Below are 55712 nucleotides of genomic sequence, written 5' to 3'. Positions count from 1 at the left end.
GCATTCGGGCGAGATCATCGAGGCCGACAAGCTCCCGATCCTCTACGCCGGCTACTCCCCCTGCTTCCGCCGCGAGGCGGGGAGCGCGGGGCGCGACGTGCGCGGGCTGCTGCGCGTCCATCAATTCTACAAGCTGGAGCAGTACGTCATCTGCGAGGATGACGACGCGATTTCGGCCGAATGGCACGCGCGGTTGCTCGCCAATGCCGAGATGCTGCTGAAGGACCTCGAAATCCCCTATCAGGTGGTCGAAACCTCGACCGGCGACATGGGCCTCGGCAAGTATCGCATGAACGACATCGAAAGCTGGGTGCCGAGCCTTGGCAAATATCGCGAGACGCACAGCTGCTCGACCCTGCACGATTGGCAGGCGCGCCGGGCGAACCTCCGCTGGCGCGACGGCGAGCGCAAGGTGCGCTTCGTCCACACCCTCAACAACACCGCGCTGGCGAGCCCCCGCATCCTCGTGCCCCTGCTCGAAAATCATCAGCAGGCGGACGGGCGCGTGAAGCTGCCCAAGGCGCTGCAGGGCCTGATGGGTGGCGAATACCTCTGAGGACTGCGCCCCGCCCGCGAGGCTGCTGATCAGGGAAGGCCTGATGGTCGCCTCGCGCGTCTGGCGAGGGTTCGGACGGTTAGGGGAGCGGGGACCGATAGACGGGCCTAGGCTGATGGTCATCCCCGGCTTCCTCGCCAGCGACCGCACCACGCTCGGCCTCCAGCGCGCCCTCGCCGAGGCGGGCTATCGCGTATCCGGCTGGGGCATGGGCCTCAACACCGGCGTCAGGGCCGATACGCTGAAGCGGATCCTCGCCCGCGTCGAATGGTTCGGCGCCGGCCGTCCCGTCATCATGGTCGGCTGGAGCCTTGGCGGCCTCTATGCCCGCGAAGTCGCCAAGCTGCGCCCCGATCTGGTCGAGAAGGTCGTGACGATGGGCACGCCCTTCTCAGGCAACCGGCGCGCCAACAATGCATGGCGTCTCTATGAGATGATCGCCGGCCACCCGGTCGACGCGCCGCCGCTCGAGGCGGATGTCGAAGCAAAGCCGCCCGTGCCCACCCTCGCCCTGTGGTCCCGCCGCGATGGCATGGTCGCCCCCGCCTGCGCGCGCGGCGTCGAGGGCCAGAGCGACCGCCAGATCGAACTCGACTGCAGCCATATGGGCTTCGCCGTCCACGGCCGCGCCTATCCCCAGATCATAGAGGCGATACGCAGCTTCTAATCCTTCCTACGCCGGAGACATGGGAGAGGGGTAAGGTGGCGCAAGATTAGAGGATCGCGATCGAGCGCCGGCCGTCAGGGCAGCTACTTCTCCACCAGCCCAAGGCTGGTCCCCCTTCCCATCCGTGATCCCCGGATCACGTCACCTTGCCTCTGACCGCGAACCGAGGCTCGCGCCAGCGGCCGCTTTCGAGGATGTCGACCAGCCGGTCGATGGCGGTCCAGATGTCCTCGTAGCCGAGATAGAGCGGGGTGAGCCCGAAGCGGACGACGTCGGGTGCCCGGAAGTCGCCGATCACCTCCGCTTCGATCAGCGCCTGGCAGATTTCGAAGGCGTGGGGGTGACGGTAGGAGATGTGGCTGCCGCGCGCGCCGGGGTCGCGCGGGCTGACGCAGTCGAGGCCGTGGCCGGCGCAGCGCTGTTCGACGAGGGCGGCGAAGAGATCGAACAGGGCCGTCGACTTGGCCCAGGCCGTCTCCATGTCGACGCCTTCGAAGCTCTCGACGCCGCTCTCCAGCGCCAGCAGGCTCAGCATCGGCGGCGTGCCGGCAAGGAAGCGAGCGATGCCGGGGGCGGGGACGTACTCGTCGGTGAAGGCAAAGGGCGCGGCATGGCCCATCCAGCCGCGCAAGACGGGCATCAGCCGCTCCTGCAGATGCTCGGCAACGTAGAGGAAGGCCGGCGCGCCGGGGCCGCCGTTCAGATATTTGTAGCCGCAGCCGACGGCGAGCTCAGCTCCGTCCCGATTGAGCTGAAGCGGCACCGCGCCGACGCTGTGGCTCAAATCCCAGAGGGTGAGGGCGCCGGAATCCTTGGCCCGGGCCGTGACGCGCGCCATGTCGAAGCGCTCCCCGGTCTTGTAATGCACGTGCGTCAGCAGCAGCAGGTTCGTGTCCGGCCCCAGCGCCTCCTCGATCCGCCCGCGCTCGACCGTTTCCAGCCTGAGGTTGGGCACCAGCTCGGTGGCGCCGCTGGCGACGTGGAGGTCGGTGTGGAAATTGCCGGGTTCGGACAGCAGCAGCGGGCGCTTCGGCGACAAGGCGGCCGCGGCGGTGATCAGCTTGAACAGGTTCACCGACACGGAGTCGGCGACGATCACCTCGTGAGGCTTGGCGCCGATCAGCGGCGCGATCTTGGCTCCAACCCGTTGCGGCGCGCCGATCCAGTCATGGCTGTTCCAGCTGCGGATGAGATCGCGGCCCCATTCCCGCTCGACCACCTGGCGCTGCCGCTCGACGGCGGCCCTGGGAAGCGCGCCGAGCGAATTGCCGTCGAGATAGACGAGCCCCTCGGGAAGGGCGAAGCGCTCACGACAGGCGCGCAGCGGATCGGCGGCGTCAAGGGCACGGACCTGCTCGAGGGTGATCATCGCCGCTCAGCCTCCGCGTCATCCCGGCGAATGCCGGGACCCAAGAACTCAGTCCTCGAGCGAATATCCCGCTGCATCAATCCGAGCTCCCTGTGCTTGGATCCCGGCTTTTGCCGGGATGACGAAGGGCGCGTTGGATTTCCTCCACCGCCGCCGCCCAGGCCTTGGTCTCCGGTGCGACCAGCTCGACATGTCCGGTGTCGTCGATCATCCGCACCGTCACCTTGTCCCCGGCCGCGCGCATCGGCGCGGCATAGCCTTCCGCATAGGCGGTGGGGATGATCTTGTCCTGGAGCCCGTTGATCAGCACCTGGTCCGCTCCCAGTGGGGCGAGACGCGGCACCGACGTGTCCTCGAAGCGGCCGCCGGTCAGCCTTTCGACCACCTCGGTTCCGCAACCGCTCCCCGGCGGCCGCGCCGCCTCCTCCAGGTCGGGGAGGCCGCCAAGGCTCACCACGGTATCGATCCTGACGGGGTCAGCCGTTCGAAGCGGACTATCCTCCGGAAGACGCGACCGGCCGGCCAGCCACAGCGCCAGGTGCCCGCCCGCCGAATGCCCGGTGGCGACCAAGGGGGAGATGTCGAGATTGTAGCGTTCGGCGTTCGCCTCCAACGCATCGGTCGCGGCGCCCGCGTCGAGGAAGGTGCCGGGATAGCCGCCTCCCGGTCGATCGACGCCGCGATAGTCGATATTCCACACGGCGATGCCGCGCGAACGCAGGTCATCGGCGATCCAGTTCATGATGGTGCGGTCGGCAATCCCGGTCGTCCAGCAGCCGCCATGAACCATCAGCACCGTCGGATGCGGACCGTCGCCTTCGGGGAGCCACAGATCGACTGTCTGATAAGGGTCGTCGCCATAGCGGATCGTCGCATTCTCCTCTGGCCGCGGGCGCTCCAGGAGATCGGGCCATTCCAGCAAACGGCTCCGGGCGTCGGTTGACGCATTCATGGTCTCATGTGGCATTGTGCAACCCGCCATCCAGAGAAGCGATAGGAGCGTCAGGCTGCGTATCACGACTTGCCGACGATGAATATCTCGACATCGAAATCAACGATGTAAAGGTTTTCCACTGCATCCTCTCCGAACGACACGAGTCGGTCTATGCTTCCGCGATCGGGGGTAAAGTCGGAGTTTCGCAGCTCATACCGGTTCGACGCCAGGACCTCGCCTGGACGCAGCAGGCCTGTGGTAACGGTCCAGATGTTCCCGCTGACGAAGTCGCCGAAGACATAGTGGCCTACGAGCGAATCTACCGGGCCCCGATAGACGTAGCCGCCCGTGATCGACCCGCCTTCTTTTGGGCCGGCGCCGTGCAGATATTGGGTGACAGGATCGACCAGTCCGGTGGGCGGATTGCCGCGAAACGCGCGCGTTCCTTCTCGAAATGGCCAGCCGAAATTGGCGCCGGCATCCTTGGGCCTCAGGAGGTCAACCTCCTCGACCATGTCCTGGCCAACGTCGCCGATAAGCAATTCCCCGTTATGGAAAGAGGCGCGGAACGGATTGCGTAGGCCGTAAGCGAAGACTTCCGGGGCCCCTCCGCCATTGGCGAACGGATTATCTGGCGACGGAATCCAGAACACGGGAGCCGCGCCCGCATACGGATCGGGGTTTCGCGTGAGGCGCAGGATCTTACCCAAGAGCGAAAATGGGTCCTGCGCATTGTTGCGAGGATCACCGTCTCCGCCGCCATCTCCCGTCGCGATATAAAGATCGCCATCAGGGCCGAAACCGAGCCAGCCACCATTGTTATTGCTGAACTCGCTATGCTCGATCTGTAGCACCACCGGCGCGATGGTGGACTGGTAACCACGCCCATCGAGCCCGCGATGGTAAGTGCGTATTTGGAGATCGCCTTCGGTGTTCGTCACGAAGACAAACAGAGTATCGTCGGTCTGGAAGGTGGGCGATGCCGCCAGCCCCAGCAGCCCACGCTCCCCATCGGTCGAAATGTCGCTTACTGCGGCGAATAGACCCTTCGATCCTGTGGAGGGATCAAGGATCATTATGTTCCCGCCTTTTTCAAGGACAAACACACGCGTGTCGCCAGGAATCGGTGCTACGTACAGCGGCTGGTCGAAGCCCGCACCCACCCGCCGCACCTGAATGCCCTCGCGGGTGTCGGTGACGGTAATCTGGACGGTTATAGTGTCGCTCAATTGACCATCGCTCACGCTCAGCTGGACGACGTAGACATTATCTCCGTCGGCATCCTCCGGCGTCTCGAAACTCGGCGAGATCAAGAAGCTGAGCAATCCTGCGGACGAAAGGGAAAAGCGCGCAGCGTCCGCGCCACCCGAAATCGAATAGGTGAGAGAGCCCTTTTCCGGATCGTTGGCGACAGCCCGATAGGCGTCTCTCCTATTCTCGGTGACGCTGACGGCGGTCGGCGAGGTGAAGCTTGGCGCCTGATTGGGCTGTGAAGGAGTCGGCGTGCTGCTGCTACCGCTGCCGCCACATGCGGTCAGCAACAACAGCACGGGAAAAACCGCGCCAGGTCGCATTGCGTTCGTCCTCTCGACGGAAGTGCGTGGATATTCGGGATAATTCCCTAGAATGAAGAAGAAGCTTCTGCACAGGTGCCTAGACCTGTCAATCTGGCGCCGAAACATTCGGATAGGGATTGGAACTCGCTGCGATTTTAGCGCAACAGTCGTCGAGCCGCCGCTGACGAGGCGCTGATTGAATGGAGCAAAAAGTCATGGGCTTTCACGATATCGACCAGCTGATCGGCGCCTTCTACGCCACCATCTCGGGGCCCGCCGGCGGGCAGGATTGGGAGGGGGCGAAGCCGCTATTTCATCCGGACGCGCGCCTGGTCCGGACAAAGCTCGACGAGGCGGGGCGGCCGGTGGCCTTTTCCTTTTCCGTCGACGGCTATCGCGAGGCGACGGCGCCGCTGCTCGCGAGCATGGATTTCTACGAGCATGAGATCGCCCGGCGCATGGTCCGCTTCGGCAATATCGCGCAGATCTTCTCAGCTTATGAGGCCTATGACCGGCCGGAGGGCGGGCGGATGCTGAAGCGGGGTATGAACATGATCCAGCTATTCGACGACGGCGCGCGCTGGTGGATCATGCACGTCATCTGGGACGATGAGCGTGAGGGCGTGACGCTACCGTCGGAGTTGTTCGCCTGATTGCACGTCATTGCAAGGAGCGTAGCGACGAAGCAATCCAGCCAGCGCCGACTGGATTGCGTCGCTCCGCTCGCAATGACGCTAGGATATCATTCATGCGCAGGCTCTTGAAAGGAATGAGCGAGCGCCGCGGTGGGCGGACGGCGCTCGCTCGGCGGTGGATCGGCCCAGCCTCGTCGGTCGCATCAGGATAATCCGTAGCGGACCTTGAGGACGTCGGCGCCCTGGGGCGTAAGCGCCGCATGGCCGATCTCCGGTTGGAAAGTGGTGGCGTAGAGGGACGCTCCGGTCGAAGCGAGCGTCCCTGCCACGCTGGCGATCGCGGCCAGGAGAGCGAGGCCGGCGAACTCGGCATTGATCCTGTTCATCTCCAAACTCCTTCTATGCTCCGGCGGGTGCCGGAGCTCCGCTTGTTCTGGTCTGGGCCCAGCTGAGCCGGGGAGCAGCCTTCAGGCCGTCTTAGCGACCGGCTGTAGACGAGGGTTTCCGCCACGGCGCGTCGAATTCGATGTCGCGCAATTTCCGGAACGCCTCGCCGGCCTTGGCGAAGACCCGGTCGATGGCGGCGCTGAGCTCGTGGCCATGATCGGCCCAGGCCTGGCTGTCATAGGGCTCGTGCATCTTGTGGCTCCTTCCTGGTCCGTGCCGGTAGTCCCGGGCACAGTCGTGAGATGGAGGAAGTCGGCTCCTGGCGCCAACTAAAGGCTCGACAGTTTCGATAAGGAGGGCTTATCATATTCGGCATGCGCCACATCCCGTCCTTGCCAGCCGTGAGGGTCTTCGAGGCCGCCGCTCGCCACGAGAATTTCACCAAGGCGGCGGCCGAGCTCGGCATGACCCAGGCAGCGGTCAGTTATCAAATTCGCTTGTTGGAAGAACGACTTGGCGTCGCCCTCTTCCGGCGCGAGAAGAAGAAGGTGGTGCTGACGGATGCCGGCCGCCGCACTGCCGGCGAGACATCGCGTGCCTTCGACGTGCTCGACGCGGCTTTCTCGGCGCTGAGGGCGGAGGATGAGGGCACGCTGACGGTCACCACTTCCTACACCTTCGCCAATACCTGGTTCGCCTGGCGGCTGGGCGCCTTCCAGATGACCAATCCGGAAATGGCCGTCCGGATGCTGACCGACGACGCCATCGTCGACTTCGCCGGGTCGGAAGTGGACGTCGGGGTGCGCACCGGGCAGGGCGACTGGCCCGGCCTTACCTCCGAACTGCTCTTCCGCGTCGACTTCACGCCCATGTGCAGCCCGGAATTCCTGGAGCGCCACGGCGGCTCGCTGAAGCCGAAGGAATTGCTCGACATCCCGCTGATCGGCCCGGAGGATCCCTGGTGGGCGCACTGGCTGCGCGAGGCCGGGATCGACGTCGCGGAGCGGCCGCCCCGGCCGGGCGTGCGTCTCGGCTATCAGGCGCATGAGGGGTTCGCCGCCATGGCGGGGCAGGGGATGGCGATGCTCACCCCCTTCTTCTGGCGCAACGACATCGCGGAAGGGCGGCTGGTCCGGCCGTTCGGCCAGGTGTCCTCGCGTGGCTGGGGATATTGGCTGGTCTACGCCGAGCACCGGCGGCTGGTCCCCAAGATCAGGCGCTTCCGCGAATGGCTGATGGCCGAAGTCGCGCGCGACCTGAAGCAACTCGCCGCCAGCGCCCCGCCGCCGGACCAGGGCATGAGCTGATCAGGCGGCCGGATTCTCGGAAACCGGAAGCGATTCCTCCACCTGTTGATTGGGCGACTCAGTTCCAATCCGACGGCGGATCAGGAAAATCACCCCCCAGGCCAGAAGACCTAGCAGCGCCCAGGGAAGCAGCGTTGCGATGAGTGTTATGATGAGCGCGAGGCTACGTCCGAACATGTCGCCGACGCTGCCCATCGCATCCCGCAGGGGATCGCTTACCCCGCCCGCAAGCGGAGCGGCGCTCGTATAGCCGATGTCGAAGGTCGACATGGCCACGCGACCGCGCATTTCGAGAAGCCAGGCACGCGCTTTCTCGAGTTCTTCCTGCGCGGCGTTGATCGCGCGTTCCGCCTCGACCGCTTGCTCGATGTTGCCGCTCCGCGTCTGGAGGAGGGCGGTGAGGCGCTCGACCAGCGCTTCCTTGGTTCGGATTCGGGCCGCCGTATCCACGATCTGCTTCGACAGATCCTCTGCGGAAATGCCGCGATCGATCGTCTCGCCGCCGCCCTCGGCCGCCGCATTGACGAGCCGGTCGCCGAAGGCGCGGGCGATGGAGGAGGACACCTGGAGCTTCAGCGCGCCTTGCACATAATCGCCGCTGCCCGAGCTGCGAGACATGTCGACCACGCGGCAGCGCGCGGAACCGAGCGATTCACAGAGCTTCAGATGCCTTTCCTGGACGCTCGCGACGCCGTCAGAGGGAAGGCGGAAGCTGTAGCTGTAGGTGTAGGCGATCTGCGGCATTGCCACCTGCACCGCGGTGCCGGCCTCTCGCGAACCAGGCGCTGGCGGCTCCATCGGTGGGGGCGGTTCTTCGGCGACGTCGTAGCTACGGACGTTAGAGGCCGTTTCCTGCCCCCCTTCCGAACAGCCGGCCGCGACCAGCAGGGCAGTAACGAGTAGCTGACGGCGCATCGATTATCCCCCTCGATCCCGGCGTCGAACCTAGCCATAGCCTGCCGCGTTGCAATAGCGGCTCGCGTCGTTTCCCGGCCGCTGCTATCGCTCGCCCATGTCCGAACATACCGATGAATTCGATCAGATTGTCGATGCCCCCTTCGACGATGCGCTGTCGCAGCGTTATCTCGTCTATGCGCTGTCCACGATCACAGCGCGCTCGCTTCCCGATGTCCGTGACGGCCTGAAGCCGGTCCATCGGCGACTCTTGTGGGGGATGCGGCTGCTGCGGCTCGATCCGGCAGCGGGGTACAAGAAATGCGCGCGTGTCGTCGGCGACGTGATGGGCAAATATCACCCGCATGGCGACCAATCGATCTACGACGCCATGGTCCGCCTCGCCCAGCCTTTCTCGCTGCGTTACCCGCTCGTCGACGGGCAGGGCAATTTCGGCAATGTCGACGGCGATAACGCCGCGGCGATGCGCTACACCGAGGCGCGGCTGACGGCGGCGGCGAACGAGCTGATGGCCGGCCTCGACGAAGGTACGGTCGACTATCGCCCGACCTATAATGGCGAGGAAGAGGAGCCCGAGGTCTTCCCCGGTCTGTTCCCGAATCTCCTCGCCAACGGCGCCAGCGGCATCGCCGTCGGCATGGCGACCTCGATCCCGCCGCACAATGTCGCCGAAGTGATCGACGCGGCCACCCACCTCATCGACAATCCCAAGGCCGAAGATTCCGCACTGATGGATTTCGTCGCCGGCCCGGACTTCCCCACCGGCGGCGTCATCGTCGATGGGCCGGAGGCGATCGCCCACGCCTATGCGACCGGCAAGGGCGCCTTCCGCGTCCGCGCCAAATGGGAGACCGAGGATCAGGGGCGCGGCACCTGGACCGCGGTCATCTCCGAAATTCCGTATCAGGTGCAGAAGGGCAAGCTGATCGAGCAGATCGCGGCGCTGATCGCCGACAAGAAGCTGCCGATCCTGGCCGACGTCCGCGACGAATCGGACGAAGCGATCCGCATCGTGCTGGAGCCGCGAAGCCGCACGGTCGATCCCCAGCTGCTGATGGACAGTCTATTCCGGCTTACCGACCTGGAAGTGCGCGTCTCGCTCAACCTCAACGTGCTCGACGCCAGCAGGACGCCGCGGGTGATGAGCCTCAAGGAGGTGCTGACCGCCTGGCTGGAGCATCAGATCGACGTGCTGGTGCGGCGCTCGACCCATCGGGTGGCCAAGATCACGGACCGCGTGGAGCTGCTCGACGGCTATCTGATCGCCTTCTTGAACCTCGACCGCGTCATCCAGATCATCCGCGAGGAGGACGAGCCCAAGGCGGTGATGATGGCGGAATTCGGCCTCACCGACCGCCAGGCCGAGGCCATCCTCAACATGCGGCTGCGCTCCCTGCGCAAGCTGGAGGAGATGCAGATCCGCAAGGAGCGCGACCAGCTCGAGAAGGAGCGGGCGGAGCTCGAGAAGCTGATCGAATCGCCGGCGCGGCAGCGCACCCGCCTGAAGAAGGATTTGGCGGCGCTCCGCGATCGCTATCGGCCGGAGACGGACCTTGGCCGGCGCCGCACCCTGATCGAAGAGGCCGGGCCGGCACGGGAAATCCCGCTGGAAGCGATGATCGAGCGCGAGCCGATCACGGTCATCATGTCGCAGCGCGGCTGGATCCGGGCGATGAAGGGCCATGTCGATCTCGCCAATCCGGAGGCGCTGAAGTTCAAGGAGGGCGACGGCCCCGCCTTCGCCTTCCACGCCCAGACGACCGACAAGCTCCTCCTCGCGGCGCAGAACGGCCGCTTCTACACGCTCGCCGCCGACAAGCTGCCCGGCGGGCGCGGTTTCGGCGAGCCGGTGCGGCTGATGATCGACCTCGAAGGAGAGGGCGATGTCGTCGCCCTGCTGCCGGCCTCGGCCGCCACCAAGCTGCTGCTCGCCTCCTCGGACGGGCGCGGCTTCGTCACCTCGACCGCCGGCGCGATCGCTGAGACGCGCAAGGGCAAGCAGGTGGTCAATGTCCGCGCCGGGGCCCGCCTCGCCGTGGTTCGGCCTATCGCCGAAGCGGACGATTATGTCGCCGCGATCGGCGAGAACCGTAAGATGGTCGTCTTCCCTATGGGGGAGCTGCCGGAGATGGCGCGGGGCCAGGGCGTCCAGCTCCAGCGCTACCGCGACGGCGGCCTCGCGGACGCGATAACCTTCAAATTCGCCGAAGGGCTGAGCTGGGGCATGGGCGGCGCCAGCGGCCGCACGCGCACCGAAACCGACCTTTCGGCCTGGCGCACCGCCCGGGGGGCGGCGGGACGGATGCCGCCGGTCGGCTTTCCGCGCGACAATCGATTTAACTAGGGCAATCAAGAATTAACCGCTCTTGCCTATGGCGGTCTGATGCAGACGGCCGCGCCGCGGGGGCGGAACAGATCGCTGAAGGCTGCCGTTTCCTCCATCCGGGAAGCGCCGGCGGAGCCTCGCCCGACGGTGGCGGAGGAGGTGACTGAGCGCGCGCGCCAGGATTATCTCGATGCACTGCCTATCGCTGCGGCGGTGATCTGCGTCAGCGCGGGCGGCGATCCCTATATCGACATGGCCAACGAGAATTTCCGCCAGCTCACCGACTGGAACGGCCATGAAGGCAAATGGGCAAGCCAGGTCGCTTTCCTCCAGGCCGGCACGATCGGGCGGACGCTCACCGCCTTCCTGAAGACCAATGAGAAGGCGCGCCAGTTCGAAGGCCACGACGGCAAGGCGATCGGCGGGCGTCATTTCACCGTTGGGCTGGCCCGGCTCAAGGGCACGCCGGTGTCGCCGAAACGCTGCCTCATCTCGCTGATCGACAAGACGGCCCAGGTCGAGACCGAGAAGAGCCTGCGCGCCGAGATGCTCAGGGACAGCCTCACCGGCCTGCCCAACCGCCTCGGCTTCAACGAAAAGGTCGAGGCGTTGCTGGAAGCACCGGACTTCCGCGAAGGAAGCCACGCCGTCGTCGTCGTCGACATGCACCGCTTCAGCCGCATCAACGAATGCATGGGCGCGATCGCCGGTGACGAGCTTCTGATCACTTTTGCCCGCCGTCTCTTCTCGGCCTTGCGCGCTGGCGACATCCTCGCGCGGACCGGAGGCGACGAGTTCGCCATATTGATGCGCCTCGGCAAGGGGCTGGACGACGCCCTCCAGCTCGCCGACCGAATCCGCGCGGTGCTGTCGGCGCCGTTCCGGCTTTCGGAGCTCGAAATAAGGGTCGACTGCTCGCTCGGCATCGCCCTCTTGTCGGGCGGGGTCGAGCTGGCCGAGGAAGTGCTTCGCAACGCCCAGTTCGCGCTGAAGCGCGCCAAGCCGACGCGGGGCACCCAGGTCTATGAGCCCAGCCAAGCCAAGGCCGCCCGCCGCCGCTTCAGCATCGAGACCGAGCTGAGGCGTGCGATCGAGAGCGAGGAGCTGCGGCTGGATTTCCAGCCCGTCATCGAACTCGCGACGGGGGAACTGGCGGGGTTCGAGGCCCTTGCCCGCTGGGAACATGAGGACAGGGGCGCGATCGCTCCGTCGGAATTCATCCCGGTCGCCGAGGAATCCGGGCTGATCGTCGCGCTCGGACGGTGGGCGATCCATGCCGCCGCGCAGACGCTCGGCGAGTGGGACCGCAAGGCGGGCAAGAGGCTGCCGCTGTGCATGGGAGTCAATCTGTCGGCCATCCAGATCGCGCGGGACGACGTGCCGACGTTGGTGGAAGGGGCGCTTCGCGATCACGGCCTCACCGGCGACCGGTTGACGCTCGAGCTGACCGAAAGCGCTATCATCCAGGATCCGGCGCGGGCCAGCAAGGTGCTGGAGGCGCTCAAAGGCCTGGATGCCAGGGTCGCGATGGACGATTTCGGCACCGGCTATACGTCGCTCGCCTATCTCCAGCGCCTGCCGATCGACGTGCTCAAGATCGATCGCAGTTTCGTGACCGGCATGCTGAAGGACCGCGATTCGGTGGGGATCATCCGGGCCGTGCTGTCGCTCGCCGACGCGCTCGGGCTCGAGACCACCGCCGAGGGCATCGAGACGGAAGCGCTGGCGCGGGCGCTGACGGAGCTGGGCTGTACCTACGGCCAGGGCTTTCACTTCGCCCGGCCGCTCGGCCCCGATGCCGCCCTCGATTACTGGCTGTCGCGCAGCGCCTGATCGACCTGGGCGCGGGCGAGGCGCCTGGCTTCATCTTCCGCGGGAAAGCCGCTTCCGATCCATTCGCGCTCGATCGCCTGGAGCGTCCGGGCGACGAGGGGCCCCGGTTCGAGGCCCATGGCGATGAGGTCGCCGCCGGTGAGTGGAAAGCGCGGTCGGATCCATCGGCTGAGACGTCCTATCTCCTCCGCGGCAATGCGCTCCTCCCCGGTCAGGAGAAGAAGGCGGTCCACCGCCTGCTCGGCACCGATGCGGTAGGCGAGCGCCTGCGGCTCGCTTTGGTCGCCGGGACTGCGCTCGGCCGCGCTGACGAGCCGCTTGGCGGCCTTCCTGGAGAGGCGCAGCCGGGCGGCGACCGAGGCCGCGACATCAGGATCGGCGGGGAGTAGGGCGGCCAGGCGCCGGATCGGTGCTGCCTCCAGGCCGGCGGCCTTTTCATGCTCGACGAGCCGGGCGAGCCGCTCGGCGCCGTCGGTCCCGACCTCCGGCAGCACCGGCCGCAATATCCCCCGCTCCACCATCAGAGCGATGGTCGGATGGGGCGCGGGCAGTGTGAGCAGCTTCAGAAGTTCGTCGGCGATCCGCTCGCGCGACAGCGCCATGAGGTCGTTGGCCCGGGCGGCGCAGGCCTCCAGTCCGGCCGTATCGGGATCGCCGCGTCCGAAGCGCGCATGGAACCGGAAATAGCGCAGGATGCGCAGATGGTCCTCGGCGATGCGGGTGAGCGGGTCGCCGATGAAGCGCACGCGGCGCTCGGCGAGATCCTCCTCGCCGCCGAAATAATCGTGGACGGCGAGGCTTTCCGGGTCGGCTGAGAGGGCGTTGATCGTGAAGTCGCGGCGCGCTGCGTCCTCGCGCCAGTCGTCGGTATAGGCGATTGTCGCCCGCCGCCCATCGGTGGAGACATCGCGGCGAAGGGTCGTCACCTCGACCGGGCCGCCTCTAGGCACCGCGGTCACCGTGCCGTGCGCGATGCCGGTCGGGACCGCCTTGATGTGGGCGCGCTTCAGGCGCCGCATCACTTCCTCGGGCGACAGCTTCGTGGCGAGGTCGACGTCGCTGACGTCGAGCCCCAGCAGGGTGTCGCGCACGCAGCCGCCGACGAAGCGTGTCTCGCCCTCCGCCGCGCCGAGCGCGCGGAGCAGCGCCGCCATGCCGTCGCGCTGCTGCCAATCCGCCTTCGGCAGCTTCATGCGATCACCGCCAGCCGGCGGCTCAGATTGACGATCATCGCCGCCGTCGCCCCCCATATGCGGCGGTCCTCCCACATAATCTCGAAATAGCTCCGCTCCCGTCCCCGCCACAGCACGGTGCGCACCAACTGATGCTCCGGCCGCAGCAGATAATCCAGCGGCGCTTCGAAGATCGCCGCCACTTCACCGGGCTGAGGCGTCAGATCGAGGTCCGGCGGCACGATGCCGACGACCGGCGTCACTTCATAACCGGTGATGGTGCGGTAGCGGTCGGTGGTGCCGACCACCTCGACGCCGCCCGGAGGAAGCGCGATCTCCTCCGCCGCTTCGCGTAGCGCGGCCGCCACGGCGTCCCTGTCGCCGGGATCGATCCGGCCGCCGGGGAAGGCGATCTCGCCCGGATGGCGCTTCATCGTCGTCGCCCTCACCGTCAGGATCACCGTCGGCTCCGGACGATCGACGACCGGCATCAGCACCGCGGCCGGAGTCGTCTTGGCGTGCGGCCCGACGAGGGGATCGTGCGGGTCGCCTTCGATGAGCACGGGCTTGTCGCGATGTTCCAGTGCCAGCGCCTCCCGCAGCCGATCGGCAAGGTTCATGATCCGCCATCCATCGGGAAGAAGACGCCGTTGCTCCACAGACTCGGCGGATCCTGCCCTTCGGCGAGGCTCAGCTCCGCCAGCTCGTAATAGACCGGTCGGGCCAGGAGGGCACGGAGACCGCGGCGCACATCGATATAGGGACGCGGCCCGTCCTCGCCCGTTTCGAAGCGGATCGGATGCTCCGGGCCCGCCACCACCAGGTCGTCCGTGTTGAGCCGGAAGGCGAGGCTTCGCTCCCGTCCCTCGCCGTCGGTCTTGAGCTCGACGGCGATGAATGGGGCGTCCTCGACGTCGATGTCCAGCTTCTCGACCGGCGTGACCAGCACATGCGACCCGTCCGGTTCGCGCCGCAATATGGTGGAGAAGAGCCGCACCATCGCCGGCCGCCCGATCGGACTGCCTTCGTGGAACCAGGTTCCGTCGCGCGCGATGCGCATGCCGCTATGGCCGCAATGGCTCGGATTCCAGCTCTCCACCGGCGGCAGCTTCCGCTCGTCGGCGAGCCGGGCGATGTCGGCCAGCGACAGGGTCGAAAGATCGGCGGGCGGGACGGGCGCGGACATGGCGTCGGGATAGGGGATCGCGCCACGTAGCGCAAAGCTTGCCGAGCGCCGCCGCCGGTCCTATCGCTCGGCCATGACGGAGTTCGAGGGACCGCGCACCGCGATCGTCACGGGCGGGGCGAAGCGCATCGGGGCGGAGATCAGCCGCGCCCTTGCCGCCGACGGCTGGCATCTTCTCATCCACTGCAATGCCTCGGAGACCGAGGCGAGGGCGCTCGCGGCCGAGGTGGGCGAGGCTGCCGTCGTCGCGGCCGAACTCGCCGATCCGACCGCCGCCGATCGGATCATGGCCGCGCTCGACGGGCTGCCGCCGCCGCGTCTTCTGGTCAACAACGCTTCCCGCTTCGTCTATGACAACGCCGATGATTTCACGCTCGAAGCGTGGGACGTGCATCACGCCGTCAACCTGCGCGCGCCCGCGCTGCTGTCGAGGGCGTTTGCGGCGAGGGCGGAAGGGGGCGGGCTGATCGTCAACCTGCTCGACGCCAAGCTGCCGCAGCCCAATCCCGACTTCTTCACTTATACCGTGTCCAAGATGGGGCTCGCCGGTCTTACCGAGCTGACCGCGCGGGCCTATGCGGACCGTCGGATCCGCGTGTGCGGCATCGCGCCCTCGGTGACGCTGGTGTCGGGCCCGCAGAGCCGCGCCAACTTCGATCAGGTGCACGGTCTCAATGCGCTGGGGCGGGGTGTCGCGGTGGAAGAGATCGTCGCCGCGCTTCGCTTCATCATCGCCACGCCGACCTTGACGGGGCAGACGATAACGCTGGATGGCGGCCAACGATTCCTGGGACTTCCCCGGGACGTGCAGTTTCTGGAGACCGGCCATGAATAACGTCGCGACGCTGGAGGGTCTTTTGCCCCATGGCCTGGCGCCCAAGGCGAGGAAGATCGTCCTTGAGGATTTTAGCCTGCCGGTCGATATCGGCTTCCACGATTTCGAGATCGGCGCGCCCCAGCGGCTGCTCGTGACCGTCGAGGTCTGGGTGGACGAGGCCTCCTTCGCCGCGGAGGACAATGAGGCCTCGGCCTGGAACTACGACTTCCTGCGCACCGAGATCAGCCGGCTGGCCGCGGGGCGTCGGTTCAACCTCCAGGAGACCTTCGCCCGCGCCGTCTACGACATCGTCGCGGCGCGGCGGGGAGTGACGGGCCTGAGGGTCTCCACCCGCAAGCCCGACATCTATCCCGATTGCGCCGGCGTCGGCGTAGAGCTTTCCTCCTTCTAGACTCCGCGATTACGGACGCAGGCGCCGAGGCCCTTCAGCACTACCTGATAGTCGGCTCGGATCGCCGCCGCCTGGCTCGTCTCGGTGCCCGCGATGCTGTCCGGCGGCAGGGTCTGGGGCAGGCTGCAGGCAAGGGCGTACCATAAGAGCGTGTCGGGCTCCGGCGGACGCGCGGCATTGTCTACGATCTCGCTCAAGGCCACCGCCCATCGCGGCGCCTGTCCCGGCCGCCTCAGCACCGTCAGGGACACGGGGCGCCCGTCGGCGGTTTCGAGGAATATCTGGGTCTCGCTCTCGCCCGGCAACGTGCCCGGGACGTGAAAGGCACGGCCGATGCCGGTGATCTTCGGCGGGGCGTCCGGCTGGGCCGCCTGGCGAAGCACCTGGCGCATCCGATCGGCGAGCTCTGGCGAATAGGGAAGCTGCGCGTCGGGCCCGATCAGTTGGAGCTCGGCCGGCCGGCCTGCCACCGGCGTCGCGAGCAGGATGAACTGGGTTTCCTTGCGAAGCTTCGGAGGGCGGCCGCGCCAGTCGTTGGGGAGGTCGACCAGATAGCTGATCCGCGCCGGCAGGCCGCGCGCGCCGCGGATCAGAGACAAGACGTCGGCTTCGACATAGAAGCGGGTTTTGCCCGGCTCGACCCCGACCGCTCGTTCGGCGCGCAGCCGGACCGCGTCGCGCACCTCGACATGCGCTACGACGGGAGCGGCGAGGGCGAGATCGACCAGGTCGGCATAGGTGAACTGTGGGACGGCGGCCGGCGTCTGCGATTCGGCGGGAACGCTGAGGGCCGCGAACAAAATGGCGGCGCTCGTAAGAATTTGGGACGGCCGCATGATTTCTCCTTGTCTTTGGTTCACTTTTAAGGGCACGCTTTCCCATAGGTTTAGCGGTATTAACCGCGGATTGCAGGGGATTTCCGCTTGCTTTTGCGGAAAACCGCAGGAGGATTGCGTCGTCGAAAATGTGACGATAGAGACACGGACCCTGTCCATGATATATTAAGACAATTGGATGGAGCCGGTTGGTTCGGTTGTGAGTTTGTTCGCCGGACCAAAACTAATATTATTCGAGAGAGAGGGAGTGTGGCTGTTTAATGTCCTATGCTGATCAAAGGATGGGTACGGGCCGCATTACGGCGATCGTCATCGTCGCAGCGCTTCATGCTCTTCTCGGCTACGCGTTCGTCACGGGCCTTGCCTATAATGTGGTGAAGCAGGTCGCCCAGGATCTGAAGACGTTCGACGTTACGGAAGAGCCGCCGCCCCCCGAGGAGCCGCCGCCCCCGCCGCCGGAAGAGGTCGTGGTGGAGCCGCCGCCCGTCGTGTCGCCGCCGCCGATCGTGCGCACCAACGTCGTCGCGCCGCCGATTGTTCAGACCGTGCGCGAGGCGCCTCCGCCCGTGATTACCCCGACGGCGCCGCCAGCGCCGCCGCCTCCGCCGCCCCCGCCCAAGCCGAAGCAGGCAGCCAAGGGTGCAACGCTTCGCGGTGGTTCCATCTCGGACAGCGATTATCCGTCGTCGGCGCTTCGTGCGGAAGCTGAGGGGACATCCGTCGCCCGCTATACGATCGGTACGGACGGTCGTGTCACGGATTGCACAATCACATCGTCGAGCGGAAACTCGGCCCTGGATGAAACCACATGCAAGCTCATCCAGCGCCGGTTCCGGTTCCGTCCGGCTGAGGATGAGAACGGTAATCCTATGACCGAGACAAAGACCCAGCGCGTCGTCTGGAGAATACCCGAATAAGTGTCGGCAAATGCCTTGCCTTACTGCAACGCTCTTTTGGATATGAGAGGAAGTTAAGACCATGACCACCCCCGCAGCCCCTGCCGGCGAAAATCCCTATGGCCTGATGGCCGCGCTCGAACAGGGCGGGACGATTGCCTACGCGACGTTCGGCATTCTCGTGATCATGTCGGCCGCCTCCTGGTACATTCTCTTCGTCAAGCTCTTCGAGCAGCAGAAGATCATCAACCAGGGCAAGCGCGCTCGCACCACCTTCTGGCAAGCGGCGAACCTGAGGGAAGGCGCGACCAAGCTGGAGAAGAACAGCGCCTATCGTCAGATCGTCGACGACGCCATCGTCGCGCAGGAACAGCATAACAAGCTGACCGATCCGATCGAGCAGCACGATTGGATGCTCGGCTCGCTCAGCCGCAGCCAGGGCGCCATCGCCTCGAAGCTGTCGAACGGCCTCGCGCTGCTCGCCACCGTCGGCTCGACGGCTCCGTTCATCGGTCTGTTCGGCACCGTCATCGGTATCTACCGCGCTCTGATCAAGATCGGTGCCGCTGGCCAGGCGTCGATCGACGCCGTCGCCGGTCCGGTCGGCGAGGCCCTGATCATGACGGCCCTCGGTCTGGCGGTCGCGGTTCCGGCCGTGCTTGCCTACAACTGGCTGATGCGCCGCAACAAGGCGGTGCTCGAGCAGATCGCTCGCTTCACCAACGACGTCCATGGCTACATCATGTCGGGCGGTGCGGTGAAGCCGGTGACGGCGGCGCGCGGTGCCACGGCGGCCGCCAAGCCGGCCACGACGGCGACGGGCACGGCGACCGGCGCCCCGACGGCCAGCCCGAAGAAGATCTAATCAGGTTGCACGGCGGGGCGGAGACGCCCCGCCGCTCTTGCTCGCCCGATGGTGCAACGCACCGAAGACTGACAGGAATTTGAATTATGGGTATGAGTGTCGGACCGGTCGAGGGCGGTGAAGAGACCGCAATGTCGGAGATCAACGTCGTCCCGCTGACGGACGTCATGCTGGTGCTCCTGATCATTTTCCTCATCACTGTTCCGGTTGTGATCCAGACGGTCCCGGTGCGGCTTCCGTCCGTTCGTTTCGAACCGACGACAACGAAGCCGGAAAACGTCTCGCTGTCCGTTCGCGCCAACGACGCCGGTGAGTGCGAGATCTACTGGAACCTCACGAAGGTGAATTCGGAAGAGCTGCTCAACCGCGCCGTGACGAAGCTGGAAGCCGAGATCGAGCGTCTGGGCGGCGTCGAGAACCTCACCGAGGAGACGATGCCTGAAGCCCATATCCGCGGTGACGTGGACACGCCGTACCGTTGTATCGGCGGCGCGATCTTCACCATGCAGCGCGCTGGCTTCGCCCGGGTCGGGTTCATCTCCGAACCGCCGCCGGGTGGCCCGGTGCAGCGCCTCTAAGGCCGAAATTCAGGAGTATTAGACGATGGCGATGCAAGTAGGCGAATCGGCCGAAGACGAACCGATGATGGACATCAACACGACGCCGCTTATCGACGTCATGCTGGTGCTGCTCATCATGTTCATCATCACGATCCCGATCCAGACGCACGCGGTGAAGCTGGACCTGCCGGTGGACACGGGCGAATCGACGCCGCCGCCGATCGATCCGGTCAAGAACAAGATCGTGATCGAGCCCAACGGCACGATCCTGTGGAACGGTGCCCCGGTCGATCCGGTGACGCTGCGCCAGTATCTGGACATCACGACGACGATGACGCCGACGCCGGAGCTGCACCTGCAGCCGGATCCGCAGGCTCGCTATCAGGTGGTCGACGAGGTGCTCGCCATCACCAAGCGTGCCAACGTCCAGGCCATGGGTTTCGTCGGCAACGAGGCCTACGCCAACTTCTAAAGGCGGCGGCTTTCGGAAAATGAATTGGGGCGGCTCTTCGGGGCCGCCCTTTTTTTTGGCCTGGCGTTCGGAGCCCTGCCGGAGATCAGGCGGCGCGGCGCCTTGCCTTCTGGCCCTGGAGGATGGTCAGCGCGAAGCTGTCCCAGTCGGAGAGGCCCCAGCGGCTCGGATCCTCGCGGGCGACGATCCGGTCGGGCTCCGGCACTTCCGACAGGTCCAGCTCCTCGACCGGAACCTGGGTGCGCTGCGGAATGGAATAGAAGACGCGGACGACCGGCTTGGTGAGTTGGTCCCGCCGCTGAGCGGTGACGCAGCCGAGCATGCGCGATTCGAGCCGCACCAGGCTGCCGACCGGATAGATGCCGATGCTCTTGATGAAGCTGGTGAGCAGGCTTTCGTCGAAGAGGCCCTTGAGCTTGTACATCTCGGCCACGGCCTCGGAGGGGCTGCGGGCGGCGCGATGCGGACGCGCCGACGCCATCGCGTCATAAGTATCGCAGATGGCTGCCATCCGGGCGAAGAGGCTGATCTCGTCCCCCTTCAAACCGTACGGGTAGCCGCTCCCGTCATGGCGTTCATGGTGATGGAGGCAGACGTCGGCGACGATCTTCGACAGGTCCCCGGACGCCTTCACTGCGTCGGCCCCAAGCTGCGGGTGACGGCGCATCTCGGCCCAGTCCTCGGGCGTATACTCGCCGGGCTTGCTGAGGAGCTCGGGCGCGAGGAAGCCCTTGCCGACGTCCATGAACAGGCCGGCCGTGCCCGCCTGCTTCACATAGTCGGCCGGCAGCTGAAGCTGACGGGCGAAGTTGATCATCAGCGCGCTGACGGCGACCGAATGCATATAGGTATATTCGTCGAGGGTCCGCACGCGGGTGAGCGTGATCAGCGCGTCCGGATTGCGGCTCACCGATTCGGCGATGCCGCTGACAACGGGCGCGGCCTCTTCGATCGCCGCGGCCTGGCCGTCCTGAATCCGGGCGAAGAGGTCGCGTACCGCGGCCTTGCAGTCGGCGAGGACCGTCTCGGCGACGCGAAAGTCGTCGGGAGGCGGAGCGCGCTTCGGCGCGGGTTCCGACACGGGCTCGGGCGCCGGCGCGGCCTTCACCGAGGATTCCGCCGAAAGCTCCTCCAATAGCCTAGGCCTCGGCGCCGGCTCCTGCGGCAGCAGGTGGGCGAGCGCGGGCGCGAGGCTCTGGTCCTCGTCGATCCAGACGCATTCGATATCGCTGCTCTGCAACTGGCGAAGGTCGTCTTCCTCGACGAGCATGAACTTCGATCGCCAGAACGGATGATCGAACCAGGACCCTTCCAGCGACTGGATATACATCCCCAGGCGCAGATCCTCTTTTCTAACGCGAAGCACGACTTCCCTCCCAAGCTCAGCCCCGATGCTTGGCGGATGGAGAGTTTGGAATTCCTTAAAGCTTGGACGCTGCGCCTTCGGCGAGCTCTAGGCCGCCATGCCCTCGAACTGGAGCCTGGCGAGGCGGGCGTAGAGGCCGCCTCGGGCCTGGAGGCTGTCGTGGGTTCCTTCCTCGACGATCTCGCCATGATCCATGACGATGATCCGGTCGGCCTTGCGGACGGTGGCGAGGCGGTGGGCGATGACCATGGTGGTGCGGCCTTCGACCAGCTTTTCGAGCGAGGCCTGGACGAGCCGCTCCGACTCTGCGTCGAGTGCGGAGGTGGCTTCGTCGAGCAGCAGCAGCGGGGCGTCGCGCAATATCGCCCGGGCAATGGCGATGCGCTGGCGCTGACCCCCGGACAGGCGGGCGCCGCCTTCGCCCATGAAGGTGTCGAGGCCGCTGGGGAGCTTCCGCAGGAACTCGGCGGCGTTGGCCGCTTCGGCCGCGGCCCAGAGCTGGTCGTCGCTCGCGTCCCATTGGCCGTACCGCAGATTGTCGCGGGCCGAAGCAGCGAAGATCACCGTCTCCTGCGGCACCAGCGCGATCCGCCCGCGTATGTCGGCGGGATCGGCAGCCTTAAGGTCGATGCCGTCGAGGCCGACGACGCCAATCTCCGGATCGTAGAAGCGCTGGGCGAGCTGGAAGAGCGTCGACTTGCCGGCGCCCGAAGGTCCGACCACCGCCAGGGTCTCGCCCGGGTTCACATTCAGGCTGAAATGCTTGAGCGCGCTCACTTCGGGCCGGGTCGGGTAGTGGAAGGTGACCTTATCGAAGCTCAGCGCGCCGCGCGCCGGCTGTGGCAACCGGGCCGGCTCCGCCGGTGCCTTGATCTCGGGCACCTGGGCGAGCAGCTCCGCCATCCGCCCGGCGGCGCCGGCGCCGCGCAGCAGCTCGCCATAGACTTCCGTCAGCGCGCCGAAGGCCCCTGCGACGATGGCGCCGGTGAAGACGAAGGCGGCGATGGTGCCGCCGCTGATCCGGCCTGCGGCAACGTCGAGCGCCGCCTGCCACATCACCATCGTGATCGATCCGAACATCAGCGAAATGACGATGGCCGTCATCACGGCGCGCAGCCGGATGCGGCGGCGGGCGGTTGCGAAAGCGTCCTCGACCGCGCCGGCGAAGCGTTCGCTCTCTCGCCGTTCCTGGCCGAAGGCCTGGACGATCTTCATCGCGCCCAAGGTTTCCGACGCGATCGCCCCGACGTCGGCGATCCGATCCTGGCTGAAACGCGAAACGTTGCGGACCCTTCGCCCGATAAGGACGATCGGACCGAGCACCAGCGGGATGCCGAGCAAGAGGCCGGCCGTCAGCCGGGGCGCGAGGGTGAAAAGATAGGCGACTCCGCCGATGCCGAGCACGATGTTGCGGAGCGCGACCGAGACCGTGCTGCCGACCACCATCTCGATAACGGCCGTGTCGGCGGTGAGGCGCGAGGCTATCTCCGACGGGCGATTCTCCTCGAAGAATCGCGGCTCGAGTCGCAGCAGGTTGCGGTGCACCTCGGTCCTGAGGTCCGCCACCACCCTCTCACCCAGCCAGGAAACGAAATAGAAGCGCACGGCCGTGGCCAGGGCCATGATCACGACGATGCCGAGCAGATATTGGAAATGCTCGGAAACATTGCTGTCCCCGGCCGCGAAGCCCTTGTCGATGACGCGGCGAAAACCGTCCGGGATGGCGAGAGTCGCGCCGGCGGCGATCAGCAGCGCCACGGCCGCGCCGGCGATCCGCCCAGGATAACGCAGCCCCCGGCGCCAGATCATGGCGAGGTTGCCAAGCTTCCTCGAAGGAGCGGGTTCGGCGTTGTTCTCGGCCATAGAAGGCGCCTAGCAGCGCCGCCGCCGCCGCTCAATGGCAACGGTCGCGGACCTTTCGACCGACCGTTCGGTTAATACGTATGGATTATCGGTCGTGGATATCGCACGTTCCATCAAGACACGACCCGGAGGCCGGATGCTATACGACGCCTATGAAATGCAACGATCGCTGCTCGCCGGAGCCAGCACGCTTGCGAATATCGGCGCCGGCTGGATGCAGAATCCGGTCAATCCCCTGGCCTACAGCTCGATGGGACCGATCGTCGCCTCGGCGCTCGACGTCTTCGCCCACGCCGCGGCGCCACGAGGCAAGCCGGAATTCGGGATCGGGACCACGACCATCGAGGGCGAGGAGGTGGCGGTCCATGAGGAGATCGTCCTTCGCAAGCCGTTCGGGCAGCTGAAGCGCTTCCGCCGGGAAGGCGTAGAGGACAGTCCCCGCCTGCTGATCGTCGCGCCGATGTCCGGCCATTACGCTACGCTGCTCCGCGGCACGGTCGAGCGGATGCTGCCCAAGCATGACGTCTACATCACGGATTGGCGCGACGCGAAGCTGGTGCCGCTGAGCGAGGGGCGTTTCGACCTCGACGACTATATCGACTATCTGATCGCCTTCCTGGAGCATATCGGCCCGGGCGCGCACATGCTGGCGGTCTGCCAACCCGCGGTGCCCGCCTACGCCGCCGCCGCGATCATGGCTGCCGACAAGCATCCGGCGCGGCCGAAGACGCTCACCATGATGGGCGGGCCGATCGACACGCGCAAGGCGCCGACCGTGGTCGATACCCTCGCCACCGAGCGGCCGCTTGCCTGGTTCCAGCGCAACGTGATCGCCACCGTGCCCTATTCCTACCCGGGCGCCGGCCGGCATGTGTACCCTGGCTTCTTGCAGCTCGCGGGCTTCATGACGATGAACCTCGGCAGCCATCTCACCAGCCACTGGGAGATGTTCAAGCACCTCGTCGAGGGCGACGACGAGAGCGCGGAGGCGACCAAGGAATTTTACGAGGAATATCGCTCGGTCTGCGACATGACGGAGGAATTCTACCTTCAGACGGTCGACATGGTCTTCCAGCGCCATCTCCTGCCGAAGGGCGAGATGATGCACCGTGGCCGCCGGGTCGATCCGGCCGCGATCATGGACACGGCGCTCTTGGCCATCGAAGGCGAACGCGACGATATTTCGGGCATCGGCCAGACCAAGGCCGCGCTCGACATTTCCACCGGCCTTCCGGCGAAGCTCAAACATTACCACCTCGCCGAGGGCGTCGGCCATTACGGCATCTTCAACGGTAGCAAGTGGCGCACCCGGATTGCGCCCGTCGTCGAGAAGTGGATCGCCGCGCACGATTGAACGTCGTCATTGCGAGGAGCGGAGCGACGGCAATCCAGCCGCCGCAGCGATGGATTGCTTCGCTGTGCTCGCAAAGACGGAGCAGTTCACGCCCCGGCGCCGGCCTCCTCGGCCTGGAGCGCGGCCTCCACCATGCGGTCCCACATCTCGACATCGCCGGCCGCGGCCATGACCGGATCGGGTTCCCGCAACGTCCTCAGCACCGACAGCGCATCCTCTCGATAGTCGCGCCAGATGGCGTCGACCTTGTCGCCGGCGGACGGATCGCCGCCTTCCGCGTTGATGCTGAGATCGCGCCCGGCGAGGATGCGGGCGATCCGTTCGACAACACTCATGCTGGACACCGGCATCGGCTTCTCCCTCGTTTCGACGGGATAACGAAGGAGCGGGCGAGGGGTTGCGTGGAGGCTCGTCCGAAGGACGAAGCTCCAAAGGTTATTCGCCAGGTCAGCTATAATGCCAGGCGACCAGCCTCCAGACGAGCAGGGCGAGGACCAGCCACAAAACGACGACGATGACAGCGCCCCAGGCGGAGCCGGGCCGTTCGGCCGCCGCCGCCGCCGTGGCGCGGTGTTCGTCGAACAGCCCCTCGGGCAGCATCTTCACCAGCAGCCACAGGCCGAGCGGGATGAGCACGGCATCGTCGAGAAGACCGAGCACCGGCACGAAATCCGGGATGAGGTCGATCGGCGACAGCGCATAGGCGGTGACGAGTAGCCCGAAGGCCCGCGCATGCCATGGGGTCCGCGGGTCCCTCGCGGCCAGCCATGCCGCATGAACTTCGACACGCAGCCGGCGCGCGAGGGAGGCGGGGGAGTTGCGGGGCCTGGCGATCACAACACCTCGAACAGTCCCGCCGCGCCCATGCCGCCGCCGACGCACATGGTCACGACGACGTAGCGCGCGCCGCGCCGCTTGCCTTCGATGAGGGCGTGGCCGGTGAGGCGGGCGCCGGACATGCCGTAGGGATGGCCGATCGAGATGGCGCCGCCATTGACGTTGAGCTTGTCGTCCGGGATGCCGAGCTTGTCCTGGCAGTAGAGGACCTGGACGGCGAAGGCCTCGTTCAGCTCCCACAGGTCGATGTCGTCGATGGTGAGGCCGAAACGCTTCAGCAGCTTGGGCACGGCGAAGACGGGGCCGATGCCCATCTCGTCGGGCTCGGTGCCGGCGACGGCCATGCCGACATAGCGGCCGAGCGGCTGGAGGCCGCGCTCGGCGGCGAGGCCGGCTTCCATCACCACGCACACCGAGGCGCCGTCGGAAAGCTGGCTGGCATTGCCGGCGGTGATGACCGCGTCAGGACCCATGACGGGCTGGAGCGATGCGAGGCCTTCCGCCGTGGTGTCGGGCCGATTGCCCTCGTCCTTCGTCGCCGTCACCTGCTGCTTCGAGGTCTCGCCGGTGGCCTTGTCCTTCACCATCATCGTGGCCGTGACGGGAATGATCTCGTCATCGAACCGGCCCGCAACCTGGGCGGCGGCGGTGCGCTGCTGCGACTGGAGCGCATAGGCGTCCTGACGATCGCGGCCGATCCCGTACCGCTTCGCGACCACCTCGGCCGTGCCGATCATCGGCATGTAGACGTCCTTGTGCATGGCCAGCAGCTCCGGATCGGGCCCAAGCCGTATTTCCGGCGTCTGCACCAGGCTGATGCTCTCGACGCCGCCGGCGACGCAGATATCCATGCGGTCCACGATCACCTGCTTGGCCGCGGTCGCGATCGCCATCAGGCCTGAGGCGCATTGGCGGTCGATCGACATGCCGGCGACGGTGACGGGAAGGCCGGCGCGAAGCGCGGCCGTGCGGCCGATCGTCGCCTGCACGCCCTGCTGGAGCGCGGCACCCATGATCACGTCCTCGACCTCGCCGGGATCGACGCCGGCGCGCTCGACGGCGGCGCGGATGGCGTGGGCGGCGAGGGTGGGGGAGGGGGTGGCATTGAACGCGCCCCGATAGGCCTTGCCGATCGGCGTGCGGGCGGTGGAAACGATAACGGCGTCGCGGGTCATGTTGTTCTCCGATCCTTTAGGTGAAGATGAGGCCGATCCAGTCGGCCTGCAATGCGGGCTTGTCCTCGCCCTCGATTTCGACCGTGACAGAATGGATAAGTTGCCATTGGCCGGGGCGCTTCTCCTCGATCCCCGCCAGGGTGAAATGTCCGCGCACGCGCTTTCCGGAGCGGACCGGGGCGAGGAAGCGGACCTTGTCGAAGCCGTAGTTGACGACCATGCGCGTGGTTTCCGGCAGCAGCATCACCCCCGCTGCCATCTGGCTCAGCAACGACAGAGTGAGAAAGCCGTGGGCGATGGTGCCGCCAAAGGGCGTCTTCGACGCGGCTTTGGGATCGACGTGAATGAACTGATGATCGCCGGTCACGGCAGCGAAAGTGTCGATGTCGCGCTGGGCGACTTCGATCCAGGACGAGACGCCGATGGCGCTTCCCAATTTTCCCTTGATTTCCTCGAGACTCGCGAGCGGCATTGGTATTTCCCGATGATTGTCGCGGCCTCGCCGCTCGGCTAGGGGCCGGTCTAGAGCCGCGTCGCGGCGATACTCAAGCCCCTCGGGAGCAGCAAAGATGGCGGACGCTACGGCAACGGCGCGCGCGGAAATTTCTCGATTGCATCGGGCACCGGAGCCCGACGTTCTGGCGCCTCTTCTGAAGGACGCGAAGCTCAACCCCGAATCGCGGCGACGGGTGGAGAACAGGGCTCTCGGCATGCTGGCCGAGCTGCGCGCCGCCCAAGCTTCCGGCTGGGTCAACCAGTTCCTCCAGGAATATCGGCTGAACACGTCCGAGGGCATCGCGCTGCTGTCGCTGGCGGAAGCCTTCCTGCGCGTCCCCGATCCCGCGACGGCCGACATGCTGATCGCCGACAAGCTCGGCAATGCCGACTGGCGGGCGCATGCCGGCAAATCCAATTCGACCTTGGTCAACTCGGCCACCTGGGGCCTCGTCATCGGCCGCGCCCTGGTCAGCGAGAGCCAGCAGGCGAGCGCCTTGAAGAAGCTGATCGCGCGCGCGGGCGAGCCGTTCGTCCGCCAGGCCGTGGGCGCGGCGATGCGGATGATGGGCGAGATCTTCGTCATGGGCCGCACCATCGAGGAAGCCATCGCGCGGATGCGGAAGAAGGAGAATCGCGGCTTCACCGCCAGCTTCGACATGCTGGGCGAGGCGGCGCGCACCTTCCCCGATGCGGAGCGCTATTATCGCGCCTATGAGGGTGCGATCCGCGCCGTCGGCCAGGTGGCGGAGGAGGGGCACTCCATCTCCGTCAAGCTCTCGGCGCTCCACCCGCGCTACGAAGTCGCGCAGTACGACCGCTGCGTCACCTCCTTGATCGAGCAGGTTGAGGCGCTGGCGACCCTGGCGAAGGACGTCGGCATCGCCTTCACCATCGACGCCGAGGAAACCGAGCGGCTGGAGATGAGCCTCGACATCATCGAGGCGGTGGCCGGCCTTCCGGCGCTCAAGGGCTGGGACGGGCTCGGCATGGCGATCCAGTCCTATGGCAAGCGGGCGCGGCCGACGATCGCCTGGGCCAACGCCGTCGGCGAGAAGACCGGCCGTCGCATCGCCGCGCGGCTGGTGAAGGGCGCCTATTGGGACAGCGAGATCAAGCACGCCCAGGAGCAGGGGCTGAGCGAATACCCGCTCTTCACGCGCAAGGCGGCGACCGACGTCTCCTACCTCGCCTGCGCCAGGGACATGCTGAAGGCGAAGAATATCTATCCCGCCTTCGCGACCCACAACGCGCTCACCGTCGCCACCATCCTCGAATGGGCGGGCGACAGCCGCGACTTCGAGTTCCAGCGCCTCCACGGCATGGGTGAGGGGCTTTACGAGCGGATGGTCCGCGAAGAAGGCTATCACACCCGCATCTACGCGCCCGTCGGCGGGCATCGCGACCTCCTCGCCTATCTCGTCCGGCGGCTGCTGGAGAATGGCGCCAATTCGAGCTTCGTCCACCAGCTCGCCGACGAGACGCTGACCGACGCCGACATCCTCGCCGATCCGGTCGCCAAGATCGCGGCGGTGGGCGGCACTCGGCATCCGGGCATTCCCCTCCCGGAAGACCTGTTCGGCGAAAGCCGCAAGAACAGCGAAGGCATCGATCTCAACGACCGCACGATTCTGGGCCGCGTTGCCACCAAGGTCTCGACGCCGCTCAACTGGAAGCCGACCCAGGCGACGCTCGGCGCGAAAGAGGCCGTCGATCGCGCCGTCGGCGGCTTCGCCGGTTGGTCCGCGCGCAGCATCGAGGAGCGTGCGGCATGCCTCGATCGGCTGGGCAACCTGCTGGAAGAGCATCGCGACACCTTGATGGCGATCGCCGTCCAGGAAGCGAAGAAGACTATTCCCGACGCGCTCGGCGAAGTGCGAGAGGCGGTCGATTTCTGCCGCTATTATGCCGCGCAGGCGCGGACCGGATTGCAGCCCATCGAGCTGCCCGGGCCCACCGGCGAGCGCAACCTGCTGCGCATGGAAGGGCGCGGGGCCTGGCTCTGCATCGCGCCGTGGAACTTCCCGCTGGCCATCTTCCTCGGCCAGGTGACGGCGGCGCTGGTGACCGGCAACACGGTCATCGCGAAGCCGGCACCGCAGACGCCGGAAATCGCCGCCTATGCCGTCGGGCTCGCCCATAGCGCCGGCATCCCCGAGGACGCGCTGGTGCTGGCGATCGGCGGTCCCGAGATGGGTCAGGCGCTGGTCGAGGACACGCGCATCGCCGGCGTCGCCTTCACCGGCTCCACCGCCACCGCCAAGCGCATCGCGCGCACCCTGCTCGCCGACGACGAGCGGCCGATCGTGCCGCTGATCGCCGAGACGGGCGGCATCAACGCGATGATCGTCGATTCCACGGCGCTGCCCGAACAGGTGGTGCAGGATGTCGTCACGTCGGCCTTCCGCTCGGCCGGCCAGCGCTGCTCGGCGCTGCGCGTGCTGCTGCTCCAGGAGGAGATCGCCGACCGCACCCTGGAGATGCTCTCAGGCGCGATGGACACGCTGATCGTCGGCGATCCGGCCGATCCGCGCACCGACGTCGGCCCGGTGATCGATCAGGCGGCCTATGACAAGCTGATGGGCCACCGCGCCGCCAGTCAGAATCGCTGGATCAAGACCGTCGACGTTCCGCAGGACGGCCTGTTCGTGCCCCCGACCGCCATAGAGGTCGACACGATCGAGGACGTGCGCCGCGAATGGTTCGGTCCGATCCTCCACGTCACCAGCTGGAAGGCGGGCGAGCTGGGTGAAACGGTCGCCCGGGTCAATGCGAGCGGCTTCGGCCTCACCATGGGGCTCCACAGCCGCATCGCCCGCGCGGCCGATGCGGTGGAGGATGTGGCGAAGGTCGGCAATCTCTACGTCAATCGCTCGATGATCGGCGCCATCGTCGGCTCCCAGCCCTTTGGCGGCGAGGGCCAGTCCGGCACCGGCCCCAAGGCGGGCGGCCCGCATTACCTGCCGCGATTCTGCGCCGAGCGGGTGACGAGCACGGACACGACCTCGTCAGGCGGCAATGCGACTTTGCTGTCGCTCGACGACGTGGGGATCTAGGGTTCGTCATTGCGAGGAACGGAGCGACGCGGCAATCCAGTTCCATGCCGCTGGATTGCTTCGCTCCGCTCGCAATGACGGGAAGGTCTTGCTTCCCTAGTCCTTCGCCGCGACCAGCTTTACGTCGGCATAGGGCATGACCATCCGCCCGTCGGGCGCCGCGGTGAAGGTGGTCTGGGTGGGATAGGCGAACTCGATCCCCGCATCGTTGAACGCCTCCAATATCTCGAGGCAGATGGCGCTCCGCGTCAGGAATGCGAGCTCATAATCGGTGGAGTGGATGTCGAACTGAAGCTCGAAATCCAGGCTCGAGGGGCCGAAGCCGACCATGCCGCAGCGGATCATCTTGGTGTCGGGATGCGATTCGACCAGGTCGCGGATCATCTCGGGAATGCCGGCCAGCACGTCGACCGGAGTCTGGTAGATCACGCCCAGCTTCAGCACGAAGCGGCGATGCTCCAGATTGGCGAAATTATGTACTTCCTTGTTGAGGAGATTGGCGTTGGAGACGACCACTTCCTCGCCGTCCAGGGCGCGGATTCGCGTGGTTTTGAGGCCGATATGCTCGACCGTGCCGCTGACCGTGTCGAAGCGGATGCCGTCGCCCCGGCGAAAGGGCTTGTCGAAGATGATCGAGAGGGCGGCGAAGAGGTCGGAGAAGATGCCCTGCGCGGCGAGGCCGATGGCGATGCCGCCGATGCCGAGACCAGCGACCAGGCCGGTGACGTTGACGCCGAGATTATCGAGGATGAGGATGATCGCGATCGCGAACAGCCCGACGGTCACCAGCAGGTGGATGATGCCGATGGCGGAGCCCAGGGTGCTGCTTTCATCCGCCACCCCGACGCGGTGATAGACGAGGCCGAGGATCAACTCGCGCGCCCAGATCGCCGCCTGGAACGCCGCCGACACGACGAACAGGAAATTGACGACGCGCGTGAGCAGCGCTGGCGTTTCCGTATTGTCGACGACCAGGGTTGCCGCGACCATGACGATGAAGAACAGGTTGGTCTTGGAGAGGACGCGGCCGAAGATGGTCCGCCACTTCTGGTCCGCCGAGGTGTCGCCGATCATGCGGTCTCCGAAAGCCCTGAGGCCAAGGAGGATCAGCGCGATGACGGCGGCCACCGCGCCGCCGATCAGGATGTCGACGCCGTTGCTGGTGATCCAGCGCGCGGTTTCGCCGACGAGATCGAGGCTCGCCTCCGACAGGTTCTCCGCGGCGTCGGCGACGCTCGCGTTATTTGCATTAGCCATCAAGCCGCCTTGGCTTCGGTTTCTGTTCTGGCGGCCTCATTATCAAGAAACTCGATCAGGCCGCGCTCGGCGCTCGATAGATATTTGGTTGCACGAGGACATTGCAACCCGCCGAGCGGATCGCGGGGGTTCCGCTTCACCGCTTCGATGAGTGCGGGATGGACATAGGATTTGCGGCTGATCGCCGGCGTGTTGCCGAGCGCCTCCGCGACGGGCTCCAGCATCTCCTTGAGGCTGATGCCGTCTTCTCCGGCCGCGCAGATTTGCTCGAAGGCTATGCGGCTCGCGCCCCAGGTGCGGAAATGCTTGGCGGTGAACGCTTCGCCCATCGCCTCCTTGATGTAGGCGTTGACGTCGCTGGAGCCGACGGCGCGCGGCTCCCCCTCCTCGTCGACGAACTGGAATAGCTGCTGGCCCGGCAAATCCTGGCAGCGTTTGACGAGGCGGGTGAGATTGCGGTCGGTGACCGACACCTCCTGGAGCTGTCCGGACTTGCCCTTGAAGCGCATCTTGACCGTCTTGCCCTTCACCCGGGCATGGCGGGTGCGAAGCGTGGTCGCGCCGAAGCTCTTATTCTCCTTGGCGTAGCTTTCGTTGCCGACGCGGAGATGGCCCAGGTCGAGAAGGCGGACGACGGCGGCGACGACGGTGTCGCGGTCGAGCTTGCGCCCCGCCATATCCTCCTCGACCCGTGCCCGAAGGAGCGGCAGGGCGCGGCCGAAATCGGCGCAGCCGTCATATTTGGCGGCCTCCTGCTGGGCGCGGAAATCTTCGTGATAGCGATATTGTTTCCGTCCCTTGTCGTCATAGCCGATCGCCTGGATATGGCCTTCCGGCGAGGGGCAGTACCAGGCATTCTTATAGGCCGGAGGAAGGCCGACGGCGTTCAGCCGGTCGATCTCGTCGCGATCGGTGATGCGCTCGCCCTTGGCGTCGAAATACTGCCAGTAGCGGCCCCGGCGCTTGCGCGTGATCCCTGGCAGCGCGTCGTCGACAAAGCAGAGCATGGAGGCGAAACTTTCCCTTGCGTAACAGCGCGATAAATCCACGCGCCGCCGCTTCGTTCCGGAACGGTGCGGGTGGCGCGCCGTTGGTCGGCCGATAGCTAGACTTCCCAAGGAGCAGCTGCCATGCCGACCATTTCGGACGCCCGAATACTTATCATCGCCACCGATGGGTTCGAGGATTCGGAGCTCATGGACCCGCGCCAGACCCTGATCGATCGGGGCGCGCAGGTGACCCTCGCCTCCCTCGACACCAAGGAAATCGCGGGCGACAACGGGACCAAGATCACGCCCGACTGCGCCGTCGACCAGATCGACAGCAAGGCCTTCGACGCGCTGCTGCTCCCCGGCGGCACCAAGAATCCGGACAAGCTCAGGATGGATGAGCAGGTGGTCTATACGGTGAGGAAGTTCATCGATGCCGGAAAGCCGGTTGGCGCCATCTGCCACGGGCCCTGGCTGCTCGTCGAAGCCGACGTGATCCGCGGACGCACCGTCACCAGTTGGCCCTCGATCCGCACCGATTTGAGGAATGCCGGCGCCGAGGTCGTGGACAAGGAAGCTGTGACGGACGGCAATCTCGTAACCAGCCGCAAGCCGGAGGACATTCCGGCCTTCACGGAAGCCTTCATCCAGCTGGTGGAGAGCGTCGAAGCGCCGATGGCGACCGCCTGACAGAACTATACCGCTGGCGATGCGGCGAGAGGCGCCTTCCTCCATGGCCGCCGCGTGCCTTCATTGGCCCTGCGCGACACATAGGTGTCGAAGCCGATCTGCACCGCGATCAACATGTAGATGAAGGGCTGCCAGGCGATGCCAATGAAGAGGCTGCCGACCAGATAGACGAGGTGGCCGTTCTGGAGTGCGGTCGCGAGCGGCGAAATCCAGGCCTGGTCTCCTTCCGCCCCTCTATGGCGCCGCCTCAGTACCTCCATGCGGATGAGGCCGATGCCGTGGATGAGGAGGAAAAGGATGAGACCCGGGAAGCCCTGCTCGCCTAGCATCTCGAAATAGCTGCTGTGATAGGCCCGGCCCTGGTCCTCGACCACGCTGCGATCGACCAACTCGACGACGCCCACATTCTCGGAGGACACCATTTTCACGCGCAGCGAGTTCTGGCGATAAGCCTCGAACCCGCCGCCCAGCGGATTCTCTTTCGCATAGTCCCAGGTCCAGGCCCAGACGGCGAGCCGGGTGCTGGCAGAGGCGTCGGCCTCATAGGTCTGGATGGTGCTCATCCGGCCGGTGAAGCTTTGCGGAAGGAAGGGCACGGCGACGACCACGGCCAGGGCGATCATGGCCATATAGGCGATGCGGTTCTTCGCTTCGCGCAGCAGGAAGATGGCGAGGGCGCCGGCGCAGACGAGGCCGGTGCGCGCCTCCGTCCCGACCGGGATCAGCAGGCAGGCGAGGATCAGCGCAGAGGCGAACAGGCGCACCCGCCAGTCGCGCGCGTAGACGGTGCCGAAGCGGGCGAGCCAGAGGATGACGGGGATGATCGCGATGGCGACGGTGGCGATAGTGCTGCCTTCGTAGAGGCCGCTATTATTGTCGACCATCAGGTGGAGCACGCCATAGCCGCCGCCCGAGAGCAGGGTCTTGATGCCGCCGACGATGACGATCGCGGCAGCGGACAGGATCATGAACAGCAGATAGGCTTCGATCCTGAGGCGCGTGCGCAGGGTGAGCGGCAGGAAGATGGCCCAGGCCATCGCCTTCCACACCCAGTCCCATTTGGAGAGCGCCTCGACATAGAGGTCGGCGCGGAGCGTGGTCCAGCCGGCATAGGCGAGCAGGACCAGCATCAGCCACTGCCGCCCCGTCACTTTCAAGTGGCGCTTGTCGTCGGCGATCAGCCAGCCGGCGAAGGCGAGACCGGCGACGATCATCGAGACGGGGATGCTGTTCAGCAGATAATAGGACAGGCGCTGCGGCGAGACGATGTCGACATAGGCATAAGCGAGGACGAACAGGAACGGCCGCTTGAGGCCGAGGCCGAGCAGCGCCGTCAGGAAGCCGATGAGGGCGAGATCACGCACCTGGGCGCCTCTCGCTCTTGCGGAGGATGCGGCGGTCGGGCGCGGCGGCGGGCGCCTGGTCGTCGTCGAGATCGGGACGGGAAAGGAGCCGCCAGGCGGCGAGCAGCATCAACCCATGGGTGAGCGCGAGCGCGAAATGATCGATCATGTGGCGGTCCCCGCGCTGCTTCGTGTCCGTCTTAGACCGCACCGGTTGACGCGCCGTTAAGCTTGTCGTGGCAGAGCGAAGCCGATGCGCATCCTCCACGTGCTCGACCACAGCCTGCCGCTGCACAGCGGCTATACTTTCAGGACCCGGGCGATCCTGAAGGCGCAGGTGGCGCGCGGATGGAAGGTCGCCGGCCTCACCGGTGTCCGCCACAAGACCGGCGGCGCCGATCCCGAGACGATCGACGGCCTCACCTTCTACCGCACGCCGCCCATCCCGGATGCACCGTCGCCGCTGCGCGAATGGCGCGAGGTCGGGGCGCTGGCGGAACGGCTCGACCGGCTTGTCGACGAATGGAAGCCGGATCGCATCCATGCCCACTCGCCGGCCTTGAACGCGCTGGCGGCGCTGCGCGTGGCGCGGCGGCGGCGACTGCCGCTGGTCTATGAAATCCGGGCCTTCTGGGAAGATGCGGCGGTGGGCAACGGCACGGGCCGCGAAGGCTCCGTCCGCTACCGGCTGACGCGTATGCTGGAAACCCATGCGGCGCGGCGAGCCGATGCGGTCGCGGTCATCTGCGAAGGCCTGCGCCAGGACCTCGTCGGGCGCGGCATAGCGTCGGAGAAGATCATCGTCGCTCCGAACGGGGTCGACATGGAGCTGTTCGGCAACCCGCCGGCGCCCGATCCCCTTTTTGCAGCCGAGCTGGGCCTTGCCGGAGCCGAGGTGGTCGGGTTCATCGGCTCATTCTACGATTATGAAGGGCTGGACGACCTCATCGCCGCGATGCCGGCGCTGGTTGAGAAACGCCCGAAGGCGCACCTGCTCCTGGTTGGCGGCGGGCCGATGGAGGCGGCGCTGAAAGCCCAGGCGGAGCGCTCGCCGGTCGCGGATCGCATCCATTTCGCCGGCCGCGTGCCGCACGAGGAGGTCGACCGCTATTATGCGCTGATCGACATCCTCGCTTATCCGAGAAAGGCGATGCGGCTGACCGAGCTGGTCACGCCGCTGAAGCCGCTTGAGGCGATGGCGCAGATGAAGCTCGTCGCCGCGTCGAACGTCGGAGGGCATCGTGAGCTGATCGAGGACGGAGTCACCGGCACCTTGTTCCCGCCCGGCGATCCCGCGGCGATCGCGACGGCGCTGGGCGATCTCTTTTCCGGACGCGAGCGGTGGGACGAGCGCCGCGACGTCGCCCGCCGCTTCGTCGAGACCGATCGTAACTGGTCGTCAAACATTGCCCGCTACATCCCGGCCTATCTGGGGCTGGCGAGCAAAGCGCTGTGACGACGGACAAGATCATCCTGAAACGGAACCGGGCTTCCGCGCTCGACGTGCCGATGGCGGCGTTGGCGGCGGTGTCCGTCGGCTTCGTAGCGTTCGCGATGCCCGATGCCCTCTTCACCGATCTGGTCGCCGCGAGCGGACTGCCCTCGCTGCTTCCGGCGGCGCAGCCTCCGCTCGGAACGACCGCGCGACTGGGCGTCGTCATTTTAGCTGCGATCGGAACCTTCCTGACGGCCTGGTTGCTGCTGCGCTCGCTTAACGGAGCGTCGCCGATGCGCGGGCGAACGAAAGCGCAGGAGGTGCAGGCCTCGCCGCTTCGGCTCCGCCGCGCCGACGCGCACCCCGACGCGCCCTCGCGCCAACCGCTGCTCGCCGGCATCGAACTGGGCGAGCCCGAAGCGGTCTCGCCGGTTCTCGAGACCAATGTGTTCCCGGAATGGGAGCGGCCCATCGAGGATGAGGCGGTGGAGGACGATAGCGTCGCCCCCTTTGCCGAGCCGCCGCTGGAACTTGAGGAACCGAGCATCGCCCAGCTTGTGCAGCGCCTCGAGGCCGGCCTCAGCCGTCGCCAGCAAGAGGCAAGGCCGTTCTCGATCCGCCGCGACGAGCCGGCCGTGGCCGACACGCCGCCGCCGCTGGACGACCGGCTGCGGAGCGCGCTCGACGATCTGCGGACGATGGCCGCCCGCAGCGCCTGAGCTGCCTCAACCGTCCTCGACGGTCAGCGCCTCCAACCTCATCCTGACGCGCGGCGACCCACCCGGTCCGACACTCCGTTCCTCGGATAACAGCGCGATGTCCGCCAATATATGGCCGCGCAGCCTGAACTCGGCGGCTTCGAGATTGGACAGGAAAGCCGTCGCGGCGGCATCCGCTTGGTCGCCGTCGAGCCGGAGCATGATCTCGTGGCGGGCGCCGGTGAAGGTGATGCTGGCCCAGCTGCGGCTGGCGATATCCTCGAAGGCAACGCCGCCGAAGCGGACAAAGCTTGCCCGTAGCGCACGTAGCAGCGCCGTGGTGGCGTCGTTGGTCAGCGGCTGCATGATGCCCTCCCGTCTTCCCGAGCCTCGAGGAAGGCCGCGACTCGGGCGGCCGTCGCCGGTCGCGGCTCGCGGCCGTTGCGCAAGTCGAAGACGAAACGAGGATCGCTGACCGCATCGCGGCCGAACCTCGTCGGGGCCGTGCCGCTGCGCCTCAGATAGCGTTCGACTCGTCTCAGCAGATGCATTTTGCGGCTCCTTTCGACTCATTGATGTTCCTGATATGTTCATGTTCGAAGGAGAAATCCTACTTGTCTAGGAAAAAACCTATCCGTAGGATGAGAAGATGGACACGCGCGCACAGCTGGAGCGGCTGATCAGGGAGCGGGGGGAGGATTATGCCGGCCTGTCGCGCCTCATCGGGCGCAACGCCGCCTATGTGCAGCAATATATCAAGCGCGGCATCCCGAGGCGGCTGGCCGAGGAGGACCGGCGGCTGCTGGCGCGTTATTTCGGAGTGCCGGAGGCGCTGCTAGGCGGCCCGCCCGCGCGGCCGGACGTTGCGGAAAGCCATGTCGTCGTGCCGCAGCTCGATATCGGCGCCAGCGCCGGCCCCGGCGCTTTCGCGGACGGAGAACGGCTTCGTTCCCACGTCGCTTTCGACGCGCAATGGCTCCGCCGCCTAGGTGCCGGAGACGTGCGCCAACTCTCGACCATTCGAGTCGAGGGCGATTCGATGATGCCGACGCTGGCCGACGGCGACGAGATACTGGTCGACCGGAGCGACGTCGCCGAGCGCCTCCGCGACGGCATCTATGTGCTGCGGATGGACGATGCGCTGATCGTCAAGCGCCTGTCGGTCAATCCCGCGGCTCGCACGGTGTCGATTTGCAGCGACAACGAAGCCTATCCCGGCTGGCCCGACTGCCCCTTGAGCGCCATCGACATCGTGGGGCGCGTCGTCTGGGCCGGGCGACGGATCGGCTAGCTAGCGCCGCCGATCCCGCCACCACAACAGCAGGGCGCCGGCGACGCCGACCGTAATGCCGATAACGAAACCCGCGCTCGGCTGGCCGGCGATGACACCGCCCACGGCGCCGATGAGAACGGCGGCGGCGATCAGAAATCCGCCGCCCTGGGAAGAGTTGGAGCTGTCTTGGGCCATGGCTCCCCATGGCATGCCCGCATGGCTCGCGCCAGCATCTTGGTGAACGCACCGTTGAGGAAGCCGATGCGCCAATTTGAAAGGCCGACCCGCTACGTCAGGGGGCGATGTTGCTTAAGGGTAGGGGCGCTTAACTTGCGACACTATGTTCATGTTGCCGATCGCGCCGCCTTCCTGGAAGCGAGCGCGCTGATCGCGGAATATGGCGAACTGGCGGTGGTCGAGGCCGCCAACCGCGCCGACCGCAGCCGCTCTCTCGGCAATGTCATCCATTTCTGCCGCTGGCGCCAGGTCGAACGGACCATCGAGATGCTTAGTGGCAAGGATGTGACGGACACGGTTCATTAGCGATCCGACCGAGATTTCCGTGCTGGCGCGTCGGGGTGCCGGCCGCTAGTTTCCCTTTATGTCGCAAGTCGCTGCGGGGCGGCGTGTGGCGGCGAGGCTCGCCGCCCTGTCCCTTATTCTTTGCCACGGTCATGCCCTCGCGCAGGATTCCGACCCATTTGGCGAGCTGGATGCCCCGCTCGACCCCTCGGCGCCGCTCGATCCGCTGCCGGGGCTCGGGGTTCCCTGGCCGGACATGGAGCAGGAGAGCGGCGACGACATCGCCGTCGCGCCCGATGCCAGCATCGCCGATGCGGCGGGCGAACGGACCTATGTCGTTCGGGTCGAGGGGCTGGAGGGCATCGGCGCGGCCGGCCTGCTCGACCAGTTCGCCGAGCTGTCGACGCTCCAGGCCAATCGCGAGGATCCCGCCAACGCCGCCCAGGTCGACCGGCGCGCGCGCGAGGACGAAGAGCTGATGGCCGAGCTGCTTCGGGCCTATGGCTATTATGACGCGCTGGTCCGGACCCGGGTGGAGCGGACCGAGACCGCCAACCGGTTCGTAGTGACGCTGGAGGTCGAGCCGGGGCCGCAATATAGTTTCGCCGAGGTCAGCCTGCCGGGCCTGGAAGCGGCGGGCGAGGATGCGGCTGCCCTGCGGGAGGCGTTTGGCGTGGAGGTGGGGGCGCCGATCGATGCCGCCGCCGTCACCACCGGCGAGGCGGCGCTCCGGCTGGAGCTTGGCAGGCGGGGCTATGCCTTCGCCGAGGTCGGCGAGCTCGACATAAAGGTCGATCACGACACCCGGACGGCGACCCTGGTGCTGCCGGTCGAGCCGAACGGGGAGCGTCGGTTCGGCCGCATCGTCGTCGAGGGGACGCCGCTGTTCAGCGCCCGCCATATCGAGCGCATCGCCCGCTTCGAACCCGGCGACGAATATGAGGCGCCGCTGCTCGACGATCTGCGCCGAGCCCTTGTCGCCACCGGTCTCGTCTCCTCGGTCGCCATCCGCCCCATCGACGATCCCGACAGCCGCACCGTCGACATCGCCGTCGCGCTGGAGCCGGCGCCGATGCGCACCATCGCCGGCGCGGCGGGTTACGGCACGGGCGAGGGCGTCCGCCTGGAGGCGAGCTGGCAGCACAGAAACCTGATCAAGCCCGAAGGGGCCGTCACCTTCCGCGGCGTCGCCGGGACTCGCGAGCAGCTCGTCTCCGCCACCCTTCGCCGCAACAATTTCATCGAACGCGACCAGGTCCTCACCGCCCAGGTCGCCGCCAGCCATGTCGAGCGCGACGCCTATGAGGCGAACACCTTCCTCGTCGGCGGCGGCATCGAGCGGCAGACCAATATCATCTGGCAGAAGAAATGGACCTGGGCAGTGGGCGCCGACCTCATCGCCACCGACGAGCGCGACGTCGACATCGACAGCGGCATGACGCGCCGCCGCACCTTCTTCATCGGCGCGCTGCCGGCGACCTTGTCGTACGACGGCTCCAACGACCTGCTCGATCCTACCGAGGGCTTCCGCCTGTCCGGCCGCTTCTCGCCCGAAGCCTCGCTGCAGGACGGGACCTTCTTCTATGCGCGCGCCCAGATCGACGGCAGCGTCTATCAGCCGGTTTCGGACAAAGTGACGTTCGCGGGGCGGGCGCGGCTCGGCTCCATCGTCGGCGCTGCCCGCGATCGGATCGCGCCGTCGCGGCGCTTCTATGCCGGCGGCGGGGGCTCGGTGCGGGGCTATGGCTTCCAGCGGCTGGGGCCGCGCGACCCGATCTTCGACGATCCCATCGGCGGCCGCAGCCTCGCCGAATTCGCGCTGGAGGCGCGGGTGCGGGTCGGCGATTTCGGCATCGTGCCGTTTCTCGACGCCGGCAATATCTATGAATCCTCCCTGCCGGAGTTGGACGACCTTCGCTTCGGCGCCGGCCTCGGGGTTCGCTATCACACTAATTTCGGGCCGATCCGCGTCGATGTCGGCACTCCGCTCAATCGGCGCAGAGGCGATCCCCGTGTCGCCGTCTACGTATCGCTGGGGCAGGCCTTCTGATGGCGACGGAGGCGCTCGTCGAGGTCGCCGAGCCGTCTCGGCCTCGACGCCGTCGCTGGCTCACCGGAGGGGCCAAGCTCCTTCTCGGCCTGGTCATCGCCCTGCTAGTCGCGCTCGGCGCGCTCGTCGTCTTTCTCGACACCGATGCGGGGCACCGCTTCATCACCGACCGCATCGCCGCGTTCAGCCCCTCCTCCGGCCTCAAGGTCAGGATCGGGCGGATCGAAGGCTCCATCTGGGGCGACACGCGCCTGCGCGACGTGCGCGTCTACGATCCCGAGGGGCTGTTCGCCGAATCCCCGCTGATCGAGCTCGACTGGCAGCCCACCGCCTGGGTCGGCAATCGCCTCATCATCGACGAGCTCACCTCCGAGCTGGTCATCGTCCATCGCCTGCCGAAGCTCCGCCCCAGCGAGGAGCCGAAGCCGATACTGCCCGATTTCGACATCCGCATCGGACGGCTCCAGATCGACCAGCTCCGCTTCGAGAAGGACGTGACGGGCGAGCGGCGGGTGGCGCGGGTCTCGGGCGAGGCGGACATCCGCTCCGGCAGGGCGTTGGTGAAGCTGAGGGCGACGGTCCCGGGCGGCGGCGATGCGCTTTCGCTGCTGATCGACGCCGAGCCCGACCGCGATCGATTCGACATCGATGTCGGCCTCAATGCCCCCGCCGACAGCGTCGTCGGCGCCATCGTCGGCACCAAGCGGCCGATCCGGCTCGATATCCAGGGCGACGGCAGCTGGAGCCGATGGGCGGGCACGGCGCGCCTGGACCTCTCCGGCCGCCGCGCTGTGGAGCTGGCGCTGCGCGCGGAGGAGGGCCGTTACAGCCTCTCGGGCTGGATGGCGCCTTCGCAGTTCCTCAAGGGCAAGCAGGCGCGGCTGAGCGCGCCGCGCATAAACGTCGGCGCCACGGCGACGCTCAAGGACAGGCGGCTGGACGGGGAGGTTTCGCTTCGCTCCGCGGCGCTGAGGATCGAGAGCCGGGGCATCATCGACCTCGCCACCAGCAGCTTCGACGATGTCCGCATCGCCGCCGATCTCCTCCGCCCGCCCGCCTTGTTCCCCAACATGACGGGCCAGCGCGTGCGGGCGACGATGCTGCTCAACGGGCCGTTCCGCACCGCCCGCTTCGCCTACCGCATCACGTCGCCGCGCGTCGCGTTCGACGACACCGGATTCGACGATGTGCGGGCGGAAGGGCGGGGGCAGCTTTCCAAGGAGCCGGTGAGCGTCCCCGTGCTGGTGACGGCGCGGCGGGTGACCGGCGTCGGCGACGTGGCGGGCGGCATCCTCGCCAATCTTCGTGTCCAGGGCTTGCTGAAGGTGACGGCGCGGCGGCTGACGGGGGAGGGGCTGACGCTCACCTCCGACAAGCTGAAGGGCAAGCTCAGCCTGTTCGTCGACCTCGTCAACGGCGACTATCAGGTGATCCTCTCGGGCGGCCTTACCCGTTATCTCATTCCCGGCCTCGGCATCGTCGACGTGACCAGCGAATTGCGCGTCGTCGAAGGGCCCGGCGGACGCGGTACAGTGGTCACCGGCAAGGGCCGGGCCTGGGTCAGGCGGTTCGACAACAAGTTCCTGGCCGGCCTCGCCGGCGGATTGCCGGAGATCGAGACCGACCTCGTCCGCGGGCCCGACAAGGTGCTCCACTTCCGCAATCTAAGGCTCACCGCGCCGTCCATCAGCATTGCCGGCAATGGCTACCGGCGGCGGGACGGCACCTTCTGGTTCGAAGGGTCGGGAAACCAGGCCGAATATGGCCCCTTCGCGATGACGCTCGACGGACGGATCGAGCGGCCTAAGCTCGCGATCCGGCTCGAACGGCCGAACGACGCGCTCGGCCTCGCGGACGTGTTGCTGAACCTCGATCCGACCGATGAGGGCTTCGCCTACGGCGCCGAAGGGATGTCGCTGCTCGGCCCCTTCACTTCGCGCGGTGCCATCTTGCTGCCGGACGGGCAGCCGGCGGTGATCCAGGTGGCGGCGATCGACGTATCCGGCACGACGGCTTCGGGCAGCTTGCGCTCCGATCCCGGCGGCTTCACCGGACGGCTCGACGTCGCCGGCGGCGGGCTGGACGGCGCCCTGCTGTTCAATCCGGTCGGTGAAGTGCAGCGGATCGAGGCGCATCTGACGGCGCGCGACGCGCGCTTCGCCGGCCCGCCCCCGATCGCCATCCGGCGCGGCAAGCTCGACGGCGTCATCCTCCTCAATCCGGGCGCCACCTCCATCGAAGGCAAGCTGACCGCGAGCGGCCTCAGCCGCGGGCCGCTCTCGCTCGCCCGGGTCACCGCCGAAGCCAGCCTCCGCGGCGGCAGCGGCCGGATACGCGCCGACATCGCCGGCACCCGCGGACGGGACTTCGTCTTCCGCACTGTCGCCGACGTCGCGCCGGACCGGGTGAGGCTCAGCGGCGAAGGCACGGTCGATCGCCGTCCGATCAAGCTCAGCGAAGCGGCGGAGTTCACGAGAGTGGGCGAGGCCTGGCGCCTGGCGCCGACGTTCCTCGCCTTCGCCGGCGGCACCGCCACCGTCTCCGGCCTGTGGGGTCCGGACGCCACCGAGGTGAACGCGAGGATGGAGCGGATGCCGCTCACTGTGCTCGACATTGCCTGGCCGGAGCTGGGGCTCGGCGGCATCGCCTCGGGCACCTTCGGCTACCGCTCGCCCAGGGACGGCGTCGCTCCCACCGGCGATGTCAATCTCCGCATCCGGGGTCTCACCCGCTCCGGGCTGGTGCTGTCCTCGCGGCCGGTCGACGTGGGCGTCATCGCCCGGCTCGACGGCCGCAACGCCGCCATGCGGGCGGTGGCGGTAAGCGAGGGGCGCATGATCGGCCGGGCGCAGGCGCGGCTGTCGCCGATCGGCACCAGCGGGGATATCGGTGAGCGGCTGGCGAGCGCGCCGCTCTTCGCTCAGCTCCGCTACAACGGTCCCGCCGACACGCTTTGGCGGCTGACCGGGCTCGATCTGCTTGATTTCAGCGGTCCGGTCGCGATCGGCGCGGATGCCCGCGGCACGCTGGAGAACCCGCGGATTCAAGGGTCCCTCCGCACGGAGCAGGCGAGGCTCGAAAGCGCGGTCACCGGCACCGTGATCGAGAATATCCAGGCGAGCGGGCGCTTCGGCGGCTCGCGGCTGGTGATCGATCGCTTCGCCGGCACGACCAAGGGCGCCGGCCGCGTCTCTGGCCGCGCCGCCTTCGATCTCTCCGCGACACGGGGCGTCGGCATGGATGTGGCGGTCGAGGCTCAATCGGCGCTGCTGATCGATCGGGACGATATCAAGGCCGACGTGACGGGCCCGATCACCATCCGCTCCGACGGGTCGGGCGGCACCATCGCCGGCAATGTCGAGCTGGTCAGGGGCAGCTTCAAGCTCGGCAGCGCGACCGCCGCCGCCGAGGTGCCCCGCCTCGCCGTCACCGAGGTGAACCGCCCGGCGGACGAGGCGGCCCCCGAGGAGCCGACCGCGCCCTGGAAGCTCGACCTCAAGGTGCGAGCCGACAATCGCCTCACCGTCACCGGCCTTGGCATCAACAGCGAATGGGGCGCCAACCTGGACGTCGGCGGCACCGTGACGCAGCCGCGCATCAACGGCCGCGCCGACCTCATCCGCGGCACCTACGATTTCGCCGGCCGCCGCTTCGACCTGGAGCGCGGCATCATCCGCTTCCAGGGCGAGTCGCCGATCAACCCGGTGCTCGACATCGTAGCAGAGGGCGGCCTCCAGGGTCTCAACGCCACCATCCGCGTCACCGGCCGGGGCCAGAAGCCCGAGATCGCCTTCACCAGCACGCCCGCCTTGCCGCAGGATGAGCTGCTGAGCCGCCTCCTCTTCGGCACGTCGATCACCAACCTGTCGGCGCCCGAGGCGCTGCAGCTCGCGGCGGCGGTGGCGTCGCTCAACGAAAGCGGCGACGGCCTCGATCCGATCAACGCCGTGCGCGCCGCCACCGGCCTCGACCGGCTCCGCATCCTCCCCGCCGACATCGCCACCGGCCAGGGCACCTCGATCGCCGCCGGCAAATATATCGGCCGCCGCGTCTATGTGGAGGTGATCACCGACGGCCGCGGCTATTCGGCCACCCAGGTCGAATATCAGATCACGCGCTGGCTCTCGCTGCTGTCGAGCATCTCCACCATCGGCCGCGAAAGCATCAACGTGCGGGTGTCGAAGGATTATTGAGCACGCGGTCGGCGGGCCGTCGGCCCCTGATCTAGTCGCGCGACGCCCTCGGCGCCTCGTCATTCGTGTCGTCGCGGACGCCTCGGCCGATCCGGTTGGCGGGCGAGAGTATCCACAAGGTCACGATGGTCGCGAGCGAAAGCATCAGGGCGACGTCGAAGCTGCCGAGGCCCGATGCAACACCAATCGCGCCCGTGATCCAGAGGCTGGCGGCGGTCGCGGTGCCCTTCACGGATTTTTCCTGCCTCAGGATAGCGCCGCCGCCGATGAAGCCCATGCCGGTGATCAGGCCTTCGATGATCCGCGCCATCGCCTCCGGGCTGTCGGCCGTCAGCGTCTCGGCGGCCTGGATGAAGCCGCAGGTCGCCACCGCCACCAGGGGAAAGGTGCGTAGGCCCGCGCTGCGCTCTTCGCGCTCGCGGTTCCAGCCGATCGGGAAGGCGAGCGCATAGGCCACGGCGAGCGCCACGAGGTGCGGCAGGATGTTGAAGTCGTCGGGTCCAAACAGCTGCTCAACCATGCGTCCGGCTTACCTCTACGGGTTGGAAAAGCCAGCATAACGAACGATCGGGCTTGCCGGCCACGCCCTCTCGATGGAATACGCGACGAGCCGACATGGTTGCGCGCAATCGAAGGGGGAGGGGTCGCCATGAAGAACTGGAACGCGCGCAAGCGCATCATCATGAGCGAGGAGCTCCTGCCCGAGCACCGGCTGACCCGGAGCCTTTCCTGGCCGCATCTGATCGCGCTGGGCGTCGGCGCGATCGTCGGCACGGGCATCCTTACCCTGATCGGCGTCGGCGCCGACAAGGCGGGGCCAGCGGTCATTCTCTCCTTCGTCATCGCCGGCGTCATCTGTGCTTGCGCCGCGCTCGCCTACGCCGAGATGGCGACGATGATCCCCGCCTCGGGCAGCGCCTACACCTATAGCTATGTCGTGATCGGCGAGCTGGTCGCCTGGATCGTCGGCTGGAGCCTCATTCTCGAATATTCGCTGGTGGTGAGCGCGGTGGCGGTCGGCTGGTCTGGCTATGCCGCGCCGTTGCTCCAGGCCTGGCTCGGTGTGCCGATGGCGCTGATGCAGGGGCCGGAGCTGGGCGGCATCATCAACCTGCCCGCCATCTTCATCATCGCCGTGGTCGCGGGACTGTTGATGGTCGGCACCAAGGAAAGCGCGACCCTCAACGCGGCGCTGGTGGTGGTGAAGATCCTCGCCCTGATCGTCTTCGTCATAGTGGCGCTACCCTATTTCAATGCCGCCAACCTGGAGCCCTTCTCGCCTTACGGCTTCGGCAAGACCATGGACGCGGGCGGGGTGGAGCGCGGCGTGATGGCGGCGGCGGCGATCATCTTCTTCGCCTTCTACGGCTTCGACGCCATCGCCACCGCGGCGGAAGAGACGAAGAATCCCAACCGCGACCTAAAATTCGGCATCGTTGGATCGATGATCGCCTGCGTCGTCATCTACATGGCGGTTGCGATCGCGGCCGTCGGCGCCGTTCACTATACGGAATTCGCCAATAGCCCCGAGCCGCTGGCGCTCATCCTTCGCGAGCTCGGCCAGCCGGGCGCGGCGACCTACCTGGCCGCCTCCGCGGTCATCGCACTGCCGACCGTCATCCTCGCCTTCTTCTACGGACAGAGCCGCATCTTCTTCGTGATGGCGCGCGACGGTCTCCTGCCGCGGGGTCTCGCGACGGTTTCAGGGCGCGGCACGCCGGTGCGGATCACCATCTTCACGGCGGTTGTCGTCGGCATCCTGGCGGGATTCATCCCGCTCGCCGATCTCGCCGCGCTCGCCAATGCCGGGACCCTCACCGCCTTCATGGCGGTGGCGCTCTGCATGCTGATCATGCGCCGCCGCGAGCCCGACGCGCCGCGCCAGTTCAGGACGCCGCTCTACTGGCTGATCGGTCCGGTTGCGATCGGCGGCTGCATTTATCTGTTCATCAGCCTGCCGCAGAAGACCCAGCTCTTTTTCCTCGCGGCCCATGTCGTGGGGCTGGTAATCTACCTGCTCTATGGGAGCCGGCGAACGTCGCCTGCCGCCTAGCCTTCGAGCCGCTCGTCGAAGGCACGGGTCGTTCGTCGAAGAGCGGTCTTCCGGCGGCCGTCGCGGGATAGGTTCCGGACTGCGCTGCAGGAGGGGACAATGAAGGGGATCGCTGAGCCGATTGCCGTCGGGACGGTCGTTGCGGGCACCTTGGACCTTTCGGCGGCAATCCTGTCAGCCTGGATCTTGAAGGGGCAGTCGGCCGGGGACGTGCTGCGCGGTATCGCCGCCGGGCCGTTCGGCGACGTGATGCGCGACGGCGGTCCCCTCGCCGCCCTGGCCGGCCTCATCATCCATTATGGCATCATGGCGGTGATAGCGGCGGTGTTCATGATCGCCGCCCGCGCCAGGCCGGCCCTCGTCCGGCATCCGGTCCCGATCGGCCTCGCCTACGGGGCCCTTACCTATATCGTGATGTACTGGATCGTGCTGCCGGCCCGCTGGCCCGCCATCTTTCCGATCACGACCCCCTCGAGCGTGCTGCTGTCGCTGGCGTTCCAGCTCTTCTTCGTCGGCCTGCCAATCGCCCTGATTGCCGCGCGCTACCAGATGCGAGGACTTGAGCGGGACTCAACGGCTTCTTAACCATTCCCGTGCACATCGGATCTTCTCCGAACAAGAGGATCCGAAGTCGATGAAGCGCCTCTCAGACCTCCTTTTCGCACTTGGGATGGCATCAGTGCTCACCGCCGCCCCGGCCTATGCTTATCTCGATTCAGGAACAATCAGCCTGGCGCTGCAGATGGCGACCGGCGTTGTCGCGGGCGTGCTGCTGTTTGGTAAGGTCCAACTGGCCCGGATCGTCAGCCTGTTCAGGCGCGGTCCTCCACCCACCTCCGCGCGGGACAGCCACGAGGATTGAACCCCATGAAGTTCGATCCTGGCTCATTCCGCGATCCTGCGGGACGAGTTCTTCATGCCGACGGCCGCGTGTTCCGCGCCGTATTCGACGCAGGCAGCGGCCATTACGAGGCAGCACGAGACGCTGGGGTGTTCGGCAAGGCAATTAATCGGGGCCATCTGATCGGTCTGTACGAGCGCCAGCCCGGAGCTCTGGAAGGACCGGCTGCTAAGCCGCGCTACCTGCTGGAACATCCGCGAATCGACTTTGTCTCCTATCCTTATGAATGGACTTTCTCCGCGCTCAAGGCAGCGGCGTTGCTCCATCTCGATTTCCATCTCGATCTGCTGGATGATGACTTCACCCTGTCGGATGCCACGGCGTACAACGTGCAGTTCGAAGGCACGAAGCCGGTCTTCATCGACCATCTTTCCATTGTCCGCTACGAGGAGGGAGCGCTCTGGGCCGGGCAGCGCCAGTTCGCCATGCAATTCCTGGCTCCTCTGCTGCTCTGGTCGAAGCGCGGCCTGGCGCCGAATGCTTGGTATCGCGGCAGCGGTGAAGGGCTGACGCCCGAGGACGTGGCACGGGTGCTTCGCGTGCGCGACAAGCTTTCGTTCACGGTGCTCGCCCATATTGTCGGCCCGACCTACATCCATCGCCGCAGTGTCGCCAAGGGGCTGGAGCGCCGGAAAGGTACCGAGGCACGACTTTCGAAGAAGGGGCTCGTCGCTATCCTACGCGGCTTGCGCGGCTTTACAGAAGGGCTGCGGCTTCCAGCCCAAAAAACTATCTGGGCTGATTATGCCGGCAGCAACAGCTATGACGAGGAGCGCCGCCGGGCCAAGCACGAGTTCGTCGCCCGCTTCGTCAACTCCTCCAGCCCCGGACTCCTTTTCGATTTAGGCTGCAACAGCGGTGACTTCAGCCGCACGGCGCTTGACCATGGTGCCCGGTCCGTGGTCGGATTCGACTTCGATTTCGGCGCTCTCGAACGGGCCTATGCGCGCTTCAACCGTGACGGCCGCCGCATGCTGCCGCTCTGGCTTGACGCGACCAACCCAAGCCCGTCGCAAGGCTGGGCCAGCGCGGAGCGCAAGAGCCTGGCGGAGCGGAAGGGGGCGGATGCGGTGCTGGCGCTCGCCGTCATCCATCACCTAGCGATCGCCAAGAACGTACCGCTCGACATGGTGGTGGACTGGCTGATGAGCCTGGCCCCGACCGGCGTCATCGAATTCCCGTCCAAGAGCGACCCGATGGTGCGCGAGCTACTGCGTGGCCGCCGCGACATCTTCCCCGATTATGGCGAGGAGGCGTTCCTCGCGCATGTGAAGGCGCGCGGCGCTATCACAGACCAGAGCCGGCTCGGGGATAACGGCCGGCTGCTCATAGTTTACGACCGCCGGCATTGACCGCCACGCCAGAAGCATCCTGGCTGTCGCGGTTGCCGCTCGCCGGTGGCGCCGTCGCCCTAGTCGTGACGCTGACCCTATGGCTCTCCAACATGAGCCGGGTGCCCTACGAAGATGCGCTGCCTACGGTAGGCGCCGTCCTAGCGCTGGTGGGACTCGCGGTGCTGGCCTTGCGTTTGGTAGCCGGCGGCTGGGCGCGGGCCGGACTGATGTCCGGGGTCGCCGCCGTCTACATCCTCTATCTTCCGGTGGCTGTCTTCGCGGTCTCGCCTTCGGCCTGGATGCGTGGGGGGCTGCTGCTGATGGGGGGCGTGGCGGCGGTGCTGGCGGCCCGGCGCATACCGCGCGAGGCCCCGGGCGTCCTGGCCGTGAACCGCAAGATCAACCTCATCCTCGTGCCCATCGTGATCGGTATCGCCGGCGTTGTGTTGCTCCGGCAGATTGATCTGGAACGGCACCGGCCCGCGCCTGATCAGGCGTTTGCCGCCTTCGACGGCGAGGCCTCAGCGACAAGCCCGGACGTCTGGCACCTGATCTTCGACCGCTACGGAAACAATGCCACGCTCGGTGGCGCCTACGGTTACGACAACAGCGCCTTCCTCTCCGCCCTGCGGAAGCGCGGCTTCGCGGTGAATGAGGAGGCTTTCTCCAACTACCAGCGCACCGGCCATTCCGTCGCCTCCACGCTGAATGCCTCCTATCTCGATCGGCTCTCAAGTTCGGCTCAGGCGGCAGACTGGGTACCGATCTACCGGTCGTTGACTTCCAGCCAGGCGCTGCGCTTCTTCGAGCGCCAGGGGTATGAGACGGTTTTCGCCGGCTCCTGGTGGAATCCGACACGCCGGAGCGGTCTTGCCGATCGCAACATTAACTACCGCGCCGTGCCCGAGCTGGGCAGGCTCGTCCTCGGCCAGTCAGCCATCGGCTTCGCGCTCGCCCAGACGGGACTTGCGTATGGCGACGGGCGGGGCGATCAGTGCCGCCGCGCTACCTATAAGTTCGAGCAGCTGCGCGAGCTGGCGGACGAGGGCTCACGCAAATATGTGTTCGCGCATTTCCTGGTGCCGCATCCGCCGTTCGTCCTCAACGCCGACGGCAGCTGCCGCTCGCTGGCGAAGGCGACTGCGTCGAGCCGGCGGGACAATTATGTGGCGCAGATAGAATATGCCAATCGCGAGGCGCTGCGCCTGATCGACGCCATCCTCGCTGGGCCGCGTCCGGCGGTGATCGTGCTCCATTCCGACGAAGGCCCGTGGCCCGAGCCGTTCGTCGGCGACGAGCGCTTCCTCGGCCGCGATCCCGTCGCCGTCGATTGGGCCGGCCTCAATGCGAGGCAGCTTGCGGAGAAGATGGGCATTCTGATGGCAATCCGCCATGTCGATGGAGCACCGGCGCCTGCTCCGGCAAGCCCTATCAACGTCTACCCCCAGATCATAAACGCCTATTTCAGCGGCAAAGGCGTCGAACCCGCGCCGCGCCACTATGTATTCGAGAGTGACGCGGCGCTGTACCGCTTCAAGGACGTGACGCGGGAGCTGAACTGACGCGTCTCAGCTCGAATAGTACATGTCGTATTCGACCGGACTCGGGGTGGTCTCCCAGCGGAGCTGCTCTTCCCATTTGAGGTCGATATAGGCATCGAGCTGGTCGTCGGAGAAGACGTCGCCCCGGGTCAGGAACTCGCGGTCGTTCTGGAGGGCGATGAGCGCTTCGCGCAGGCTACCGGCGACGGTCGGCACGTCGACCAGCTCGGCCGGCGGCAGGTCGTAGAGATTCTTGTCGATCGCCTCGCCCGGATGGATGCGGTTTTGGATGCCGTCGAGGCCCGCCATGACCAGCGCCGAATATGCGAGATAGGGGTTGGCGAGCGGGTCCGGGAACCGGCACTCGACGCGCTTCGCCTTCTCGCCGGCGCCATAGGGAATGCGGCAGGAGGCGGAGCGGTTGCGGCTCGAATAAGCGAGCAGCACCGGCGCCTCGAAGCCCGGCACCAGGCGCTTGTAGCTGTTGGTCGTCGGGTTGGTGAAGGCGTTGCAGGCCTTGGCGTGCTTGATGATGCCGCCGATGAAGTAGAGCGCGGTTTCGCTGAGGCCGGCATAGCCGTTGCCGGCGAAAAGCGGCTTGCCCTGGTTCCAGATCGAAAGATGCACGTGCATGCCCGAGCCGTTGTCGCCCTTGATCGGCTTGGGCATGAAGGTCGCGGTCTTGCCATAGGCGTGGGCGACCATGTGCACGACATATTTGTAGATCTGCATGCGGTCGGCGGTCTCGACCAGGCTGCCGTAGGTCATGCCGAGCTCATGCTGGCCGGCGGCGACCTCGTGATGATGCTTATCCATGGGGAGGCCCATTTCGAGCATCGTCGAGACCATCTCGCCGCGAATGTCCATGGCGCTGTCGACGGGCGCGACGGGGAAGTAGCCGCCCTTGGCGCGCGGCCGGTGGCCCAGATTGCCGACCTCATATTCCCGGCCCGAATTGGTTGGCAGCTCGATATCGTCGAGGCGGTAGTAGGAGGTGTTGTAGCTGTCCTCGAAGCGGACGTCGTCGAACATGAAGAATTCGGCTTCCGGCCCGACATAGATGGTGTCGCCGATGCCGATGGATTTGAGATACGCCTCGGCGCGCTTGGCGGTGGAGCGGGGATCGCGGGCGTAGAGCTCGCCGGTGCCCGGATCGACCACGTCGCAGAAGAGGATCAGCATCGGCGTCGCGCTGAACGGGTCGACATAGACGGCGTCGAGGTCCGGCTTCAGGAGCATGTCGCTTTCGTTGATCGCCTTCCAGCCGGCGATGGACGAGCCGTCGAACATGAAGCCGTCGGTGAGCTGTTCCTCGTCGATGAGGCTGGCGACCATCGACAGATGCTGCCACTTGCCCTTGGGATCGGTGAAGCGGAGGTCCACCCACTCGATCTCCTGCTCCTTGATCATGCTCAGGATCTTGCCCGCGTCGTTCGCCATCGGAAATATTCCTTACTGTCGGAAGTTGCCCTCGCCCCCTCCATTCCCGAAGGGGCCGCGAGTCGTCTAGGGGCGGGCGCGCCGGCGTGAATATTTCACATGGATGATCAGAACTGGCGCCGCTGCGCCGCGATCAGCATTCTCAGTAGCATCGCTACGGGCCGGGGCACGCCGACCTTGCCCTCCAACCAGAGGCTGACCGCGGAACGGCTGACGCCGATCCCATTGGCGAGGTCGTTCTGCGTCCGGTAGCCCAGCGTCCGCATGGCGGAGCGAAGCTCTTGCGGCGACATGGAGGCCAGGCGGGGATCGTCCATGGCTCGGGCTTTAGCTTAACTCGTCATCCCGGCGAAGGCCGGGATCTCGGCGCCGGGGTGACGTCGGTCGGGCCGTCAAATGGCGTCGGAGCCTCGTTCTCCCGTGCGGATGCGCATCGCCTCTTCTATGGTCGAAACGAAGATTTTGCCGTCGCCGATCCGCCCCGTCCGCGCGGCGTTGGCGATTGCCTCGACCACCCGCTCGGCGAGGCCGTCGTCGACGACCACCTCCAGCCGCACCTTGGGCAGGAAATCGACGACATATTCGGCGCCCCTGTAGAGCTCCGTATGTCCTTTCTGCCGCCCGAAGCCCTTAGCCTCGGTGACGGTGATTCCGGAGACGCCGACCTCGTGCAGCGCCTCCTTCACCTCGTCCAGCTTGAACGGTTTGATGACCGCCTCGATCTTCTTCACGCGACTCCCCACTGCTGTCGCGGTGCAGCATAACGGGCCGGGGGGATGGCGCAAGCGGCGGGATTCGTGCGGATTCCGCGCGCATGCGCCGCACCGTTGGGCCTCCGGCCGTTTCCCCTGAGGAACGATTCTTCAAACCTGTCGTTTGATCGATTGCGAACACGGGTTGCCCTCGCTCGCGTGCCGAGGCCGGTATGCCGCAGCAGCCCTTCTCGCGGCCTTTCAGGGAGACTGACATGAACAGGAAGATATTGGTTGTCCTGATGGCGGGCACCGTGACCCTTGGTGCGTGCTCGACCTACAATGACGATACGCTGGAGAGCGCCGGCACCGGCGCGGCGATTGGCGCAGCGGCGGGTGCCGGTGTCGGCGCCGTCGTTCCTGGCGTCAGCCCGATTGAGGGCGCGCTTGCCGGCGCGGCTGTCGGCGCGATCGCCGGCACGATCGCGGCGGACCGCGACAATGACGGCCGGGCCGACGGCTATTACACGCAGGATGGCACCTACTACCCCTACCAGGCGCCGCCTCCGCCGCCGACCCAGGCGCCGCCGCCGGCCTATCAGTCCGGGGAGCGGGGCTGACGCCCTCGACGCGGATTGATGCCTTCTAGTCGATGCGCCGGCGGACCGCGTCCGCCGGCGCGCCTACCCTTTATACACGCTTGCCTCGCGGCTCTCGCGCTCGCGGCAATGCCCGCGCCGGCGCTGGCGGCCTCCTATGCGAGCCCGCAACAGGTCCAGGCCGAGATACGCTCGTCCGGCAAGCTCAACCGAACGCTGAAATCGGTCTACAAGGCGCGAGGTTACCGCCCGCTGTGGATCGAGAACGGCCGGCCCGGACCGGCGGCCGACCGGCTGATCGAGCTGGTCTCGACGGCGGAGCTCGACGGCCTCGACCCCGGCGACTACGACCCGGACGACCTTCGCCGATGGATCGAACGGGCGCGGGGCGGATCGCCCGAGGCGCTGGCCAGGGCCGAGATCGAGCTTTCCAAGACCTTCATCGATTATGTGCGCGACGTGCGCCGGCCGACCGATGTCGACATCGCCTATCTGGACGAGGCGCTGGAGCCGGCACGTCCGAGTGCCGCTGCGGTGATCCGTGCGGCAGCGGCCGCCCCGTCGCTCATCGACTATATCGACGAAGGTCGGTGGGTGAATCCCGTCTACGCGGGGCTGCGCGAAGGCTTGCTGGAGCACCGCCGCCGCTGGGGCAACCTTCCGCAATTTGCCCTTCCCGCCGGGCCGATCCTGCGCCCGGGCTCCAAGGGCGATCGGGTGCGACTGCTACGCACGAGGCTGGGCGTGCCGGGCGGTTCCACCTTCGACAAGGACCTCGCCGAGAAGGTGCGCGCCTTCCAGGCCGATCATGGCCTCCCTGTCGACGGGCTGGTCGGGCCGACGACGCTCGCGGCGTTGAATCGGGGTCCCGGCCATCACGAGCAGCTGATCCGGCTCAACATGGAGCGCGCCCGCGCGCTGCCGGCGAATCCCGGCGGGCGGCATATCGTGGTGGACGCGGCCGCTGCGCGGCTCTGGCTCTATGAGAATGGCCGTCCCGTCGACACCATGAAGGTCGTCGTGGGCAAGCCGGACCAGCCGACGCCGATGCTGGTCGGGCTGATGCGGTATGTCGCGATCAACCCTTATTGGAATGTCCCGCCGGACCTGGTCCGCGACAATATCGCACCCAAAGTGTTGAAGGAGGGTCCCTCCTATATGAAGCGGATGCGCTACGAGGCGCTGTCCGACTGGACGGCCCATGCCCGCACGCTCGATCCGGCGGAAATCGATTGGGCCGCGGTCGCCTCGGGCGACACGAGCCTGCGCGTCCGTCAGCTACCCGGCGACGGCAATGCGATGGGGAAGATGAAGTTCATGTTCCCCAACGAATATGGCGTCTATCTTCACGACACGCCGGACCGGCATCTCTTCAAGGACGAGCACCGGCGCTTCAGCTCGGGCTGCGTCCGGGTGGAGGATGCGCAGAGACTGGCGAAATGGCTGTTCGGGCAGCCGCTGAAGATCCCGTCGGTCGGCACCGAAAAGCATGTGAACCTGGCCAATCCGGTGCCGGTCTACATCACCTATTTCACGGCCGCGCCGTCCGAGAACGGCATCGCCTTCCGGGAGGATGCCTATGACCGGGACGCGGCTCAGCTGGCCCAATGGGGCGGCCGCACCTTTGCGGCGGCCCGCTGACCGATCGACGCGCCGTCACCTATAGGGCGGCGCGTCGAGACCTTGGGGGCTCTTGGTAAAGATCTCGCAGCCGTCCTCGGTGATGCCGATCGAATGCTCGAACTGGGCGGAGAGGCTGCGGTCGCGGGTGACCGCGGTCCAGCCGTCATCGAGCACCTTGCAGGCGGGCTTGCCGATGTTGATCATCGGTTCGACGGTGAAGAACATGCCGGGGCGCAGCTCCGGTCCGGTGCCGGGTCTGCCGACATGGACGACCTCAGGCGCGTCGTGGAAATTGCGGCCGACGCCATGGCCGCAGAAGTCGCGGACGACGCCGTAGCGATGCTTCTCGGCATGGGTCTGGATGGCGTGGGAAATGTCGCCGAGGTGATTGCCGGGCTTGGCCTGCTCAAGGCCCAGCATCAGGCACTCATAGGTAACCTGAACGAGCTTCTTCGCCTTGATGGGCACATCGCCGCACAGATACATGCGGCTGGAATCGCCGTGCCAGCCATTCAAGAGCGGAGTCACGTCGATATTGAGGATGTCGCCGTCCTTCAGTGCGCGATCGCTGGGGATGCCGTGGCAGACGACATGGTTGATCGAGACGCAGCAGCTGTGGGTATAGCCGCGATAGCCGAGCGTGGCGGGCACCGCGCCGGCCTCGCGGGTCATGCGGGCTACGATCGCGTCGAGCTCGGCGGTGGTCACGCCCGGAACGACGTGCGGGACGAGCGCGTCGAGTATCTCGGCGGCGAGGCGGCCGGCGGCGCGCATGCCTGCAAAGGCTTCGGGGCCGTGCAGCTTGATGGCGCCGCTCCGCGCATTGCCGGCGTCGGCATGGTCAACGGTCACATATTCGGTCATCGTCGCGATATAGGTCGTCGGCCGCGGCTTGGCGACCCCCGGCACCTGTGGCACTGAGCGGCCATGAGGAGCGAGCGGATCTGGACGGCGGCCCTGCTGATCATCGGCGACGAGATCCTTTCGGGCCGCGTCCAGGATCGCAACGTGGCGCCGATCGCCACATGGCTCAATCTGCAGGGCATACGCCTCACGGAAGTGCGGGTGGTTCCCGACCTCGAGCCGCGGATCGTCGACGCGGTGAGGGCGCTTGGGGGAAGCAACGATTATCTCTTCACCACCGGCGGCATCGGCCCCACCCACGACGACATCACCGTCGACGCGGTAGCGGCGGCGCTGGGCGTGGCGGTGGAGGTGCATCCGGCGGCGCG

56 protein-coding genes (2 of these 56 running past the window's edge) are annotated in these 55712 nt (G+C 66.6%); 29 read left to right on the top strand and 27 right to left on the bottom strand.

Annotated elements, in window-relative coordinates:
- Both serS and DF286_RS04470 read left to right on the top strand, forming a co-directional pair.
- Window positions 1-556, top strand: the end of a protein-coding gene (serS, locus tag DF286_RS04475) for a serine--tRNA ligase (protein WP_109270347.1). Its footprint begins 704 nt before the window's first position; only the last 556 of its 1260 coding nucleotides appear in the window; its start codon lies off the left edge, out of view; the stop codon is at window positions 554-556.
- On the top strand, window positions 540-1223 hold the full coding sequence (locus DF286_RS04470) for an alpha/beta hydrolase (RefSeq protein ID WP_109270346.1): 684 nt from the start codon (window positions 540-542) through the stop codon (window positions 1221-1223). The genes serS and DF286_RS04470 overlap by 17 nt, the downstream gene beginning before the upstream one ends.
- 136 nt (window positions 1224-1359) lie before the next feature.
- On the opposite strand, the gene kynU is transcribed toward DF286_RS04470, so the two are convergent.
- The 3 genes from kynU to DF286_RS04455 all read right to left on the bottom strand — a co-directional run bounded on the left by kynU (window position 1360) and on the right by DF286_RS04455 (window position 5100).
- Complete coding sequence (gene kynU / locus DF286_RS04465) at window positions 1360-2592, bottom strand: kynureninase (RefSeq protein ID WP_109270345.1); 1233 nt, start codon at window positions 2590-2592, stop codon at window positions 1360-1362.
- A gap of 76 nt (window positions 2593-2668) precedes the next feature.
- A complete protein-coding gene (locus DF286_RS04460; RefSeq protein WP_109270344.1) occupies window positions 2669-3544 on the bottom strand; it encodes an alpha/beta hydrolase in 876 nt (291 codons plus the stop codon).
- Between the two features lie 62 nt (window positions 3545-3606).
- Window positions 3607-5100 (bottom strand): PQQ-dependent sugar dehydrogenase, encoded by a 1494-nt coding sequence (locus DF286_RS04455; RefSeq protein WP_158274627.1) that lies wholly within the window; start codon window positions 5098-5100, stop codon window positions 3607-3609.
- A gap of 182 nt (window positions 5101-5282) precedes the next feature.
- On the opposite strand from DF286_RS04455, the gene DF286_RS04450 reads away from it, so the two are divergent.
- A complete protein-coding gene (locus DF286_RS04450; protein WP_146193560.1) occupies window positions 5283-5735 on the top strand; it encodes a hypothetical protein in 453 nt (150 codons plus the stop codon).
- A gap of 185 nt (window positions 5736-5920) precedes the next feature.
- Here DF286_RS04450 and DF286_RS04445 read toward each other — a convergent pair whose 3' ends face one another.
- Both DF286_RS04445 and DF286_RS15095 read right to left on the bottom strand, forming a co-directional pair.
- Window positions 5921-6103, bottom strand: a complete 183-nt coding sequence (locus DF286_RS04445; protein ID WP_109270341.1) for a hypothetical protein — start codon at window positions 6101-6103, stop codon at window positions 5921-5923.
- A gap of 91 nt (window positions 6104-6194) precedes the next feature.
- On the bottom strand, window positions 6195-6356 hold the full coding sequence (locus DF286_RS15095; RefSeq protein WP_158274626.1) for a hypothetical protein: 162 nt from the start codon (window positions 6354-6356) through the stop codon (window positions 6195-6197).
- A gap of 122 nt (window positions 6357-6478) precedes the next feature.
- On the opposite strand from DF286_RS15095, the gene DF286_RS04440 reads away from it, so the two are divergent.
- Complete coding sequence (locus DF286_RS04440) at window positions 6479-7411, top strand: LysR substrate-binding domain-containing protein (RefSeq protein WP_109270340.1); 933 nt, start codon at window positions 6479-6481, stop codon at window positions 7409-7411.
- On the opposite strand, the gene DF286_RS04435 is transcribed toward DF286_RS04440, so the two are convergent.
- Window positions 7412-8326 (bottom strand): DUF4349 domain-containing protein, encoded by a 915-nt coding sequence (locus tag DF286_RS04435; RefSeq protein WP_109270339.1) that lies wholly within the window; start codon window positions 8324-8326, stop codon window positions 7412-7414.
- Between the two features lie 97 nt (window positions 8327-8423).
- Here DF286_RS04435 and parC point away from each other — a divergent pair, with 97 nt between their 5' ends.
- Complete coding sequence (gene parC, locus DF286_RS04430) at window positions 8424-10670, top strand: DNA topoisomerase IV subunit A (RefSeq protein WP_109270338.1); 2247 nt, start codon at window positions 8424-8426, stop codon at window positions 10668-10670.
- Window positions 10671-10709: 39 nt separating this feature from the next.
- The gene (locus DF286_RS04425) at window positions 10710-12485 is read left to right on the top strand and encodes a putative bifunctional diguanylate cyclase/phosphodiesterase (RefSeq protein ID WP_109270337.1); all 1776 of its coding nucleotides are present in this window, start codon (window positions 10710-10712) and stop codon (window positions 12483-12485) included.
- On the opposite strand, the gene DF286_RS04420 is transcribed toward DF286_RS04425, so the two are convergent.
- From DF286_RS04420 to DF286_RS04410, 3 genes are read right to left on the bottom strand one after another with little or no spacing between them, the layout of a single operon-like run.
- The gene (locus DF286_RS04420) at window positions 12461-13678 is read right to left on the bottom strand and encodes a CCA tRNA nucleotidyltransferase (protein WP_109270336.1); all 1218 of its coding nucleotides are present in this window, start codon (window positions 13676-13678) and stop codon (window positions 12461-12463) included. The two genes, DF286_RS04425 and DF286_RS04420, sit on opposite strands and share 25 nt — an antisense overlap.
- Window positions 13675-14277 carry a CoA pyrophosphatase gene (locus DF286_RS04415; RefSeq protein ID WP_109270335.1) on the bottom strand — a complete coding sequence of 201 codons (603 nt, stop codon included), beginning with the start codon at window positions 14275-14277 and terminating at the stop codon, window positions 13675-13677. Before DF286_RS04415 ends, DF286_RS04420 begins: the two co-directional genes overlap by 4 nt.
- Window positions 14274-14843 carry a DUF1285 domain-containing protein gene (locus tag DF286_RS04410; RefSeq protein ID WP_109270334.1) on the bottom strand — a complete coding sequence of 190 codons (570 nt, stop codon included), beginning with the start codon at window positions 14841-14843 and terminating at the stop codon, window positions 14274-14276. The genes DF286_RS04415 and DF286_RS04410 overlap by 4 nt, the downstream gene beginning before the upstream one ends.
- 73 nt (window positions 14844-14916) lie before the next feature.
- On the opposite strand from DF286_RS04410, the gene DF286_RS04405 reads away from it, so the two are divergent.
- Window positions 14917-15678 (top strand): SDR family NAD(P)-dependent oxidoreductase, encoded by a 762-nt coding sequence (locus DF286_RS04405; RefSeq protein ID WP_109270333.1) that lies wholly within the window; start codon window positions 14917-14919, stop codon window positions 15676-15678.
- On the top strand, window positions 15671-16072 hold the full coding sequence (locus DF286_RS04400; protein ID WP_109270332.1) for a dihydroneopterin aldolase: 402 nt from the start codon (window positions 15671-15673) through the stop codon (window positions 16070-16072). Before DF286_RS04405 ends, DF286_RS04400 begins: the two co-directional genes overlap by 8 nt.
- Here DF286_RS04400 and DF286_RS04395 read toward each other — a convergent pair.
- On the bottom strand, window positions 16069-16908 hold the full coding sequence (locus tag DF286_RS04395) for a YjbH domain-containing protein (protein ID WP_243444714.1): 840 nt from the start codon (window positions 16906-16908) through the stop codon (window positions 16069-16071). The genes DF286_RS04400 and DF286_RS04395 overlap by 4 nt on opposite strands.
- A 260-nt stretch (window positions 16909-17168) precedes the next feature.
- Between DF286_RS04395 and DF286_RS04390 the strand changes: the two genes are divergently transcribed.
- The 4 genes from DF286_RS04390 to DF286_RS04375 all read left to right on the top strand — a co-directional run bounded on the left by DF286_RS04390 (window position 17169) and on the right by DF286_RS04375 (window position 19701).
- Window positions 17169-17825, top strand: a complete 657-nt coding sequence (locus DF286_RS04390; protein ID WP_109270331.1) for an energy transducer TonB — start codon at window positions 17169-17171, stop codon at window positions 17823-17825.
- Window positions 17826-17886: 61 nt separating this feature from the next.
- A complete protein-coding gene (locus DF286_RS04385; protein WP_109270330.1) occupies window positions 17887-18669 on the top strand; it encodes a MotA/TolQ/ExbB proton channel family protein in 783 nt (260 codons plus the stop codon).
- Between the two features lie 86 nt (window positions 18670-18755).
- Complete coding sequence (locus DF286_RS04380; RefSeq protein WP_109270329.1) at window positions 18756-19247, top strand: ExbD/TolR family protein; 492 nt, start codon at window positions 18756-18758, stop codon at window positions 19245-19247.
- Window positions 19248-19272: 25 nt separating this feature from the next.
- Complete coding sequence (locus DF286_RS04375; RefSeq protein ID WP_109270328.1) at window positions 19273-19701, top strand: ExbD/TolR family protein; 429 nt, start codon at window positions 19273-19275, stop codon at window positions 19699-19701.
- Window positions 19702-19786: 85 nt separating this feature from the next.
- On the opposite strand, the gene DF286_RS04370 is transcribed toward DF286_RS04375, so the two are convergent.
- Window positions 19787-21067, bottom strand: coding sequence for a cyclic di-GMP phosphodiesterase (locus DF286_RS04370; protein ID WP_146193559.1), 1281 nt, complete (start codon window positions 21065-21067; stop codon window positions 19787-19789).
- A gap of 87 nt (window positions 21068-21154) precedes the next feature.
- Window positions 21155-22930: an ABC transporter transmembrane domain-containing protein gene (locus DF286_RS04365; RefSeq protein ID WP_109270326.1), complete on the bottom strand. Its 1776-nt coding sequence runs from the start codon at window positions 22928-22930 to the stop codon at window positions 21155-21157.
- A gap of 136 nt (window positions 22931-23066) precedes the next feature.
- On the opposite strand from DF286_RS04365, the gene DF286_RS04360 reads away from it, so the two are divergent.
- Window positions 23067-24284 (top strand): polyhydroxyalkanoate depolymerase, encoded by a 1218-nt coding sequence (locus tag DF286_RS04360; protein ID WP_109270325.1) that lies wholly within the window; start codon window positions 23067-23069, stop codon window positions 24282-24284.
- Between the two features lie 86 nt (window positions 24285-24370).
- Here DF286_RS04360 and DF286_RS04355 read toward each other — a convergent pair whose 3' ends face one another.
- The 4 genes from DF286_RS04355 to DF286_RS04340 form a co-directional block, all read right to left on the bottom strand.
- Entirely contained in the window at window positions 24371-24634 is a 264-nt protein-coding gene (locus DF286_RS04355) for a hypothetical protein (protein WP_109270324.1), read from the bottom strand.
- Between the two features lie 97 nt (window positions 24635-24731).
- The gene (locus tag DF286_RS04350) at window positions 24732-25121 is read right to left on the bottom strand and encodes a YkvA family protein (protein WP_243444713.1); all 390 of its coding nucleotides are present in this window, start codon (window positions 25119-25121) and stop codon (window positions 24732-24734) included.
- The gene (locus DF286_RS04345) at window positions 25118-26296 is read right to left on the bottom strand and encodes an acetyl-CoA C-acyltransferase (RefSeq protein ID WP_109270323.1); all 1179 of its coding nucleotides are present in this window, start codon (window positions 26294-26296) and stop codon (window positions 25118-25120) included. The genes DF286_RS04350 and DF286_RS04345 overlap by 4 nt, the downstream gene beginning before the upstream one ends.
- Window positions 26297-26312: 16 nt before the next feature.
- On the bottom strand, window positions 26313-26768 hold the full coding sequence (locus DF286_RS04340; protein WP_109270322.1) for a MaoC family dehydratase: 456 nt from the start codon (window positions 26766-26768) through the stop codon (window positions 26313-26315).
- Window positions 26769-26865: 97 nt separating this feature from the next.
- Here DF286_RS04340 and DF286_RS04335 point away from each other — a divergent pair, with 97 nt between their 5' ends.
- Window positions 26866-29847 (top strand): L-glutamate gamma-semialdehyde dehydrogenase, encoded by a 2982-nt coding sequence (locus DF286_RS04335; RefSeq protein ID WP_109270321.1) that lies wholly within the window; start codon window positions 26866-26868, stop codon window positions 29845-29847.
- Window positions 29848-29943: 96 nt separating this feature from the next.
- Here the strand turns inward: DF286_RS04335 and DF286_RS04330 are convergent, their stop codons facing one another.
- Window positions 29944-31104, bottom strand: coding sequence for a mechanosensitive ion channel family protein (locus DF286_RS04330; protein WP_109270320.1), 1161 nt, complete (start codon window positions 31102-31104; stop codon window positions 29944-29946).
- Complete coding sequence (locus tag DF286_RS04325; protein ID WP_109270319.1) at window positions 31104-32111, bottom strand: DNA topoisomerase IB; 1008 nt, start codon at window positions 32109-32111, stop codon at window positions 31104-31106. The genes DF286_RS04330 and DF286_RS04325 overlap by 1 nt, the downstream gene beginning before the upstream one ends.
- 123 nt (window positions 32112-32234) lie before the next feature.
- Here DF286_RS04325 and DF286_RS04320 point away from each other — a divergent pair, with 123 nt between their 5' ends.
- Complete coding sequence (locus DF286_RS04320; RefSeq protein WP_109270318.1) at window positions 32235-32783, top strand: type 1 glutamine amidotransferase domain-containing protein; 549 nt, start codon at window positions 32235-32237, stop codon at window positions 32781-32783.
- 5 nt (window positions 32784-32788) lie between these two features.
- Here the strand turns inward: DF286_RS04320 and DF286_RS04315 are convergent, their stop codons facing one another.
- Window positions 32789-34147: a putative O-glycosylation ligase, exosortase A system-associated gene (locus DF286_RS04315; RefSeq protein WP_109270317.1), complete on the bottom strand. Its 1359-nt coding sequence runs from the start codon at window positions 34145-34147 to the stop codon at window positions 32789-32791.
- Window positions 34140-34295, bottom strand: coding sequence for a hypothetical protein (locus DF286_RS15255; protein ID WP_170303933.1), 156 nt, complete (start codon window positions 34293-34295; stop codon window positions 34140-34142). The genes DF286_RS04315 and DF286_RS15255 overlap by 8 nt, the downstream gene beginning before the upstream one ends.
- A gap of 84 nt (window positions 34296-34379) precedes the next feature.
- On the opposite strand from DF286_RS15255, the gene DF286_RS04310 reads away from it, so the two are divergent.
- Both DF286_RS04310 and DF286_RS04305 read left to right on the top strand, forming a co-directional pair.
- Window positions 34380-35582 carry a TIGR04063 family PEP-CTERM/XrtA system glycosyltransferase gene (locus DF286_RS04310; RefSeq protein WP_109270316.1) on the top strand — a complete coding sequence of 401 codons (1203 nt, stop codon included), beginning with the start codon at window positions 34380-34382 and terminating at the stop codon, window positions 35580-35582.
- On the top strand, window positions 35579-36280 hold the full coding sequence (locus tag DF286_RS04305) for a hypothetical protein (protein ID WP_109270315.1): 702 nt from the start codon (window positions 35579-35581) through the stop codon (window positions 36278-36280). The genes DF286_RS04310 and DF286_RS04305 overlap by 4 nt, the downstream gene beginning before the upstream one ends.
- Before the next feature lie 6 nt (window positions 36281-36286).
- Here DF286_RS04305 and DF286_RS04300 read toward each other — a convergent pair whose 3' ends face one another.
- Window positions 36287-36625: a hypothetical protein gene (locus DF286_RS04300; RefSeq protein WP_109270314.1), complete on the bottom strand. Its 339-nt coding sequence runs from the start codon at window positions 36623-36625 to the stop codon at window positions 36287-36289.
- Between the two features lie 283 nt (window positions 36626-36908).
- Here DF286_RS04300 and DF286_RS04290 point away from each other — a divergent pair, with 283 nt between their 5' ends.
- Window positions 36909-37550, top strand: coding sequence for a S24 family peptidase (locus tag DF286_RS04290; protein WP_109270312.1), 642 nt, complete (start codon window positions 36909-36911; stop codon window positions 37548-37550).
- Here the strand turns inward: DF286_RS04290 and DF286_RS15250 are convergent, their stop codons facing one another.
- Window positions 37551-37727 carry a hypothetical protein gene (locus DF286_RS15250; RefSeq protein WP_170303932.1) on the bottom strand — a complete coding sequence of 59 codons (177 nt, stop codon included), beginning with the start codon at window positions 37725-37727 and terminating at the stop codon, window positions 37551-37553.
- Between the two features lie 135 nt (window positions 37728-37862).
- Here DF286_RS15250 and DF286_RS04285 point away from each other — a divergent pair, with 135 nt between their 5' ends.
- The 3 genes from DF286_RS04285 to DF286_RS04275 are packed head-to-tail and all read left to right on the top strand — an operon-like array spanning window position 37863 to window position 44297.
- Complete coding sequence (locus DF286_RS04285) at window positions 37863-38075, top strand: hypothetical protein (protein WP_109270311.1); 213 nt, start codon at window positions 37863-37865, stop codon at window positions 38073-38075.
- 58 nt (window positions 38076-38133) lie between these two features.
- On the top strand, window positions 38134-40104 hold the full coding sequence (locus tag DF286_RS04280; protein WP_109270310.1) for an autotransporter assembly complex protein TamA: 1971 nt from the start codon (window positions 38134-38136) through the stop codon (window positions 40102-40104).
- Complete coding sequence (locus DF286_RS04275; protein ID WP_109270309.1) at window positions 40104-44297, top strand: translocation/assembly module TamB domain-containing protein; 4194 nt, start codon at window positions 40104-40106, stop codon at window positions 44295-44297. Before DF286_RS04280 ends, DF286_RS04275 begins: the two co-directional genes overlap by 1 nt.
- A 31-nt stretch (window positions 44298-44328) precedes the next feature.
- On the opposite strand, the gene DF286_RS04270 is transcribed toward DF286_RS04275, so the two are convergent.
- Entirely contained in the window at window positions 44329-44817 is a 489-nt protein-coding gene (locus tag DF286_RS04270) for an MgtC/SapB family protein (protein WP_109270308.1), read from the bottom strand.
- A gap of 129 nt (window positions 44818-44946) precedes the next feature.
- Between DF286_RS04270 and DF286_RS04265 the strand changes: the two genes are divergently transcribed.
- The 5 genes from DF286_RS04265 (at window position 44947) to DF286_RS04245 (ending at window position 50147) form a co-directional block, all read left to right on the top strand.
- Entirely contained in the window at window positions 44947-46350 is a 1404-nt protein-coding gene (locus DF286_RS04265; protein WP_109270307.1) for an amino acid permease, read from the top strand.
- A gap of 99 nt (window positions 46351-46449) precedes the next feature.
- Entirely contained in the window at window positions 46450-46935 is a 486-nt protein-coding gene (locus DF286_RS04260; protein WP_109270306.1) for a hypothetical protein, read from the top strand.
- Between the two features lie 49 nt (window positions 46936-46984).
- Window positions 46985-47212: a hypothetical protein gene (locus DF286_RS04255; protein WP_109270305.1), complete on the top strand. Its 228-nt coding sequence runs from the start codon at window positions 46985-46987 to the stop codon at window positions 47210-47212.
- A gap of 5 nt (window positions 47213-47217) precedes the next feature.
- On the top strand, window positions 47218-48603 hold the full coding sequence (locus DF286_RS04250; protein ID WP_109270304.1) for a class I SAM-dependent methyltransferase: 1386 nt from the start codon (window positions 47218-47220) through the stop codon (window positions 48601-48603).
- Window positions 48600-50147 carry a sulfatase-like hydrolase/transferase gene (locus DF286_RS04245; protein WP_146193558.1) on the top strand — a complete coding sequence of 516 codons (1548 nt, stop codon included), beginning with the start codon at window positions 48600-48602 and terminating at the stop codon, window positions 50145-50147. The genes DF286_RS04250 and DF286_RS04245 overlap by 4 nt, the downstream gene beginning before the upstream one ends.
- 6 nt (window positions 50148-50153) lie before the next feature.
- On the opposite strand, the gene glnA is transcribed toward DF286_RS04245, so the two are convergent.
- From glnA to DF286_RS04230, 3 genes are all read right to left on the bottom strand, one after another.
- Window positions 50154-51566: a type I glutamate--ammonia ligase gene (glnA, locus tag DF286_RS04240; RefSeq protein WP_109270302.1), complete on the bottom strand. Its 1413-nt coding sequence runs from the start codon at window positions 51564-51566 to the stop codon at window positions 50154-50156.
- A 107-nt stretch (window positions 51567-51673) separates the two neighbouring features.
- Window positions 51674-51883, bottom strand: coding sequence for a helix-turn-helix domain-containing protein (locus tag DF286_RS04235; RefSeq protein ID WP_109270301.1), 210 nt, complete (start codon window positions 51881-51883; stop codon window positions 51674-51676).
- 75 nt (window positions 51884-51958) lie between these two features.
- Entirely contained in the window at window positions 51959-52297 is a 339-nt protein-coding gene (locus DF286_RS04230; protein WP_109270300.1) for a P-II family nitrogen regulator, read from the bottom strand.
- Window positions 52298-52533: 236 nt separating this feature from the next.
- Between DF286_RS04230 and DF286_RS04225 the strand changes: the two genes are divergently transcribed.
- Both DF286_RS04225 and DF286_RS04220 read left to right on the top strand, forming a co-directional pair.
- Window positions 52534-52878, top strand: a complete 345-nt coding sequence (locus DF286_RS04225) for a hypothetical protein (protein WP_243444712.1) — start codon at window positions 52534-52536, stop codon at window positions 52876-52878.
- 108 nt (window positions 52879-52986) lie between these two features.
- A complete protein-coding gene (locus DF286_RS04220; protein ID WP_109270299.1) occupies window positions 52987-54498 on the top strand; it encodes a L,D-transpeptidase family protein in 1512 nt (503 codons plus the stop codon).
- Between the two features lie 15 nt (window positions 54499-54513).
- Here the strand turns inward: DF286_RS04220 and map are convergent, their stop codons facing one another.
- Complete coding sequence (gene map, locus DF286_RS04215; protein ID WP_109272003.1) at window positions 54514-55344, bottom strand: type I methionyl aminopeptidase; 831 nt, start codon at window positions 55342-55344, stop codon at window positions 54514-54516.
- A gap of 63 nt (window positions 55345-55407) precedes the next feature.
- Here map and DF286_RS04210 point away from each other — a divergent pair, with 63 nt between their 5' ends.
- Window positions 55408-55712 carry the 5' portion of a competence/damage-inducible protein A gene (locus tag DF286_RS04210; protein ID WP_109270298.1) on the top strand. Its footprint extends 454 nt past the window's final position, so 305 of the gene's 759 nt are visible here — the first part of the coding sequence; its start codon is at window positions 55408-55410; its stop codon lies beyond the right edge, outside the window.

The organism is Sphingosinicella humi (assembly GCF_003129465.1).
Taxonomy (GTDB): Bacteria; Pseudomonadota; Alphaproteobacteria; order Sphingomonadales; family Sphingomonadaceae; genus Allosphingosinicella; species Allosphingosinicella humi.
Note: the sequence above shows the minus strand (reverse complement) of the source record. Positions and strands in the feature narration are given on the sequence as shown.

Coding starts and splice junctions, on each gene's coding strand:
- DF286_RS04390 (WP_109270331.1), top strand. CDS start 17,169: ATGTCCTATGCTGATCAAAGGATGGGTACGGGCCGCATTACGGCGATC.
- DF286_RS04340 (WP_109270322.1), bottom strand. CDS start 26,768: ATGCCGCTCGCGAGTCTCGAGGAAATCAAGGGAAAATTGGGAAGCGCC.
- DF286_RS04330 (WP_109270320.1), bottom strand. CDS start 31,104: ATGGCTAATGCAAATAACGCGAGCGTCGCCGACGCCGCGGAGAACCTG.
- DF286_RS04255 (WP_109270305.1), top strand. CDS start 46,985: ATGAAGCGCCTCTCAGACCTCCTTTTCGCACTTGGGATGGCATCAGTG.
- DF286_RS04375 (WP_109270328.1), top strand. CDS start 19,273: ATGGCGATGCAAGTAGGCGAATCGGCCGAAGACGAACCGATGATGGAC.
- DF286_RS04310 (WP_109270316.1), top strand. CDS start 34,380: ATGCGCATCCTCCACGTGCTCGACCACAGCCTGCCGCTGCACAGCGGC.
- DF286_RS04395 (WP_243444714.1), bottom strand. CDS start 16,908: ATGCGGCCGTCCCAAATTCTTACGAGCGCCGCCATTTTGTTCGCGGCC.
- glnA (WP_109270302.1), bottom strand. CDS start 51,566: ATGGCGAACGACGCGGGCAAGATCCTGAGCATGATCAAGGAGCAGGAG.
- DF286_RS04435 (WP_109270339.1), bottom strand. CDS start 8,326: ATGCGCCGTCAGCTACTCGTTACTGCCCTGCTGGTCGCGGCCGGCTGT.
- DF286_RS15250 (WP_170303932.1), bottom strand. CDS start 37,727: ATGGCCCAAGACAGCTCCAACTCTTCCCAGGGCGGCGGATTTCTGATC.
- DF286_RS04360 (WP_109270325.1), top strand. CDS start 23,067: ATGCTATACGACGCCTATGAAATGCAACGATCGCTGCTCGCCGGAGCC.
- DF286_RS04300 (WP_109270314.1), bottom strand. CDS start 36,625: ATGCAGCCGCTGACCAACGACGCCACCACGGCGCTGCTACGTGCGCTA.
- DF286_RS04405 (WP_109270333.1), top strand. CDS start 14,917: ATGACGGAGTTCGAGGGACCGCGCACCGCGATCGTCACGGGCGGGGCG.
- kynU (WP_109270345.1), bottom strand. CDS start 2,592: ATGATCACCCTCGAGCAGGTCCGTGCCCTTGACGCCGCCGATCCGCTG.
- DF286_RS04275 (WP_109270309.1), top strand. CDS start 40,104: ATGGCGACGGAGGCGCTCGTCGAGGTCGCCGAGCCGTCTCGGCCTCGA.
- DF286_RS04235 (WP_109270301.1), bottom strand. CDS start 51,883: ATGGACGATCCCCGCCTGGCCTCCATGTCGCCGCAAGAGCTTCGCTCC.
- DF286_RS04425 (WP_109270337.1), top strand. CDS start 10,710: ATGCAGACGGCCGCGCCGCGGGGGCGGAACAGATCGCTGAAGGCTGCC.
- DF286_RS04400 (WP_109270332.1), top strand. CDS start 15,671: ATGAATAACGTCGCGACGCTGGAGGGTCTTTTGCCCCATGGCCTGGCG.
- DF286_RS04250 (WP_109270304.1), top strand. CDS start 47,218: ATGAAGTTCGATCCTGGCTCATTCCGCGATCCTGCGGGACGAGTTCTT.
- DF286_RS04320 (WP_109270318.1), top strand. CDS start 32,235: ATGCCGACCATTTCGGACGCCCGAATACTTATCATCGCCACCGATGGG.
- DF286_RS04260 (WP_109270306.1), top strand. CDS start 46,450: ATGAAGGGGATCGCTGAGCCGATTGCCGTCGGGACGGTCGTTGCGGGC.
- DF286_RS04460 (WP_109270344.1), bottom strand. CDS start 3,544: ATGAATGCGTCAACCGACGCCCGGAGCCGTTTGCTGGAATGGCCCGAT.
- DF286_RS04445 (WP_109270341.1), bottom strand. CDS start 6,103: ATGAACAGGATCAATGCCGAGTTCGCCGGCCTCGCTCTCCTGGCCGCG.
- DF286_RS04440 (WP_109270340.1), top strand. CDS start 6,479: ATGCGCCACATCCCGTCCTTGCCAGCCGTGAGGGTCTTCGAGGCCGCC.
- DF286_RS04335 (WP_109270321.1), top strand. CDS start 26,866: ATGGCGGACGCTACGGCAACGGCGCGCGCGGAAATTTCTCGATTGCAT.
- DF286_RS04325 (WP_109270319.1), bottom strand. CDS start 32,111: ATGCTCTGCTTTGTCGACGACGCGCTGCCAGGGATCACGCGCAAGCGC.
- DF286_RS04280 (WP_109270310.1), top strand. CDS start 38,134: ATGTCGCAAGTCGCTGCGGGGCGGCGTGTGGCGGCGAGGCTCGCCGCC.
- DF286_RS04420 (WP_109270336.1), bottom strand. CDS start 13,678: ATGAAGCTGCCGAAGGCGGATTGGCAGCAGCGCGACGGCATGGCGGCG.
- DF286_RS04415 (WP_109270335.1), bottom strand. CDS start 14,277: ATGAACCTTGCCGATCGGCTGCGGGAGGCGCTGGCACTGGAACATCGC.
- DF286_RS04385 (WP_109270330.1), top strand. CDS start 17,887: ATGACCACCCCCGCAGCCCCTGCCGGCGAAAATCCCTATGGCCTGATG.
- DF286_RS04220 (WP_109270299.1), top strand. CDS start 52,987: ATGCCCGCGCCGGCGCTGGCGGCCTCCTATGCGAGCCCGCAACAGGTC.
- map (WP_109272003.1), bottom strand. CDS start 55,344: ATGACCGAATATGTGACCGTTGACCATGCCGACGCCGGCAATGCGCGG.
- DF286_RS04410 (WP_109270334.1), bottom strand. CDS start 14,843: ATGTCCGCGCCCGTCCCGCCCGCCGATCTTTCGACCCTGTCGCTGGCC.
- parC (WP_109270338.1), top strand. CDS start 8,424: ATGTCCGAACATACCGATGAATTCGATCAGATTGTCGATGCCCCCTTC.
- DF286_RS04450 (WP_146193560.1), top strand. CDS start 5,283: ATGGAGCAAAAAGTCATGGGCTTTCACGATATCGACCAGCTGATCGGC.
- DF286_RS04345 (WP_109270323.1), bottom strand. CDS start 26,296: ATGACCCGCGACGCCGTTATCGTTTCCACCGCCCGCACGCCGATCGGC.
- DF286_RS04225 (WP_243444712.1), top strand. CDS start 52,534: ATGAACAGGAAGATATTGGTTGTCCTGATGGCGGGCACCGTGACCCTT.
- DF286_RS15255 (WP_170303933.1), bottom strand. CDS start 34,295: ATGATCGATCATTTCGCGCTCGCGCTCACCCATGGGTTGATGCTGCTC.
- DF286_RS04365 (WP_109270326.1), bottom strand. CDS start 22,930: ATGGCCGAGAACAACGCCGAACCCGCTCCTTCGAGGAAGCTTGGCAAC.
- DF286_RS15095 (WP_158274626.1), bottom strand. CDS start 6,356: ATGCACGAGCCCTATGACAGCCAGGCCTGGGCCGATCATGGCCACGAG.
- DF286_RS04290 (WP_109270312.1), top strand. CDS start 36,909: ATGGACACGCGCGCACAGCTGGAGCGGCTGATCAGGGAGCGGGGGGAG.
- DF286_RS04380 (WP_109270329.1), top strand. CDS start 18,756: ATGGGTATGAGTGTCGGACCGGTCGAGGGCGGTGAAGAGACCGCAATG.
- DF286_RS04270 (WP_109270308.1), bottom strand. CDS start 44,817: ATGGTTGAGCAGCTGTTTGGACCCGACGACTTCAACATCCTGCCGCAC.
- DF286_RS04355 (WP_109270324.1), bottom strand. CDS start 24,634: ATGCCGGTGTCCAGCATGAGTGTTGTCGAACGGATCGCCCGCATCCTC.
- DF286_RS04455 (WP_158274627.1), bottom strand. CDS start 5,100: ATGCGACCTGGCGCGGTTTTTCCCGTGCTGTTGTTGCTGACCGCATGT.
- DF286_RS04265 (WP_109270307.1), top strand. CDS start 44,947: ATGAAGAACTGGAACGCGCGCAAGCGCATCATCATGAGCGAGGAGCTC.